Raw genomic sequence first — 57671 nt, forward strand, 5'->3', positions numbered from 1 at the left:
GATCTTTGCAAAATCTCTTGGGTTAGAAGCTATACAGCAATAGGCTTTTTCCATTCCGCTCTCACGGCTATCAAGCTGCCATAAAGCATCTTCCTGCATTCCCATGGGCTTCCAGAAGCTTTTACTAAGATATTCTGAAAGTGGAATTCCTGTAGCTTTTTCTAATACCATACCCAGTAAAATGGTATTACCGCTAAGGTATTCAAATTCCTGCCCCGGTTTCTCTGTCACCTCAAGGTCCAGAATAAGTTCCTGAATATCGTCGCCAAAGTAAGCTTCAGCGGTCATTCCAAAAGGGTTGTAATAATTTTCATTCCAGTTTAATCCCGAAGCCATAGATGCCAGGTCTCCTACTTTTAAGCTTTGATCAAACTGCGGAAAAAAATCTGCCACAGGTTGTTCTAGACTTTCAATATGTTCTTCCTGAATTGCTTTTCCCAGTAGTGCCGAAACAATACTTTTAGCCATAGAAAATGAATTGGTTTTAGAGGCAGGGCCGTAATCCTGATAGTACTTTTCAAACCAGATACTGTCATTTTTGATAATTAGAAACGCCGCTGTTCCCAGTTCTGCATTTAACTCCTCCAATTGTTCAGTGGCTTTTACTTCATTATAATTACCATGTTCGGGCCAGGGCTGAGATTGTTCCGAAGCTGGAATTCTTCTGTTTGCAAATTCAGTATAATCATCAATATAAGCAGTTGTGTGCCCCTGAAGGTAGGTTACCTGAATACCCCGGAGTAAATAGGTATATCCCAAAAGATAGAGTAGCAGTACTGCAATAAGAACAAATGCACCAATAAAACTTACAATTTTCAGTATTTTATTCATTGCTTATTTTCTAGAACAGGGATTGTTGAAGCGAAGGATTTTCGTGTTCCAGGAGCCATTTTTTGCGATCTAGGCCTCCTGCATAACCAGTAAGCGAACCATTACTGCCAATAACCCTGTGGCAGGGAATAATAATCCATAACGGGTTTTTTCCGTTTGCAGCAGCTACTGCTCTAATTGCCTTTACATCTCCAATTTTTCTGGATAATTCGAGGTAAGAAATGGTTTTCCCAAAAGGAATTTTAAGTAAAGCCGTCCATACTTTCTTCTGAAAAGTTGTGCCGGTAGGATTTAGCTTTAGATTAAACGCTTTGAGATCTCCTTCAAAATAAGTTTTTAATTGTTGTACTGCCGGAAGTAGTAAAGAAGGTGTTTCTTCTGAAACCTTTTTAGTACTGTCAGTAATTCTTATTTCTGAAATTCCCTCTTCGTCCCCGCTAATCTTTATTATCCCCATCGGAGTCTTCAGATGGGCTGTCTCCTTCTTTAACAGTGTCTTCATTATCCTTACGTTGTATAAGCCCGAGCTTTTTTGCCCGCCGTTCCCAATTTTGCCTGGCGAGTAACTGCATATCTTCAATATTGTCGCTTTCATCCATTATTTCCAGCCCTAAAAGGGTTTCGATAATATCCTCCATCGTTACCAGCCCCACCGTATTTCCATATTCATCTACTACTATAGACATGTGGGTCCTTTGCTGCACATAAATTTCAAAGAGTTCGGGTATGGGGGTGCTGGCGTTGGTTACAGAAATGTCACGCTTTAAACTCTTCAGAGGCTCACTACCTCTTTCCTCAATCATTTCTTCCAGCACTTCATCCTTGAGGATAAATCCGGTGATATTATTTACTTTTTTACTATAAATTGGAATTCGTGAAAATCTTAGATTTTTGTGACTACGGTGGAATTCTTCAATAGTTGTTGTTTCATCTTCAGTAACTGCTACAGAAAATGGCGTCATTACATCTTTTGCTTCAACCGACTTAAAAACCAGTAAATTTTTAATTACCGTGGTTTCGCTTTCCTTCAGCATTCCCTCTTCTTCTGCAGCATCTGTAATGGCTATAAATTCTTCCGGGCTCATCGTGCTTACGTGAGCTGACTTTCCTATTAACTTAGTAAAAAGCATCATCAACCATAAAATCCCTGTATAACGAAGTGGGAAAATCATGATTTTTAAGGTTTTTGCAGTAAAGTTCCCTAAAGATTGCCAGTAGGTTGCTCCAATTGTTTTCGGAATAATTTCTGAAATAATTAAAATAGCCATAGTCATAACAGCAGAAACTATCCCTACCGCATTTCCGCCATCACCAAAAGCTTTTTCGGCCTGGACACCCACTAAAATCGCACCTACGGTATGAGCAATCGTATTAACCGTAAGAATAGCAATTAAAGGTTGATCAATATTTTGTTTAAAATTTTGCAGTGTTTTAGCATACTGTTTCCCATCCTTAGACTTAACGCGTATGTAGGTAGGCGTAATACTTAACAAGACTGATTCCAACAGAGAACAGAGAAATGAGAAAAAGATTGAAAGAACAGCATAAAGAATAAGTAATCCCATTGGTTTCCCGGTTGTTTTTAAGGTCCTAAGTTACCATTTCTTAGCACAACATGAAATAAAGAAATCCTAAAACCATCTAAAAGCAAAGGCTGTTAATTCGTAGGAGTTAACAGCCTTATCTAATACCAAAAAAAGATTCTTATGCTGAAAGACTTGTTTTTATAAGCTTTTCCCATTTAAGTGCAGTCGTAAGTCGGCTACCTACGTCTTCACTATCCCTGCCATCTTCATCATAGAAAAGGATTTGGGAAGTCTTTTTTTCCACTCCATGAGCTTCCATAAGTTCAATACTTACCTGCATAATCTTCTCACGATCTTTAAAGCTTGATGGGTTTGGAATCACTTTCTTTAAAATCCTGCTGTCGCTTATCTTTACCAGATCAACTATAGTGGTCTTACATTCATTGTCAGGTTCTATCGCCACAAGTTTTTTCTCACGGGTATCAAGCCCTAAAAGGAGTGAGTTGGAAATTTCGGTATGGTCAAACTTTAAATTATGACGTGCTCCTTCTTCATTTAGAATCCTTATTTGCTTTTTGTCTTTTAAAGATTGCAGGTATATTACATAAAGAATTGGCCCTGCAAAGAGGAGTAGCAGAATACTGCCGATAATAATTGATGTTGTATCCATTGTTGTATTTTTTAGTGAATTTGTAAGGCATCAGAAAATCTGACAACCTTAAACTGAATTTATCGGGATTCTCTTTCTTGTTGCATGAGAACCTGAAATATTCAGAATTATTAAATGAATTTTTTGAACTCTTTTGCTGTTACTAAGCATTAGAGGCGATTTTAGAAATTCATTAAATCACCAAAAAACGTGGAATGGAAAGATTTGATGCTTGAGTAAACTTTTAATATCCTGAAGGTAGATCCAGGATTTATATTCTTCGGAATTTTTGAAGGACGAAAACCTGAATGATCTGGATTTCGAAAACAAGCCCAAATCCACAGGAGAATCACGGACAACTTCAGAAATGATTTCAGCAGAAAACTCCTGGAAGAATAGTAAACCTTTACCGTGATCTGCCTGAAAATTCTGTCTACTTCCGAAATTCAAATCAACCTCTTTTGGAGCTGAGGTATTTGCAATAGCCGGAGTGCTGAAACTGCTGTAAAGCACAATCAGTAAAAATGAAAGGACGCTATTTAACTTGCTGAATTTCACGATTCAAATGTACATAGAAAGAGAATTCGTTGTTAAACTTTAACCTAAATTATTTTTGGCCTTTGCCTTCCTGAAGGGGGCTGCAGAAAGTATTAAAAGAGACGTATTTCCTGTTCATGTTCCCAGCAAATTTGAGCTATGAAAAAAACCCTGCAAAAATAATGCAGGATCTGTTTTTCCAATTTTCGATGTTTTTAATCAGAAAATAAGTTTTACAGCATCTTTGGCAAAATAACTGGCGATTAAAGTTGCCCCGGCACGTTTTATGGCTGTGAGCTGTTCCAGTACCACAGCATCATGTTCCAGCCACCCCCTTTCTGCGGCAGCTTTTATCATGGCATATTCGCCGCTAACCTGGTACACTGCAACGGGAACATTTACAGCATTCTTTATATCGCGTACAATATCAAGATAACAAAGGCCGGGTTTTACCATAACGATATCGGCTCCTTCCTGGATGTCCATAAGCGTTTCCTTAATCGCTTCGTCCCGGTTTGCAGGATCCATCTGATAGGTTTTTTTATCCTTCGGAATATCTTTGGCGTCTACAGGAGCAGAATCCAGTGCATCCCGAAAAGGCCCGTAAAAGGCAGAAGCAAATTTTGCGCTGTAACTCATAATTCCGGTGTCGTGGAAACCTTCATCTTCCAACAAACTGCGCATTTCAAAGATACGCCCATCCATCATATCACTGGGAGCGACAAAATCTGCTCCTGCTTTGGCGTGAGATAAAGACATTTCGGCTAAAACAGCGGCAGAATCATCGTTTAGGATTTTACCATCGGCAACAATCCCATCGTGTCCAAAAGAAGAGTATGGATCCAGCGCAACATCGGTCATCACCAGCATTTCGGGCACTGCGTTTTTTACAGTTTTCACTGCTCTTTGCATAAGTCCGTCAGGATTTAAAGCTTCGGTACCTGCATTGTCCTTCAACTTTTCAGGAACTTTTACAAAAAGCAAGACAGATTTTAATCCCAGGTTCCACAATTCCTTAACCTCCTTTTCCAGCAAATCCAGGCTGTATCGGTAATAATTGGGCATAGAGGCAATTTCTTCCTTCACATTTTTTCCTTCCACCACAAAAAGCGGAACAAGAAAATCATTCGGTGTTATTGCAATCTCCCTTACCAGGCTTCTAATGGCTTCTCCTGTTCTTAATCTTCTATTTCGTATTAGCATGGTTCTAAGTTCTAATTTTTAAAGCTATATTATTCATTAAGAACGATAGACTCTCTACCGTCTAACGTCTATTTTCGCTACACCCAATTTACAGGTTTCTTTAACACCTCAAGTAATTTCTCTTCTTCGCTTCCCGGCTCGGGATGATGGTCGTAAACCCACTGTACATGCGGAGGCAGGCTCATTAAAATACTCTCTATCCTGCCGTTGGTTTTTAGTCCGAAAAGAGTGCCTTTGTCGTGCACCAGGTTAAACTCCACATAGCGGCCTCTACGTATTTCTTGCCAGTTGCGTTGCGCTTCAGAATAAGGCAAATCCTTCCTTTTTTCTACTACCGGAACATAAGCCTGAAGGAAACTATTGCCAACTTCAGTTACAAAATTATACCAATCTTCTATGCTCATTTCTTCGGAAGCTTTGCAGTAATCGAAAAACAAACCTCCGATTCCCCGTGCCTCGTCGCGGTGGGAATTCCAGAAATATTCATCGCACTTCTTCTTGTATTCAGCATAAAACTCAGGATTAGATTTGTCGCAGGCATTTTTACAAACCTGATGAAAATGCACTGCGTCTTCTTCAAAAAGGTAATACGGAGTCAGATCCTGGCCGCCACCAAACCATTGGTCAATGGTATTTCCTTCTTTGTCATACATTTCAAAATAACGCCAGTTGGCGTGAACAGTAGGCACCATAGGATTTTTTGGATGTAGCACGAGACTAAGTCCGCAGGCAAAAAAATCGACTTCTCCAACTTTAAAGTATTTTTGCATAGCCGGAGCAAGAGGGCCGTGAACTGCAGAAATATTTACACCGCCTTTTTCAAAAACAGCTCCGTTTTCTATCACCCGTGTTCTTCCGCCGCCGCCTTCAATGCGTTCCCAGAGATCCTCCTGAAATTTGGCTTTTCCATCAATTTCCTCGAGTTTGCAAGTAATGGTATCCTGTAGATTTTCTATGTATTTATAAAACTTCTCCTTCATAATTAATTTCTATGTCTGTGTCAAAAATGTCTCGACTTTGCTCGACATCAGATGTCATTTCTTAATGGTAATTTCTATAAAAACTAATTTATTTTTTGCTTTCTGTAGTTCTTCAGGTTTTTCAATTTGTCTTGCCGTATCCATCATTCCCTTCAGAAGGTCGATAATTGCCATTTTTGAGCCTGCATATTTTTTGAATAATTTTCGCCCTACTTCATTATTATGGAGATCCATTTCCCTCTCCAGCTCTTCATTTGGAGAGAGTTTTTCATGCAAATCGGTCACTTTTTTACTCCAAAACCTGCTTTTTTCAGAAGAACCGGAGATTTTATAGCAATTTTCGCTTATCAGGTAGTTCCAGAGAGCGTGTCTGAACGCATTGGCCTTTCCGTTTTTATGATGTCGTTCTCCAAAAAGGCCATTGCAGGTTTTTAAGGTTTCTTTTGTGGCTTTGTAAGTGGCAAAGGCAAATCGTGGATTGGAAACAGACAATCTGACCAGCAGCCAAACTCCCCGGAAATCCATTTTCCGAAGCCTTGCCGAAATTGCCATTTTTTAACCTCTATATTCCTTAACAGCATCTACGAATGCCCTTGCGTTTTCTACCGGAATATCGGGTAAAATTCCGTGGCCCAGATTCGCGATGTAAGCATCTTTCCCAAACTCATTAATCATCTGGTTCACCATTTTTTTAATTTCTGAAGGTGGTGAATAAAGTCTTGCAGGATCAAAATTCCCCTGAAGCGTGATTTTCCCTCCACTCAAATAACGTGCATTCCGGGCATTACAGGTCCAGTCTACTCCCAGCGCCGCAGCACCAGATTCAGACATTTCCTTTAAAGCAAACCAGCAGCCTTTTCCGTAAGCGATCACAGGTACCTCATCTTTTAGCGCATCAATAATCTGCTGCATATATTGCCAGGAAAAGGTTTGATAATCTACAGGAGAAAGCATCCCTCCCCACGAATCAAAAAGCTGAACAGCGTCTACGCCGGCCGCAACTTTGGCTTTTAGATATGCAATTGTTGTATCGGTAATTTTCTGAAGCAGAATATGAGCAGCTTCAGGATTTGAGAAACAGAATTTTTTAGCGAGGTCAAAATTCTTTGAGCCCTGTCCCTGCACGGTATAACACAGGATCGTCCATGGCGAACCGGCAAATCCGATTAAGGGAACTTCATCATTAAGTTCCTGTTTAGTCATTTTAATAGCATCAAAAACATACTGAAGTTCTTCATGAACATCGGGAACATTAACCTGGTTTACACCTTCTGTAGTTCTTACAGGATTGGGCAGCCAGGGCCCAACTCCCGGCTTCATTTCCACCTCAATATTCATCGCCTGCGGAATTACAAGAATGTCGCTAAACAGGATGGCGGCATCGGGACCAACCTGCCTGATGGGCATTACGGTAATTTCGGTGGCAAGTTCGGGAGTGCGGCAACGTGTAAAGAAGTCGTACTTTTCTTTTAGTTTCATAAAGTCTGGCAAATACCTTCCTGCCTGGCGCATCATCCAAACCGGTGGCCGCTCTACAGTCTCGCCTCTTAATGCTTTTAGTAATAAATCGTTTTTGATCATGTTGTTATTTTTCGCAGACCTCACAGGTTTTAAAAACCTGTGAGGTCTTATTTTATCGGCTTTTTAAATTTTTTACCGCCTGTACAATCACGTTTTCTATACTCGGTTTTGTAGCGGTAACTATATTTTCGGTATGTTTTTTTGCTTCGGAAGCTGTTGTTTTTCCAATACAAAATACAATGGAATCCTTCAACTGATTTTCTTTTGTAAAACTCTGCACCGCACTCGGACTAAAAAATAAAATTCCGTCGAATTCCTGCTGAAAATGTTGAAAATTAAGCCTTGTCTTATAAACTTCAATTTCTTCAAAAGCAATATGGTTCTCTTTTAAAACTGAAGGAATCTCCTCCCTACGTTTATTTCCGCAGAAAAAGCTAAAGCTTTGATCGCTGTATTTATTAAGGACGATATTTGCCAAATTTCGACCATAATCTGCAACTTCAACTATTTTGTAATTATGATTTTTAAGAACTTCGGAAGTTTTCTCACCCACGCAGAAGCATTTTTGGATCGAAATATTATTTTTGATGACCGCTTTGGCAGTATTTTTACTGGTAATGATGGCATTTTCAACTGAAATAGCTTTAAAATCGACAAAATCGATCTGAATAGCGTCATATTCCACAAATCTAAGTCCGGAATTTAAAACAAGTTGTTTTTGGGCAGTAGAAAGCTTTTTTGTGGAAAGGAGCGTTGGCATTTCTTATGTTTTCATGACCTTTTTAAACTCCAGCATCAGTTGTTTTCCGCCTTTGTTCAAAATTTCTTCGGCACAGGCTTCTCCAAAACCTTCAATTTCATCTACAGGAACTTCTTTTTCTACTTCAAATTTCGTGCTTCCGTCAATACTTAAGAGTGACCCTTTAAAATGCACAATATCGTCCTTTACAGTTGCAATAGCGCCAATAGGTGCGGTACAACCACCTTCTAATTTCTTCAGAAATTCTCGTTCGATATGAACAGCGATTTCAGTTTCTCTATGGTTTAAAGCCGAAACAGCTTTTTGGCAAAATTCGTCCTCTTTCTTTACAACAATTAACATTGCACCCTGGGCGGGTGCGGGGATCATCCAATCAAGATCGATGAAATTATCTGGTTTTATTTCAATTCTTTCGAGCCCCGCCGCTGCGAATATTGCTCCGTTCCAGTCGCTATCTTCAAGTTTTTGCATGCGGGTGTTCACGTTACCGCGGAGGTCGACAACCTTGTGTGTGGGATATTTATTAAGCCATTGTGCTTTTCTACGTAGGCTTCCGGTGGCGATAGTTCCTTCAGTATTTAAAAAGTCAAGGCCTTTATGAACAAGAATATCACAAAAATTTGCCCTTTTCATCACCGCACCTTCCATAATTCCTTTTGGAAGAGCTGTAGGAACGTCTTTCATAGAATGTACCGCAATGTCAATTTCATTTTTTATCATGGCGACATCCAGGGTTTTAGTGAAAATCCCGGTAATTCCCATCTCGTAGAGTGGTTGATCAAGGTTGAGGTCTCCGGAAGATTTTACCGGTACCAATTCACTTTCGTGGCCAAGTTTTTCCAATGCAGCCTGTACCGTTTTTGCCTGCCAGAGGGCAAGTTCACTATCGCGGGTGCCTATTCTAATTACTTTGTTCATTTCTGAAGTTCTTCAAGTTGAAAAACTTTCTGGATAAGTTCCAGGCTCTCATCTGTAGTATTGGAATCTCCTTTTAAATGATTGGCGAAATGCTTCATTATTTTCTGGATAATGCGATTGCTAACAATTTCTGCCTGCTCATCGTTAAAGTCGGCTATTTTTTTACGCTGAAAGTCCAGTTCGGCATCTTTCATCGTTCTCAATTTCTTTTTTAGCGCTTTTATGGTAGGTGCAAATTTCCTGGTTTCCAGCCACTGATTAAATTCGTTTTCCACTTCTCCAATTATAACTTCTGCCTGCGGAATAAACTGCTTGCGCCGCTCCAGCGTCTCATCGGTAATCTTGGAGAGTTGATCCAGGTGCAGTAATTGCACATTTTCAAGCTCGGTTACATCTTCGGAAACATTTTTGGGAATGGATAAATCCAGTACCAGGAGATCTTTTTTGCAGTAAATAAGTTCTTTAGAAACCGTTGGGTTCTGAGCACCCGTAGCAACAATAAGGATGTCTGCTTTTCTAATTTCTGCCTGTAGATCTGCATAATCTTTAACAATAAGACTGAATTTTCCGGCTATTTTTTCAGCCTTGTCTTTTGTTCGGTTAATTAGCGTGATCTGGTTATTTTGTGTATGCTTTACAAGGTTTTCGCACGTATTTCTACCTATTTTTCCTGTTCCGAAGAGAAGAATATTTTTTTCTGAAACATTCTCTACATTATTCAGAATATACTGTACAGAAGCGAAAGAAACAGAAGTTGCCCCGCTGGAAATTTCAGTTTCGTTTTTAATTCTTTTACTGGCCTGAATTACTGCGTTTACAAGCCTTTCAAGAAAAGCATTCGCCACGTCAAATTCCTTTGAACGTGTAAAAGCCAGCCGTAACTGACTAATAATTTCAAAATCGCCCAGGATCTGACTGTCCAGGCCGGTACCTACACGAAACATGTGGGAAATAGCTTTCTTGTTCTTGTGAACGTAAGCCACTTTCTCAAATTCTTCTACAGTACCGTGCGTGTGTTCGCAAAGAAGTTTAATAAGCTGAAAAGGATGTTCAGCGAAACCGTAAATTTCTGTCCGGTTGCAGGTAGATGTCAGTAAAATCCCGTCTACACCTTCATCTTTAGCTTGTTGCAGCAATCTGTTTTTGGATTCTTCATCAAGGCTAAAATGTCCTCTTATTTCTGCATCGGCCTTTTTATAACTAAGGCCAATTGTATAAAAATGTTTTCCTTTAGAAATATGATAATCTTCCATGTACCTGTTTGGGGTATGAGGAGCAAAAGTAATATATAGAGAAAGTATAAAGTAACGCTGTAAGTACTAAATGTGTCGATAGATGATAATTATTAACAAAAAGTGAGACAAAATTTGAAAATGCCGTACTTTTGGAGTAAACCGAAAGGTTTTTTGCCTTACAATTTGGTTTCATTCTAAATAAGAAAGAGAAAAAGCTATGGATGATCAAGTAAAAAATACCGCTGGAGGTTTAACAGAGGAAATAAAAGTGGAAGAGGGCTTCTTTGTACTCAAGTTTCAAAATGATACTAATGACACTCAACAAATGGTGCGGGACATAGATAATACTTTTATACAATTTCACTTTAGTGTAAAAGGGCATGGTAAATTTATGTTTAATAACAGCAGTTATGAACTTCCTTTAGTAGAAGAAAATTCACTTTTGCTTTATAATCCGCAGCGCAGTCTGCCTTTAAATCTCTCCCTGGCAGCAAATTCCTGGCTTATTTCCCTGGTTATTTCCATCAAAAAATTTCACTCCCTGTTTTCCCAGGAAGCTGGATATATCACTTTTTTAAGTAAGGAGAACCAGGATAAAAAATATTATAAAGATGCCCCGGTATCTCCCTCAATGGCTATAGTGCTTAACCAGTTGATGAATTTTAACCTAACGCCCAGCATTAAAAATCTTTATTTTAAAGGTAAGGCATACGAGCTTTTAAGCCTGTATTTTAACAGGACAGAAGATCCCGATGTGGAGCAATGTCCTTTTTTAAGTGACGAAGAAAATATCCTGAAGATTAGAAAAGCAAAGGACATTGTAATTAATCGAATGGCAGAGCCACCTTCTTTACAGGATCTGGCAGAGGAAATTAACCTAAGCCTGAAAAAGCTGAAGGAAGGTTTTAAACAGATTTATGGGGATTCGGTTTATAGTTTTTTATTCGATTATAAGATGGAATACGCGAGAAAATTATTAGACAGTGGAGAGTATAATGTGAACGAGGTTGGGCTTAAAATTGGCTATAGCACTTCCAGTCATTTTATTGCTGCTTTCAAGAAAAAATTCGGTACTACGCCTAAAAAGTACGTGATGTCGTTACCTTCGGCTACGTAAGTGCATTATTGTGAATTTCAGCAAAAAATCCTCCATTTTAGCAGGAAAAAATAAGTTTTCTTCTTCTATAGAGCAATAAGAAAGTATAATGCACAAGCTGTCTGCCCCTCAGATTATAGTTCTATTTTTGTTCTGAAAACGAAAAGTTATGAGTAAAGGTGTACTTCTTGTAAATCTGGGTTCTCCAGATAGTACAGATCCTAAAGACGTAAAAAAATACCTGGGTGAGTTCCTGATGGACGAAAGGGTTATAGACGTTCCTTACTGGGCACGAACGCTACTAGTTAAAGGAATAATCTTGAATACCAGGCCCAAGAAATCTGCCGAAGCTTACCAGAAAATTTGGTGGGATGAAGGTTCTCCTCTAATTGTATTGTCGGAAAGATTACAGTCGAAAATTGACAAAATAACCTCTGTACCTGTTGCGGTGGCGATGAGGTATGGGACTCCTAATATTTTATCGGGATTACAGGAGTTGCATGATAAAGGTGTAGATGAGGTACTTATTTTTCCGCTTTATCCCCAATTCGCCATGGCTACTACCGAGACGATTCTGGTTTTGGCCGAAGAACTGCGAAAGGAACATTTTCCGGAGATGAAATTCACAAGCGTGCCTGCATTTTATAATCATCCGGATTATATAAGGACTCTGGCAAACAGCATTTCCGAAGAATTAAAAGGCGTGGATTTTGAGCATCTTTTGTTTTCTTATCACGGGGTGCCGGAAAGGCACATACGTAAGAGCGATATTACCAATTCTCATTGCAAAATAGACGGTTCCTGCTGTAAAACATCATCTACGGCACATCAGTTTTGCTACAGGCATCAGTGTTACGAAACCACGCGGCTGGTAGCAGAATACCTGGAATTAAAAGAAAATACGTATAGCGTTTCTTTCCAGTCTAGATTAGGATTTGATCCGTGGTTGCAGCCTTACACAGACAGGACTATTGAAAGGTTCGGGAATCAGGGAATGAAAAAACTGGCTATAGTTACACCCGCTTTTGTTTCAGACTGTCTCGAAACCCTCGAAGAAATAGCCATGGAAGGCGAAGAGATTTTTCATGAAGTTGGAGGTAAGGAATTTACTGTTGTACCATGTCTAAACGATCGGCATGACTGGGTGAATGTTCTTGGCAGGTGGATTGATGAATGGGCTTACCAAAAGCCTGTTGAAGCATAATGGCAAGGATAGATTCGGCGGCACTGGGAAACAGGCCAATCAGTAGATTATTGATTCAGCAGGCCGCACCGGCTTCGGTGGGAATCCTGGTAATGTCCCTTAACATCCTTATTGATACAATATTTGTTGGGAACTGGATAGGCCCCACAGCCATTGCGGCAATAAATGTGGTTTTACCTGTATCCTTTTTTATAGCTGCTTTAGGTATGGCTATTGGGATAGGTGGTTCTTCTATTATTTCCAGAGCGCTTGGTGCAGAGCAGCAGGACAGAGCGCTTAAAACTTTTGGAAATCAAATTACGCTCACGCTACTTCTTACTATCACCATGGTTGTTGTGGGGCTTGTATTTATAAATGATCTTATTCCTGCTTTTGGTGGTAAAGGGGAAATCTTTGATCCTGCAAAAGTTTATTACCGCGTGGTGCTTTACGGAGTACCTTTCCTTGCGTTATGCATGATGGGAAACAGTGTGATAAGGGCAGAAGGAAAGCCGAAGTATGCAATGGCAGCCATGATAATTCCTTCGGTAGGGAATCTTATCCTTGATTATATTTTAATATTTAAGCTGGATATGGGAATGCTTGGAGCCGCGTGGGCTACTTCAGCCTCCTATGTATTTTGTCTTGGTTACGTGGTCTGGTTCTTTCTCTCAAAAAATTCAGAATTAAAAATAAGCTGGCCACATTTCGGATTTAATTGGCCTATTCTTAAGGAAATTTCCTCCCTTGGTTTCGTCACCCTTGCCAGACAGGCGGTGGTAAGTATCACTTATTTGCTGATGAATAATATCCTGTTTGACCTTGGCGGTGAGGACTCTGTTACGGTTTATGCCATTATTGGGCGAATGCTCATGTTTGCACTGTTTCCCGTACTCGGTGTAACCCAAGGATTTCTGCCAATTGCCGGCTTTAATTACGGTGCCAAGAAATATTCCCGGGTCCGGAAAAGTATAAACACAGCGATTCTTTATGCTGTCATTTTGGGGTTGCTTGTTTTTACCGGAATAATGATTTTTGCTGAAGAAATCGTAGCGGTTTTTACTGATAATGCTACAATTATAGCAGAAACCCCAGATGCCATGCGTTGGGTTTTTGCAGCAACGCCTATCATTGCACTTCAGTTAATAGGTGCGGCATATTTTCAGGCGGTGGGTAAAGCTGTACCTGCTTTTTTACTTACGCTTTCAAGGCAGGGCTTTATTTTTATTCCGCTGGTTTTAATTTTACCGAGGTTCTACGGAGAAATAGGAGTGTGGATTTCTTTTCCGATAGCAGACTTGCTTTCCACCGTAGTGACAGGATATTTTCTAAACCGGGAAATAAGAAAAAGCCTCAAAACAGAGACTGCTTAGACGCTGTTTCGGCATAGCACTTTATTGATTACATTTGTAATAAAGCCGGAGATATGAACAGGGATCAGTTAAAAATAGAACTTCTTCAAAAAATCATTGCGTGTAATGACGAAAAGTTACTTGCAGAAGTGGATAATATCCTAAAATCTTTTCCTTCTGAAGTAAAAGAAAACCCACAGCCGTATTCCAAAGAAGCTGATGTTTCCTTCCTTTCGGAAAAGCAGAAAGAGACATTGGAAAAACGGTATGAATTGTACCTTAGCCAAGAAAGTGAAACCAAAGAATGGACAGATGTAAAAGCTGAAATAATTAAAAGACATGGCTTTTAAAATTTTAATTACTACAGAAGCTAAAGTCGATATTGCAGAAGGCGTTGAATGGTATGAAGATAAATCAGCTGGTCTGGGAGAAAAATTTTTACAAGACCTGGATTTACAACTAAACTATATTTCCCGTTTTCCTGAACATTTTCAAACCAGAGATACGGGTTTTCGTGAAATTGGTTTAGATAAATTTCCGTATGTGATTGTGTATGTCTTCAAAAGTAATAATGTTATTATTTTGGCTGTTTTTAACACGTACCAGGATCCCACAAAAAAACCATAATCAGTGATTGAATATTATAATTACATAAAATCACTTCATCTTATTTTTGTGATCACCTGGTTTGCCGGGCTTTTTTACATTCCGCGGTTATTCGTTTACCATATAGAAGCCGCTCAGAAATCAGAACCGGAAAAAACAATTCTCACAGATCAATTTAAGCTAATGACTAAAAGGTTGTGGTATATTATCACCTGGCCTTCAGCAATACTTACCACCATTTTCGCAGTCTGGCTGCTTTTTCTTATCCCGTCGTGGCTTCAGCAGGACTGGATGCTGGTAAAGCTGGGTTTTGTAGTGCTGCTCTTTGCTTATCATTTCAAAAGTCATTTAATTTTTAAAGAGATGCAGAAGGACATTATTAAATGGACTTCCACGCAAATGAGGATTTGGAATGAAGGTTCTACGCTTGTACTTTTTGCAGTTATATTCCTTGTAATTGTCCGCGATGCCATTAACTGGATTTACGGGGTTTTGGGAATATTTGTTCTCGCAATAATGCTTATGCTGGGAATAAGATTATATAAAAAAATCCGCTCCCGTAAACCAAATGCATAGACTGGTGCGATAATTGATTAATCGGCAGTAAGAAATTTTTTATGAGGCTTTTAAAACTCTCCTTACGTACGCGAATTTTTATCTCCATGATATTGCTGGTGCTCGGAGCTTCTATTCTTATCGCCGGGGTTACAGTTTATCAATACAAACAGGAAGCGGAAAATTACCACAGAGAGCGGCTGGAAAGAAAAGAGCAGGCAATAAAGGAAAACCTGAAGTTTGTATTGGCAAATACTACATATCTCGTAGATACTGAAAATATTGCCCTTATTTTTAAAGAACGCAATAAGATCTACGAAATGGCGCAGGTACACGAAATGCCGATTAATATCTATGATCTGGAGGGGAGACTGCTGGTAAAATCCAGTGGCTATGCCTTTAGAGATACCACAGATAATCGTATAGACCCGCAGATAATTGACAAGCTTAATTCCTCCAGCAGGAGAAGGTATTTAAGAAAAACAGAGGTAAATGGCCGCAAGTACAGATCGTCTTACAGCTATATTACCGACCATAAGTTTAAACCTCTGGCTATCCTGTATTTACCATACCTTCAGGATGATAGTGTACTTAATCGGGACCTGAATAATTTCCTGATGCGGATGGGGGAGATTTATCTCTTTATGCTGGTTTTGGCAATTATCATGTCCTATTTCCTTTCAAAGTATATCACGAAATCTTTAAAAATTGTTTCTGAAAAAATTAATCAGACCAGGCTGGATAAAAAGAATCAGAAAATCGAACTTAATAACGCCACAGAAGAGATTTTTGCGCTTGTTTCAGCATATAATAGTATGATTGATCAACTGGAAGAAAGTGCTGTAAAATTGGCTACCGGAGAAAGGGAACAGGCCTGGCGGGAAATGGCCAAACAGGTAGCACACGAGATAAAAAACCCATTAACTCCAATGCGCCTGAGTGTACAAAGTTTTGAGCGCCGATTTGATAGAAATGATCCCGAAATTGAACAAAAAGTAAAAGAGTACAGCGATACATTGATTAACCAGATTGATACAATGACTTCCATTGCTTCGGCTTTTTCAAATTTTGCGAAAATGCCCGCGCAGCAAAATGAGACCCTCAACGTACCTAAAATTGTAAAACTTGCTCTGGATATTTTCAATGAGAATTACATTGTATTTACTTCAGAAAAAGAAGAGATTCTGGCAAAGTTTGACAGGACACAACTTATTAGAGTTATTACCAATCTCGTGAAAAATGCGGTGCAGGCCCTGCAGAATCAGGATAATCCTAAAATCGTGGTAAGCGTAGAGGAGGAGGAAGAGAATGTTTGTATTTCTATATGTGATAATGGTTCTGGAATCCCTGAAGAAAATAAAGAAAAGATCTTTGAACCCAAATTTACTACTAAATCCAGCGGAATGGGACTTGGATTGGCTATGGTTAAAAATATTGTTGAAACCTATAATGGGACGATTAGTTTTATTTCTAATCCCGACAAAGGCACTATCTTTAAGGTAAGATTTCCGAAATGGAAAGAAAATATTCGCTGAAATTAGCAGGAACAACCAAAAAATGAGCTAAGATGGATTATAAGAACCTTATCGTAGAAATAGATGAAAACATTTTATATGTGACCATCAACAGGCCTTCTAAATTAAACGCTTTAAATAAAGATACCATTGCAGAGCTTCATGAAGCTTTTGCCGACGCGAAGGAGGACGAAGAAACTAAAGTGATTATCTTGACCGGAAGCGGGGAAAAAGCTTTTGTTGCCGGTGCAGACATCAGTGAATTTTCAGATTTCTCTCCCGAAGAAGGGAAGCAATTGGCGGCAGAAGGGCAGGCGAAGCTTTTTGATTACGTGGCCAACTTTCCAAAGCCCGTAATTGCGGCTATTAATGGCTTTGCCCTTGGGGGCGGACTGGAACTTGCCATGTCGGCACATTTCAGGATCGCCAGTGACAATGCAAAAATGGGACTTCCGGAGGTTTCCCTGGGAGTAATCCCGGGTTATGGCGGAACCCAGCGTTTACCACAACTGGTAGGTAAAGGCCGTGCTATGGAAATGATCATGACTGCCGGGATGATCGATGCCAATCAGGCGCTTCGGTATAACCTCATAAATCATGTGACTGCGCAGGACGAATTAATTGAATTTGCTGAAGGCATGGCCGCAAAAATCCTGAAGAATTCTTCAGTAGCCATAAGCGCTGCAATAAGGGCGATAAATGCCAACTATGAGGCGGGAGTAAATGGATTTGAAACAGAGATTGAAGAATTCGGAAGATGTTTTGGAACCGAAGATTTTGAGGAAGGAACTTCTGCTTTCTTAAGCAAGAGAAAAGCTGACTTTCCTGGAAGATAGATTTCTTTGAAATCGAATATTAAATAGGGAATAAATCCATTAATTTGGATTTATTCCCTATTTTTGTTTTTATGGCAGAAGGAGAAATTTTAAAAGGAAGAGGAGCACAACTCAACGTTCACAACAGGTTTGATGCACACAGCCATGAGACAAGGGACGATTTTCTCAATTATTGTGCTATGGAAGGGGACGAGGCTCATGATTCCAAAACTACTTTAATCGAAACTTTTCCGAAGACCATAGTTAATAAAGTAAATAGTCCTGATGTAGGGATGGGCTATTCCTTAAATCCCTACCAGGGTTGTGAACACGGTTGTATTTATTGCTACGCCCGTAATTCTCACGAATACTGGGGATACAGCGCCGGTCTGGATTTTGAGCAGAAAATCCTGGTAAAAAGGAATGCCGTTGAGCTACTGGAGAAGAAATTGAGCAGCAGGAGCTGGCAGGCAGAAACCATTGTACTTTCCGGGAATACCGACTGTTATCAACCTATTGAAAAGAAGCTCAAGATCACGCGGCAATTATTGCAAACTTTTTTAAAGTACCGGCACCCTGTAGGTATAATTACTAAAAATGCCCTCGTCCAAAGGGATATTGATATTCTTAAAGAACTCGCTGCAGATAACCTGGTGCATGTGAACCTTTCGGTAACATCTTTACATGAAGAAACCCGCAGAATTCTTGAGCCACGCACGGCGAGTATTAAAAAACGGCTGGAAACTGTAGAAAAATTATCTGGAGCGAATATCCCGGTAAGTGTAATGATGGCGCCAATAATTCCAGCCATCAATAGTCATGAAATTATGCCCTTGGTAAAGGAGGTTGCTGAAAGGGGAGCGCGAAGTGTGGGTTATACCATTGTGAGGTTAAATGGATCGATTGGACAAATTTTTACAGATTGGATAAAAAAAGCGCTTCCAGACAGGGCAGAGAAAGTATTGCATCAGATTGAAAATATCCATGGCGGAAGTTTAAATGACAGCCGGTTTGGAACCCGCATGAAAGGCGAAGGAAAATTTGCTGAACAGGTAGAACAGCAGTTTAAGATCGCCAGGAAAAAATACCTGAAGGATCGAAGTCGGACTCTCTTAAACCTGGATCTCCACGAGCAGTTTAAAGACGGGCAGCTAAAGCTTTTTTAGTTTCCTGTCTATTTTCTACAAAGACTGAAAATTTTAATAACTTAAGCTGAAATTAAAGGACCTATGCCTGAATTACCTGAAGTCGCTTATCAAAAGAAGTATGTAGATGCGACCGCGCTGCATAAGGAAGTTGTGAAAATAGATTTTGGTGCAAAGAAGTTATTCCAATCTTCGCAAAAGGAATTTGAAGATGCTATTTTAAACGAAAAAATCTCCGGAACCCAACAGTTGGGAAAATATCTGCTTTTAAAGATAACTTCAGAAAAAGAGTTGGTGCTTCATTTTGGCATGTCCGGAAAAATGGAATTTTATCAGCATGATGAGGTTCCAAAGCATGCCCAGCTTACGCTCTTTTTTGAAGATGATTCGCGTTTGTCCTTTGTTTGTCCGCGTAAATTCGGAAAAATTTATTTAGCTGAAGGAATAGAAGATTTTCAGAAGAAACATTCTTTAGGGAATCATGCGCTGGATGTTAAGGAAGAGGAATTTATGGAATTGCTTCAGGATAAAAAAGGAAGTATAAAAAGTGCATTAACAGACCAGCATCTTATTGCCGGAATTGGTAATTTATATGCAGATGAAATCCTCTTTCAGTGTAAAATTCATCCGAAAACGAGTACGGCAAAGCTTTCTGAAAAAGAGAAGAAGTCTTTGTTCGAAAAAATGGGAAAAATTCTGAAAAAAGTCATTAAAAGTAAGACTGAAGGTTCAAAACTACCTGAGAGTTACCTCACAAGGCACCGGAAGGAAGGAGCAGACTGTCCAGATTGTAAAGGCAAGGTGGAGATGATAAAAATTTCCGGGAGAAGCACCTATTTTTGCCCCGATTGCCAGGTTGAAAAATAGTTCGCATCACCTTTGCAGCAATGACAAAGTAGATTTGGTCCCATAAATTAATGAAGGTCGAAAATTGGCAATTTTCATCCCTCACCATTCCACTCTTTATAGAATTGATCGAGATACAGCTCCATAAATTGATGACGTTCAGCAGCAATTTTGCGGCCGGTTTCTGTGTTCATCCTGTCCTTTAGTAAAAGCAGTTTTTCATAAAAGTGATTGATGGTAGGTGCATTGGAAGCTTTGTATTCTTCTTTGGTCATGTGGAGGTTCGGTTCAATTTCAGGATCATATAAGCCTCTGCCTTTAAATCCGCCATAGTTAAAAGTGCGTGCAATTCCAATCGCGCCAATTGCATCCAGCCTGTCTGCGTCCTGTACAATATCCAGCTCTTTAGAACTGAATTTACGGGCTACATTTCCGCCTTTAAAGGAAATGTTTTCGATAATTTTTATCACGTGTTGGATAACTTCCGAAGAAATATTTAGGGATTTCAAAAATTCTTCTGCAATCTTAGGTCCAACGGTTTCGTCTCCATTATGAAATTTGGAATCTGCAATATCATGTAAAAGCGCTCCTAAAGCGATAACAAGATTATCAGCATTCTCTCCCCGGGCGATAAGTTTTGCGTTATTAAAAACCCGTTGAATGTGAAACCAGTCATGGCCACCTTCGGCACCTTTTAGAGTTTCTTTTACAAATACTGTGGTATTTTCTATAATTCCGGTTTCTTGTGAGGTCATTAATTTGTGTTACAAACCTCATAGGTTTTTAAATCTTGAGGTTTAGCGGGTTAGTAAAAGAATCTTATTTAATATCTGAAATAATTGTTCGCTCCACCAGCGCAATCAGGCTGTCTGGATCGTCTGAAGATACAGGGATGGGCTTATGTACTTTTAATTTAAAATGCACGCCCAGGCCTAAAGGAAAAAGTCCGTGCTGAAACAGCTTCCAGGAATTGTTAATAGTAAGTGGTACTACCATTGCATCTGGCATTTTTTTAAAAAGTATCTGCATACCTCGTACAGCAAACTTTTTAGGATGACCGGTGCGGCTCCTGGTACCTTCAGGAAAAATAACGGCAGATCTGTTGGTCTCCTTAAGATAATCAGCAAATTTGCCCATTTTCGTTAAAGATTCCCGCGGATTCTTACGATCTATAAGAACCGAGCCGCCGTGTCTTAAATTGAAGGAAATACCTGGAATTCCTTTTCCTAATTCCTTTTTACTAACAAATTTTGGATGATGATCCCTTAAATACCATATTATAAGGGGAATGTCATACATTCCCTGGTGGTTAGCCACAAAAATGCAGGGTTTTTCCACCGGAATATCGTGGGAATTCTCAAAACTGAAACGGGCTCCCGTTACATCCAGGCACCTCATCAGGAAGAAGTTAAAAATGTCCACACTTTTCTTGTGAGCATAGTACCCTCCCAGTTTTAAAGAAATCCATTGGATAAGATGAAAGACTGCAAGAGTTATAAAAAAGAAAATATAGCTTATTACCGAAAGCGGATAAGAAAGTATTTTTTTCATTAGAATGTTTAAAACGACAAAAATATGGTTTTAAACCTACACCGGGCAAGTAGAGATTACTCTTATGTGGTAATTATCTTTGGTTCTACTGTAGTAAATGTAAGATGTGACTTAGCAGTAAAGGTTACGTCTCTTCATTGAAGAAAAATAAAAAAACCGTTCAGAAAAAAAATCCAAACGGTTTTAAAATTCTTTTTTAAAAAATATTAGCAGAACTCGTTATAAGCTCCTGTAAGATTTTCTGCGATCATTTCTGCAGGGCGTCCTTCAATATGATGGCGCTCCAACATGTGAACCAGCTCCCCGTCTTTGTAAAGTGCCATAGATGGCGAAGAGGGAGGGAAAGGAACCATATAACCACGGGCTCTGTCTGTAGCTTCTTTGTCTACACCGGCAAATACAGTATATAAATTATCTGGTTTTTTCGCATTTTGTAAAGACATCCTTGCGCCCGGACGAGCGTTAGCCGCAGCACAACCGCATACCGAATTAACTATTACTAAAGTAGTCCCTTCTTTCTTCATTGCTGCATCAACTTCTTCTACAGTATGTAATTCTTCAAAACCTATATTGGTAAGGTCTTCTCGCATTGGTTTTACTAAATCTGCTGGATACATATATTACTATTTTATATTAAACTAATTATGAGCAACAAAGATACCAAATATTGTTCACGTGAGCATATCTCAAATTCCTATTGACGAATAGGTTGAATTTATATATCAATCAGCTTTTCTGGATCATGGGCGGGTTCTAAACTTCTATAAAATAGTATCTTTGCATTTTTAAAAGAAATTCTTCATGATTAAATGGTTTGCGGCCCTACTTGGCTTCATGTATTTCAGGTTTGCAGGTGCGGTCCTGGGTTTTATACTAGGAACTATTCTCGATAATTATATTCGTTCCAGCGGGGGACTAATGGAGGGCATGTTTGGCGGCGAACAGAAAAAAAATACAGTTTCTCCGGGAGATTTCGAACTTAATCTGCTTTCGCTGTGTGCACTGGTTATTAAGGCCGACGGACAGGTTTCGCAAAGGGAACTTGATTATGTGCGCTCCTATTTTGTAAGTTCCTATGGTAAGGAACGGGCAAATGCCACGTTCAGGACTTTTAATGATGTTATTAAAAACAGGGAGCTTTCGTCTGCCAGGATTGGGCAGTACCTGGCGCAACGCACAAAATATCCCACCAGACTTCAAATCACGCACTTTCTCTTCGGAATAGCCCAGGCAGATGGTACTGTGAGCGAAGCTGAAACCAGGATCATTCAGGAAATAGCCGGATATCTCCGTATAAGCAGAATGGATTTTGAAAGTATTAAAGCGATGTTCTTTAAAAAGACAGCGGAAAGTGCTTATAAAATTCTTGAAATCGACAAGAGCGCTACAGATGCTGAAGTAAAAAAAGCTTTTAGGACCATGGCTAAAAAATACCACCCCGATAAACTGGGCCATATGGACGAAGCCTATCGCAAGGGAGCCGAAGAAAAATTCCGGAAAGTACAGGAAGCCTACGAACAAATCCAGAAGGAGCGGGGAATGTAACTTAAAAGTTATACTTAAGGTTCAACATTATATTCCGGCCGGGGCTGCTCACATTAAATGCCCTTAAAATGGACATATGGTCAACATAATTTTCATTTAAAGCATTGTAAGCGGTAATACCTGTTTCCAGGTGATGATTTTCGAAATAGAATTTTTTACTTAAGCCCAGGTTCAGCAAGGTGTAACCAGCTGTAGTCTCTTCATTTAACCCGGCCCTGTTTTGATCACTTATCATCCTGAGTTTTGTAAAAGCATAAAGTGATTTATCCTTTAAACCGAAATACCCCAATTCCAGGTTAAAATTATCCGGAGGGATAAAACTAAGGTTCCGGTTACTTTTAAGGTCTTCTGCACGTACAAATGCGCCCGAAAATTTAGTCACCAGTCTTTGGCTATCAAACCAGCTGTTTTTCAGGTTAAATTCAGCTCCGTACAAAAATGCGTTTGTTTGCAGGTAAGACCATACTTCAAGGTTTTCTTCCGGAATAGTTTCCGTAGTCGACGTGAAATAAATGTAATTGTTCACTTTACTTCCAAAAGCTGAAAAAACACCTTCAAACCATTTATTCCGGTAGGTATAGTTTATATCAGCTTGCACGCTTTGTTCCCTGCCAAATCCATCATTACCTTTTTCAAAGCGACTTGTGCCGGGATGTGGGCCATTGGAGAACAATTCTGCAAGGTCTGGTGCTCTGAACCCGGTGGAGAAATTCAGTTTTAACTGATTTTTCTGGTCAAAATTTTTTGTGGCACCAATAGATCCTGTAAGCCCGTTAAATGTCCTGGTCAGTTTCCGGTTATCGGGATTGCCCGGTAAGATAAATTCATCCTCAATTAATTCCGTCGAACCCGCATCTGCAGTTACTTTACGAAAATCGTAACGCAGTGCTCCCTGGAAGTACCAGGAATTTAGTTCCAGACTCGCGAGATAATACAGGCCACTTTCAAAAACATCGGCATCGGGTATTAAAAATTCCTGCGAGTCTTTAATGTTTCGGGTTTTTACAAAACTTCCCTGTGTCCCAAAGCTGTGATCTATTTTTCCCCCGTTTAAACTTATCCGGGCATTTAAAAATGTGTGGTTTTGTTGTAACCCTAGATCCACCAGGTCATAATCTTGTTCAATTTCCTTACGAATATTAGAGTGGTGGGAAAGGTGCAGGGAAGTTTTCAGGTCCTTATGCTGTGTATTTTGATTGTAAGACAGCAAATAATCTTCTACCTTCTGAAAAGGCAATTGCATCTCCCTGTCATTTCTGGTGGTAGCCAGGCTTTTGCTCTCCTGCATTTCTTCATCCAGAATGATCCCCAGCTTTTGATCATTGTAGGAAAATGACAGTTTGTTCTGAAAATGTTCCCCTTCAATTCCGGTATGTATCCTTAGGGTTTTTGTGTTAAACCTGCTATTTCCAATTATCCTGTTATTGCCGTTCTTATAGTCGGCATGGTTCTCGTAAGCCAGGTCTGCGGCGAAAAATATCCCGTTAGTAAGCATTTTTCCAATGGAGCCGTAAGTTCTTATTCCGTTTGAAATACTGTTAAAAGTAGTCCCAATATCCCCGGAAATTTTATTCGATTCTTTGTAAAATTCGTCATCATGGGTTAGTAATACACCTCCCAGTGCTCCAGAGCCATATAAAACCGAAGCCGGACCTTTAATCACATCTACCTTCTTTACACCCAAATCGTTAATACCCAATCCATGGTCTGCGCCCCACTGGTGATTTTCCAGTTTGTTTCCCTGGTAAATGGTGACTATCCGGGAGAATCCCAGGCCGCGTATAAACGGCTTAACAATTCCCTGTCCAAATTCGGCCCCATAGACTCCCGGGACTTCTCTTAAACTGCCCATCATCCCGCTGGGATTACCTTTTGATACTATGCCCTGCATATCTATACTGGAGATATTATATGGAGTCCTTCGGGTGAGTCCGGTCTGGGTATCTACGATAATAACTTCATTTAAATGAGATTGGAGTTCAAGTTCCAGGGTTTCTTCAATTGTACCGTTAGCGATTATAATGACCTGTTCTTCTAAACTTTTGTAGCCAATAGAACTGACTTTTACCTGATGCTTTCCAGCGGGAATATTTTTAAGCATAAAATCTCCATTTTCGTCTGCGGTAGTTCCCTTGCTTAAACTTTCAATATAAATCGTGGCAAATGATACGGGTGATCCTTCGTTTACTACTTTTCCTGAAAAGTGCCCCTCCTGGGCCCAGGTAATAACACAAGTTAATAAAGTTATACACGTTAGTAATTTCATATCTAGGATTTTGTCAAATGTACAAATATAATTTAGACAAGTCTAAAAATAGGATTTATAGATTTAAAAATGTAATTTTGGAATACGTAAATATTTGTTATGTTTAGCCTTTCTGAAGAAAATTACTTAAAAGCTATTTTCCACCTTGAACGCTCTTATAAAACAGGAGTTAGTACAAATGCTTTGGCAGAAGAGATGGAAACTAAAGCCTCTTCTGTAACAGACATGATTAAAAAACTTTCAGGAAAGAAACTGGTCAATTACCGTAAATATCAGGGGGTAAGACTAAGTGAATTAGGAAGAGAGACTGCTATAGAAGTGATTAGAAAACATCGATTATGGGAGTATTTCCTGGTGGAGAAGCTGGGTTTCCAGTGGGACGAGGTGCATGACATAGCAGAGCAACTGGAGCATATAAAATCTGAAAAACTTATTAGCCAGCTCGATAAGTTTTTAGGTTTCCCAAAAAGGGATCCTCATGGCGATCCCATTCCCGATGCCCAGGGGAAATTTGCGGTGGCCAATAAGATCCTGCTATCAGAGCTGGAAAAAGAAAAAATGGGGATCTGTGTGGGTGTTAAAGACTCTTCAGTAGATTTTTTACGTTTTCTGGATAAAAATAATATTGCCCTGGGAAAAGAGATAAAAGTTTTGGAAAAGGAAACCTTCGATGGATCTATGCTTGTACTAATCGAAAATAATGAACTGCGAATTTCCCAGATCGTTTCTAACAATCTTTATATAAAAACAAATTAGAATGGAACAAATAATTACCTACTTTGAGCAATTAGATCCCGTATTGGCGGCTTTTTTAGCAACGTTGTTTACATGGGGACTTACTGCTTTGGGTGCCTCTCTGGTTTTTCTTTTTAAGAACATGAATAGAAAAGTCTTTGATGGGATGCTGGGATTCACTGGCGGAGTAATGGTCGCGGCGAGTTTCTGGAGCCTTCTTGCTCCCGGGATAGAAATGAGCCCCGGGGAAGGTTTCGTAAAAGTAATCCCGGCAGTGGTAGGTTTTGGGCTGGGAGCCTTATTTATATTTGGGCTCGACAAAGTTTTGCCGCACCTGCATGTAAATTTTAAAATGGATGAAAAGGAGGGCGTGAAAACCAAATGGCACAAATCTGTTCTTTTAACCCTGGCAATTACGCTGCATAATATTCCTGAAGGGCTGGCCGTAGGAGTGTTGTTTGGTGGAGCAGCTGCAGGGCTACAGGGTGCAAGTATAGGTGGTGCCGTAGCGCTGGCTATTGGTATTGGACTTCAGAATTTCCCTGAAGGTTTTGCAGTAGCAATGCCGTTAAGAGGGCAGGGATTAAGCCGCTGGAAAAGCTTTAATTACGGGCAACTTTCGGCTATTGTAGAACCTGTGGCTGCCGTTTTGGGGGCATGGGCTGTTCTGACTTTTGAGCCTATTTTGCCCTACGCACTCTGTTTTGCGGCCGGAGCCATGATTTTTGTTGTTGTGGAAGAAGTAGTGCCAGAAGCGCAACAGGGAAATTATACAGATATTTCTACCATGGGCTTCATTGGAGGCTTTATGGTGATGATGACACTGGACGTTGGTTTAGCGTAACTTTTTAAGCTTAAAATATTCTTTTTCTAATATTCTAAGCTGAAGTTTTCCTGCAATAACGTGAGATTCCAACGTATAGGTCGATATTTGTCATTTTAGGAGCATCATCTTTTAAAGGTATTTCAGGATCTCTTATTCGTGTATTAGTGGCTATAGTTTGACTGGTTAACGACATTACCTTTCTTAAAGTCGATAATTGCCATTTTTGACGTGCGGCTATAATCGAAGTATATAAAAAGGTTAGTTACAGGATCAGGATTTGCTCAAAAAGTCACTTTTTCCGGATATAGATACCGAAATTTTCGACTTTAAGACATCTCTCTGCAACAATGGTAGAAAAATAGGGCTCTTCCGGTTAGAATTAAAGCTTGAAACAAGCAAATAACCAGAAAAAGAGGTTGCTTAGCTGCAGCCGCATCCTGAAACCCCACAGGCTTTCTGTTTTTCAGTCTTTCTGCGGATTAAAAAAGCAGGTTTCCATATAAATTTACTAATCATATATCCTACTGCGAGGGCGAAGGTGATAAAAACTAAAATATGTTGTAGTAATTCCATAATAACTCAGTCGTTTTTATATTGTTTACTTACAATTATTTTAATATCTGAAACGCGGCCAAAGCCACTACGTATGCAAAAGCACTCATAAGCACCAGTTGCAATATTGGCCATTTCCAGGTATTGGTTTCCCTTTTTACAATCGCGAGCGTACTCATACATTGCATTGCAAAAGCATAAAACAGCAACAGGCTTATCCCGCTTGCAAAGGTAAACAATGGGCCTCCAAGCACCGGATTAGTTTCTGCTGCCATCCGGTTTTTTATAGTCTCTTCCTCGTCACTACCTACACTATAGATAGTCGCCAGGGTTCCTACAAAAACTTCGCGTGCAGCAAAAGAGCTTATTATGGCTATTCCAATCTTCCAGTCGTAACCAAGGGGTGCAACCGCCGGTTCTATTGCCCGGCCCATGATGCCAATATAGGAATGCTTCAGTTTATAGGAAGAAACATCCTCCTGAAATTCTTCCGTAGAAGTACTTTCTTCAGAATTATAGCCTGATGCCACTATTTCTTCAGCATTATTAAAATCTTCGCCCGGCCCAAAACTGGCTAAAACCCATAGGATTATCGAGATTGCCAAAATGATCTTACCGGCGCCCAACACAAAAGATTTTGTTTTTTCAACTACATTAATAGCGATATTTTTTATCATCGGCACCTTGTAATTTGGCATTTCGATAACAAAATAGGTCCTGTTTTTAATATTTAATATGCTGTTTAAAATCCATGCCGAAAGGATAGCTGTCCCAAAGCCTATAAGATAAAGTAACATTAAAGTAAGTCCTTGATAATTAAAGCCAAAGATGGTTTCATCTGGGATCACCAATGCAATAATAATGAGGTAAACCGGAAGCCTTGCAGAACAGGTTGTGAAAGGAACTACCAGAATGGTGATAAGGCGTTCTTTCCAGTTTTCGATATTCCTGGTGGCCATAACTGCGGGAATGGCACAGGCAGTACCCGAAACCAATGGCACCACGCTTTTACCACTTAATCCAAATCTTCGCATAATCCTGTCCATCAAAAAAACAACCCGGCTCATATACCCCGTTTCTTCTAAAATGCTTATAAACAGAAATAGAAATGCAATCTGCGGAATAAAAATTATAATTCCTCCAAGTCCGGGAATTATGCCTTCGGCCATGAGGTCTGTAAAAACTCCCGGGGGAAACGTGTTGTTCACAATTTCGCTGAGGGATGCAAAAGTCTCATCAATAAGGTCCATCGGGTAACTGGACCAGTTATAAATGGCCTGGAATATCAGCAACAGGATAGAAAAGAAAATTACGTACCCCCCAACTTTATGGGTGAGCACCCTGTCCAGTTTTGCCCTTAGATCTGTCGCAGCATTAACATCTACGGTAAGGGCTTGTTTTAAAGTGCCGTTTATAAATTGATATCTTAAAACCGTCTCTTTCTGCTGAAGGCGCTTTAAGTCACTTTCGGACTTTGTATTAAAGTCTGTGGATTTATTTAGTTCTTTCCGGTCAATATTTCCGAAGTTAACATCCTGGGTAATTACCAGCCAAAGTTTGTATATGGATTGATTAGGAAAGGCTTTTCGTAGCCTGTCAAAATATTCAGGGTCAATTATGGAAGCATTTAAGCAAGGTTCAGTAGGAATGTGCTTATAATTAATGATCATTTCCTTAAGCTCATTGATCCCCTGGTTTTTTCTTGCACTTACCAGGGCAATTTTGGTCTTTAAGCGGTCTTCCAGGAGGTCTATGTCCAGTGAAATTCCTTTGCGTTCCATACGGTCTGCCATGTTAACAACAAGAATAGTGGGAATACCAAGATCTTTTATTTGGGTAAACAGAAGAAGGTTTCGCTTAAGGTTTTCGACATCGCTCACTACAACGGCGACATCTGGATAGTCTTTATCATTTTTATTGAGCAGAAGCTCTATTACCACATTTTCATCCAGGGAAGATGCGTTAAGGCTGTAAGTTCCCGGCAGGTCAAGAATATGGGCTTTTAACCCGCGGGGTAGTTTGCAGATGCCTTCTTTCTTTTCTACCGTGATCCCGGGATAATTTCCCACCTTCTGGTTTAATCCTGTAAGCTGGTTAAAAACAGAAGTCTTCCCGGTATTAGGATTTCCTATTAAGGCGACATTAATTTGTTTGCCCATGCTAGTCGATTAATTCTATTTCAATCTGTAGAGCCGTTTCTTTTCTAATAGCCAGATGGCTTCCGTTAACATTGAGGTACAGGGGATCTCTAAAAGGCGCCATTTGCACCAGTTCTACTTCATTTCCCGGCAGGCAACCCATTTCCAGAAGTTTAAGCGGAACAGCATCGGCAGAGAATTCTTTAATAATTCCCCGTTGTCCACGCCTGAGATGTGCTACGGTAACTTTCAATGTTTATTTAGATTGAATTTAAACAAGGCAAAAGTAAGGGAAATAACACTAGTAGAAAAGCCTGAAGCTTAAAAAACTACTATTCCTTCTATTTGTTCTTTAAAAAGTCAATATCGGCCATGAGATTTTCAATAGCCTCAGGATCTGTACCATCATAAAATCCCCTTATCTGGCGGTTTTGGTCTATAAGCACAAAATTTTCTGTATGGATCATGTCGTATTTACCACCATCTCCTGTGCTCTTTGATGCCAGGTAGGATTTTCTTGCCAGGTCATAAATTTGCTTTTTATCGCCGGTTACAAGGTTCCATTTTTCATCGATTACACCTTTTTCTTTAGCATATTGCTTCAGCACCGGTACGCTGTCGGTCTTTGGGAAAACAGTGTGTGAAAGCAGGAAAACTTCAGGATCATCCTTTATTTTTTGCTGTATTTTCAGCATGTGGTCTGTCATTACGGGACAAATGGTAAGGCAGGTAGTAAAGAAGAAATCGGCTACATAGATTTTATCCTTATAAAATTCTTGCGTGATCGTATCTCCGTTCTGGTTCACCAGTTCAAAATCTGCTATTTTATGGTATTTTCTAATGTATTGAACTGTAGTGTCCACCAATTCCGCATTTACCATATCGGGTTGGTAAACGGGCAATGTCTTCTCGGGTTTAAGCAGTGAATAAATACTAAAAAGTATTATTGCCGAAAGAATGGAGAAAACAATGGCAAAGGTTTTGTATCGCTTAAAAAACTTTAGCATGAATAAAACTTTGGTGCAAAATTAACTGCTGGGAATCAAATAGTCACATTTTAGGGGCAAAAATTTCAGAAATGACAACAGTGGCAGATTTATACTTTTCTAGTAGTTTTTAAAAAGTTACTTTTGTGCGATTAAAATTTGAAGTTTAGAGAATGGATCCATTTGCAGTTAAAGCGATACAACTTTTACTTAGTTTATCATTGCTCATTGTATTACACGAATTTGGGCATTACATCCCCGCCAAAATATTTAAAACACGAGTAGAGAAATTTTTCCTGTTTTTTGATGTGAAATTTGCGCTTTTCAAGAAGAAAATAGGCGATACGGTCTACGGAATTGGATGGCTGCCACTTGGTGGTTATGTGAAAATTTCCGGGATGATAGACGAGAGCATGGACAAGGAGCAAATGTCGCAGCCGCCACAGCCATGGGAATTCCGCAGCAAACCGGCGTGGCAGCGTTTAATTATTATGCTGGGAGGGGTTACCGTAAACCTGGTACTTGGTTTTCTTATCTTTATGATGATCCTTTTTGTTTGGGGCACCAGCTATGTTGGTCCCGAACAAATGCCTGAAGGTTTTGCAGTAGTAGACGAATTTAAGGAGTACGGTTTTGAAGATGGCGACAGGATTTTAGAGGTAAACAAAACCGGTTTTCAGAACAGTCTGGACATAAACCGCCATCTTTTTATGCGGGACGTGACTTCCATAACTGTTTTGCACCAGGATGGAAGTGAAGAAACCATTTCTATTCCCGAGGAGATTGGTGCCAAAATGTGGGAAGAAGGCATTATGCAGCCTTTTGTACCTATCCAATCCCCGGTATTGGACACTGTGGTGGCAGACAGGGCCGCGGCATTGGCGGGACTCCAAAAGGGGGACAGCATTATTTCTTTGAACAGCCGGGAAATTGGTTACTGGCACGAGGTAAGTCCTATTACAAAAGGGAATCCCAACAAGGAAATAGAGGTGGTTTACGAACGGGATGGCGAGATACAGGGATCTATGATTACACCAGATGAGGAGGGATTAATAGGAGTAGCTGCCGTTCGTGGATTTGATTTTGAAAAACGTGAATATGGCTTTGCCGAAAGTATTTCTGAAGGATTTGAATACGGTTACTGGACATTGCACGATTATGTGGCCCAGTTTGAATATGTTTTCACCAAAAAAGGAGCTTCTCAACTTGGAGGTTTTGGCGCAATAGGCGGCTTGTTCCCAGACACCTGGAACTGGGCCGGTTTCTGGCATACCACCGCTTTTATTTCGATAATTCTGGCGTTTATGAATATTCTGCCGATCCCTGCTTTAGATGGCGGACACGTCGTGTTCCTGCTCTATGAAATGGTAACCGGAAGAACACCGAACGATAAATTTATGGAAGTCGCCCAGCTGGTTGGGTTCGTAATTATTTTTGCGCTTGTACTTTATGCCAACGGAAACGACATCTATAAATGGTTATTTGAATAAACTTTGAATTCAAGGAGCGGCCTCTAAAATGGCAATTTTCATGCTACTGAATATTCAGTTTTTAAGATGCGTTCCAAAATATTCAGGTCGATAATTGGCGTTTTCAGGCAGTCGCTTTATTTTTTCAGAATATGTCCTGGTTTAGGTTTTAATAACTTCTGAAGGACGTAAAAATTACCTATTATCATGAAGAATTTCATCCTCTTTATATTTCTTCTCCTTTCCCTACAGGGATTTTCACAAATTTATGATCCTGTGGAATGGTCGGCGAGTGTGGAAAAAGTTTCCGAAGCCGAAAACGAATATCTGCTAATTTTTTCTGCGGAAATTGAAGCGGGATGGCACCTTTATGCCCAGGATGTCCCTGAAAACGGCCCTATTGCGACCACTTTTTCATATGAGAAAAATGACAATTACGAGCTTTCAGGAGAAACTGAAGAAGAGGAGGGAGTAACAGTAGACGATCCTGTCTTTGGAATGCGTATCAAGTACTTTGAAGATGAAGCAAGCTTTCAACAACGGATTATTTTATTGGAAGAATCCGCAACAGTCACTGCTTCGGTAGAATTTATGGTCTGCGACGACGAACGCTGTTTACCGCCGGTGCTTGAAGAATTTACGTTAAATGTACCCGCTACTTCAGCTATAAACGCTTCCGCAGATCCTTCAATTTTTAATGATAATGTAGATTCAGAAGAGCCTGTAGATATTTCAAATGAAGTAGAAACAGGAATAACTTCTGCAAAAGAGGATAAAAAAGGCTTATGGGGTATCTTCTTTATCGCTTTCCTTTCGGGATTTGCGGCACTTCTAACACCCTGTGTTTTCCCAATGATCCCAATGACGGTAAGTTATTTTACCAAGCAAAGTAAAACCCGGGCTAAAGGTATTCGGAATGCTATAATTTATGGGATTTCCATTGTTGTTATTTATGTTTTGCTTGGAACAGCTGTAACTGCCATTTTTGGTGCAGATTCTCTTAATGCACTGGCGACTAACTTCTGGTTTAACCTCATTTTCTTCGCCATATTGGTCATTTTTGCAGTGTCATTCTTTGGGGCCTTCGATATTATGCTGCCCAATTCCTGGGCAAATAAAGTGGATTCCCAGGCAGATCGTGGGGGGATAATTGGCATTTTCTTTATGGCGCTGGCGCTGGCAATTGTTTCTTTTTCATGTACAGGTCCTATTGTGGGAACACTTTTGGTGCAGGCGGCTTCAAAAGGAGGAATTGCTCCAATAGTTGGTATGTTGGGCTTTTCTTTAGCCATTGCTTTGCCTTTTGCGTTTTTTGCTGCTTTCCCTGGCTGGATGAATACACTTCCAAAGAGTGGGGGATGGTTAAATACGGTAAAAGTTTTTCTCGGATTTTTAGAGCTGGCATTAGCTTTCAAATTCCTTTCCCAGGCAGATCTTGTGTTGCAATTGCACCTTTTGGAAAGAGAAGTGTTTATCGCCATCTGGATTGCCATTTTTGGAACGCTTGCCTTCTATTTATTCGGAAAAATAAAACTGCCGCACGATTCTCCCCTGGAATCCATTTCTGTAGGAAGGTTAATGATGGGCTTGCTGGTGCTCACGTTTACAATTTACCTTATTCCGGGACTTTGGGGAGCTCCGCTGAATCTTATCAGCGCATTTCCGCCGCCAATGGAATATAGTGAATCACCGTACGGAGTGGGATACACCAAAAACATAGCCTCAGGATCTGCTGCCAATGCTGAATTACCCGAAGGCGCGCACCTGATGCCTCCGCACGACATCCTGGTCTTCAATGATTATGAAAAAGGACTGGAATATGCTGAAGAAGTTGACAAACCCGTCATGCTTGATTTTACCGGCTGGGCCTGTGTTAATTGCAGGAAAATGGAGCAGAATGTATGGCCAAAACAACATGTTCTGAATATTCTGAAAAATGATGTTGTACTCATTTCACTTTATGTAGATGATAAACGCGATTTACCTGAAGAAGACATTTATACTTCCGAAGTTACGGGAAGAGAAATCACTACTGTGGGCCAGAAATGGAGTGATTTCCAGATTAGCAGGTTTGAAGCAAATGCACAGCCGTTTTACGTGCTTCTGGATCCAAGCGGAGAAAAACTAAACGAGCCCGCAGCTTACACACCAGATCCTGATAAATATTATGAGTGGTTGCAGGAAGGAATTTCAGCTTATAAAAATTAGGATTCTCTTGGAAGGTTTTTTGAGCTTGTGGGTATAAAATAAGCAACAAGATTTAAAAACCTTCGGGAGATACAGTAGAATTATAATCTAACGAATACTTGCCATTTTTAGGTTTAGACCAGACCTGACAGGTTTCCAAAACCTGTCAGGTGTAAAACATTAGATCGATAATTGCCATTTTAAGACCTACATTGTTGTTTGTGCTGAAGAACTCTGGAAAGAGGCGCAACTTCAATTTAAGTAATCGATCGGTCCAAATGAGTATAACCTCCATCTACCACCAAATGCTGTCCGGTAGTATGCGCAGATTTTTCTGAAAGAAGGAAAAGAGCAGTATGTGCAATTTCCTCGCTGGTAGTCATCCTTTTACCTAAAGGAATATTCTGGGTTATGTTTTTCAGTTTTTCTTCAGGATTATCAAAAGTAGCAATCCAGTTGTTATATTGCGGAGTCTGAACTTCCGCAGGAACTATCGCGTTTACCCTCACTCCATAAGGCAATAACTCTACAGCCCATTCCCGGGTCAAGGCAAGTTGTGCACCTTTGGCGGCAGCATATCCCGAAGTGCCTCCCTGGCCGGTAATTGCCGTTTTTGAACTGATATTTATAATACTGCCTTTGGAAGCTTTTATATGTTTAACGCAATAATGCGCCATCTCATAATAATGGTTGACGTTGGAATTAACCGAATTTTTAAATTTTTCAGGAGTACCGTGTTCCAGGCCAATGCCGTCATTCGTGCCGGCATTATTAACCAGTCCGTAAATCTTACCGAATTTTTCAATAGTTTCTGCAACAATATTTTTACAGGATTCGGGATCATTAAGATCGGCCTGAATGAAATGACCATTCTGACCTTTTTGCTGAAGCTCCTTCAGAAGTTTCTTTCCGTCTGCACTGGTGCGGCCAATAAATACAGGAATTCCACCTTCCGCAGCGATTCCTTTAGAAATGGCTTCCCCAATTCCCTTGGTACCTCCCGTAACAATAATTACTTTCTCCTGAAGTCCTAAATCCATATTATCGCTCTATTAATTCTGAATTTATGTCTAAAATAGTCGCTTTTCCTGCCTTCAGTTCAACCTGAATTTTGTTTTCTCCATATTTCACCTGAACGGTTTTATCTTCTTCTGAAGTTAACTTCAATTGTTCCAATTTTCCATCTTCCCATGCAATATCCACTTCGATATTTCCCCGTGCTTTCAGACCTTTTATTTTGCCATTTGGCCATTCATCAGGAAGGGCAGGTAAAATCCTTAGAAATCCTTCGTGCGATTGCAGCAACATTTCGGCAATTCCGGCTGTAAATCCGAAGTTTCCGTCTATCTGAAAAGGAGGATGGATATCCAGTAAATTAGGATAAATAGAGCGCTCCATAAAAAGTTGAATATTTTCGTATGCCGCCTCAGGATTTAATAGCCTGGCGTAGAAATTTATGATCCAGGCACGGCTCCAACCCGGCCCTGCGCCGCCATGCTCCAGGCGATGCTCAATGGTTTTTCGGGCGGCTTCAAATAGCTCGGGGTCTTCAGTTGTGATATCGTCACCGGGATGCAAGGCGTATAGATGGGAGATGTGACGATGGCCTTTTTCAGGTTCTTCATATTCGCGGTCCCATTCCAGAATTCTTCCGTCTTCTCCAATTTGTATTCCGGTGCGCAATTGCCGGCGTTGATCTTTTATCTTCTGAATAAACTCATCAGATTTCCCCAATATTTCAGCAGACGCAATGGTGTTGTCAAAAACTTCAGCAATAATTTGATGGCCCATGGCAGTGCCGCCGGATAGGGCAGCAGGCTTACCATCGGGCGCCAGATAACGATTTTCAGGTGAGGTTTCGGGAGTGGAAATTAAGGTGCCGTCACGCGGATCTTCAGTCAGCCAATCTGAGTAAAATTGAGCATAAGCTTTTAGAGCGGGATAGGCACGTTCTTTTAAAAAAGTAGTATCCTGCGTGAACCGGTAATGCTCCCAATAATGTTGTGCCAGCCAGCCACCACCATGAATCCAGGAGCCCCAATAAGCTGTTTCGGCCTGCATCCAGGGAGATGCCCAAAGATCTGTAGTTTGATGCGCTACGGTGCCGCTCATTCCATATTGTTCTTTGGCTAGTTTCTTCCCTCTTTCTATAAGCCTGTCAGTAAGATCAAAAAGCGGTTCCTGAAGTTCGCTAAGATTTGTTATTCCTGCAGGCCAGTAATTCATTTGCAGGTTGATGTTGAGGTGATAATCGGCATTCCACGGCGCCTGGATATCTTTATTCCAGAGCCCTTGCAAATTCGCAGGATTTGTACCGGGACGGGAGCTCGAAATCAACAAATATCGGCCGTACTGAAAGAGCTTTTCTACCAAATCACGATCAGGTTGTCCGTTTTTCACCCGTTGAAGTCGCTCTGCGGTAGAAAGTGTATCCGGTTCTTTTTCACCTAAATCTATAGATACGCGGTTAAAATACTGCTGATAATCTTTAATATGTCTGGACAACAAGGTATCGAAATCTTTATTCTGAAGACTTTCCAGGGTTTTTTTATTGTTCTCAACATAATCATTGTGATAGAAGGAAGTACTGCTAACAATGTACAAAATGACTTCCTGTACATTTTTAAATGTAAGCTTATCATTCTCAGAAGTTACAGAGCCTTCTTTAATATCAGCTTTAAGGATTGTCTCGAACTCCACTCCGTAATCAATCACTACCGGCTCAGAATTTTTTGCGCCGGCATATTGGGTAACCATTCCGCGCATGTTGAGCACGTTATATTCAGGGGACGTAACTTCTACGGTGGGATGCCCATTATCATCAGGACGGTTCATGCGGAGTCTGAAATTAATTCCGTCAGGATTTTCCGTTATAATCCGAACGATAAGTACATCGTCTGGTGCTGAGGCAAACACCTCCTGAGAAACCTTATAGCCACCAGATTTCCAGGAAGAGCTGGCCACAGCTTTTGCAATATTCAGGCTGCGCTTATAATCATTTACATCCTTATTCTGATATTCTATAAACAGATCGCCCATGGTTTGATGGGAACGGGCTACGCCTTTAAATGAAAACCGTTCTACGATAAGACTATCAGCAAGATGTACTTTACCTTCTTTTACCAGTTTTCTGATTTCAGCGAGATCTTCCGGTGTACCTTTACTATTCCCCCAATCCGGGCCACCAGGCCACATAGAATCTTCATTTAGCTGAATCCTTTCGCTCTTTGGATTGCCGAAAACCATTGCTCCCAAACGGCCATTCCCCACCGGCAGCGCATGGTCCCAGTTTTCTGCCGGACTTTCATACCATAACAGGTTCTTAGAAGTTGAATCCTGGGAATGGCTACCGAATGGAATCAACAGAAAGGCAAGCATTAAAAAAAGTGGAATGAACCGATTTTGCATACTTAGATATTGTAAAATTTTTGAGCGTTTTTGAAGAAAATGGCTTCTTTTTCGGAAGTGCTGAAAATGGAGGTGTAGTCTTTCAGAAGGTTGGTAACGCTTTCGTAGTCCCCGGCCAATGTGCAGACCGGCCAGTCGGAACCAAATAATATCCTTCCTGTTCCGAACAAACTGAACACGGTGTCCAGGTAAGGTTTAAAATTTTCAGGTTTCCAGTTTTTCCAGTCGGCTTCTGTGACCATTCCCGAAATCTTGCAGTGCACATTGGGAAATTCTGCTAAACGTTCTATATTCTGCTTCCAATCCTGATATTTGATGTTTTTGATGTCCGGCTTTCCTAAATGATCCAGCACAAAAGGCTGCTCCGGGAAATCTTCTGCCAGATGAATAATAGAATTGAGCTGACGGTAATCTACCAAAATATCATAGGTGAGGTTGAATTGCTGAAGTTTTGAAATTCCGTTCAGGAAAGTCTGGTTCAGGCAATAATCATTCTCCTTATCCTGAAGAACATATCTGATGCCCTTTAGATACTTGTTTTGGCTGAATTTTTCCAGTTTTTCAACTACATTTCCGGCGGTAAGGTCTACCCATCCCACAACTCCTTTGATAATCTCATTTTCTTCAGCAAGTTTCAGAAGAAATACTGTTTCTTCTTCAGACTGATCTGCCTGTACGGCAATACAGCCCTTAACATCCTTATCCTGAATAGCTACTTTGTAATCTTCAGGCGAAAAATCCTTTTTTATGGCGCCCATAGATTCATTAATCCACAAATCCCGCTGCGGGCTGTATTTCCAGAAATGAACATGGGAGTCAAAGATCATTATCTGTAATTTTTTACGTGTTGCTTGGAGGTTCCAAGGCCATCAATGCCCAGTTCCACCACATCTCCTTCTTTTAAAAAGCGTTGCGGCTTTAAACCCATTCCTACTCCTGCAGGTGTGCCTGTAGAAATAACGTCACCGGGAAGCAGTGTCATAAATTGGCTAACATAGCTCACCACTTCAGAAACGTTAAAAACAAAGTCTGAAGTATTGCTGCTTTGCTTCGTTTCCCCATTCAATTTTAACCAGAGGTTGAGGTTGTTTGGATCTTTAATTTCATCCCTAGTTACCAGCCAGGGGCCAAGAGGAGCAAAGGTGTCACAGCTTTTACCTTTTACCCACTGGCCGCCTCTTTCAATTTGAAATGCACGTTCACTGTAGTCGTTGTGCAAAACATAGCCTGCCACGTGATCCAAAGCATCCTCTTCAGAACAATAAGATGTTTTTTTGCCGATTACCACACCTAATTCCACTTCCCAGTCGGTTTTGGTGCTGTTCTTCGGAATAATTAAATCATCATTAGGCCCTACAATTGCGGAAGTGGCCTTAAAGAAAATTACCGGTTCCTTTGGTGCTTGGGCTCCGGTTTCCTCAGCATGTTTTGCATAATTAAGACCGATGCAAATAATTTTTGAAGGCCGGGAAAACGGACTTCCAAGACGGGTATCTCTGGTAATTTCAGGACAATTTTCAGTATTATCTTTTAGCCAGATTTGCAGTTTTTCTATTCCCCCGGTTTGAAAGAACTTTTCGTCAAACTCTTCAGTGAAGGCAGAAACATCTATCCGCTTGCCGCTTTCCAGTTCCACACCAGGTTTTTCTTCATTTATATTTCCGAATCGTATTAATTTCATGTTTTAATTTTTTGTTTAATTGCCATTCAGTTTTATATATCCTCCATCTATTGGAAAATCTGTTCCGGTAACGAAAGCAGCTTCATCAGAACAAAGGTATACCGCTAAATTAGCAACTTCTTCTGGTTTCCCCATACGACCCAAAGGCTGGGTAGCGGAAAGTTTTTTGAACATTTTTTCTTCTTCTCCGGGATAATTTTGTTTTATAAATCCGTCTACAAAAGGTGTATGTACCCTCGCAGGAGAAATGCAGTTGCATCGTATTCCGTATGAAATATAATCTTTTGCTATGGAATAGGTCATGGTGAGCACCGCACCTTTGGTCATGGAATACGCAAAACGATCTGCCACCGCCACAGAAGAAGCTATTGAGGCGATATTAATAATTGTACCTTTTTGCTGCTCTTTCATTTTGGGAATGCAGGCCTTAATGCAGTTGTAGGTGCCTTTAATATTTACGTTGTAAAGCCGATCCAGGTCGGCTTCTTCAGTTTTTTCAATATTCCCCACATGCGCAATTCCTGCATTATTTACCAGAATATCGATAATTGCCATTTTCTCTACTGCTTTTTTTACTGCAGCCTGACTGGTAATGTCGCAAAAATGCACATATAATACTTTTTCCTTTTTATTTAATTGAGAAGCCAGTTCTTCTCCTGCTTCTGTATTAATTTCAAGAATATGCACTGTAGCTCCCTGGGCGATAAAAGCTTCTGTTATGGCTTTGCCGATCCCGCTGGCTCCTCCGGTAACTACAGCCGTTTTATTTTTTAAGCTGAACTTCTCCATTGCTTTGATAATTTTTTAAAAGAACTGTTTCTTCTAGATCTGAAAGCCATGCGGTTCCATTTGGATAAGCGTATTCCTGAAGGGAAGCGGGTTTCATTGTAATGCTGTAACCGGGCTGTTGGGGCAGAAGGTAAGCACCATTTTTTATAACTACCGGATCCTCAAAATGTTCATGCAAATGATCTACATATTCAATTATTCGATCGTCCAGTTTTCCACTAATAGCAATGTAATCTATCATGGCCAGGTGCTGTACATATTCGCAAAGACCAACTCCGCCTGCGTGCGGACATACCGGAATATTAAATTTACTTGCCATAAGCAGGATAGCCAAAACTTCGTTCACCCCACCAACACGGCAGCTGTCTATCTGGCAAATCCCGATGGCATTGCTCTGCATGAGTTGCTTGAACACAATGCGGTTTTGGCAATGTTCACCTGTAGCTACCTGAATTGGATCTACACTGCGGGCAATTTTGGCGTGGCCCAGGATATCATCTGGGCTTGTTGGTTCTTCAATCCACCATGGCTCAAACCGGGCAAGAACCTTCATATTTTCGATGGCTTCATCTACATCCCATTTTTGGTTGGCATCCATCATCAACTTCAGGTCAGTACCAATTTCTTCTCTGATGATACTCGCCCTTCGCACATCGTCTTCAAGATTGGAGCCCACTTTCATTTTTATGTGTTTCCATCCTTCGGCTTTTGCTTCACGGCAAAGTTGTCTTATTTTTTTATCGGAATATCCCAGCCATCCCGCAGAGGTAGTGTAGGCAGGATAGCCTTCTTCAGCTAAATGGTTAATGCGCTCCTGTTTGGTAGCTTCTTTTTCTTTAAGCAGTGTAAGAGCTTCATCAGGAGTAATAGCATCTGTGATATATTTGAAATCTACACAGGATACCAGTTCTTCCGGAGACATATCTGCTAAAAGTTTCCATAATGGTTTGCCTTCAATTTTTGCGTATAAATCCCAAACAGCATTAACGACGGCGCCAGTTGCAAGATGTATCACACCTTTATCGGGGCCAAGCCAACGTAGCTGACTATCCCCGGTAATCATGGTCCAGAAAGCACCCATATTTTTTGTGAAAGATTCAAGGGTTTTATTTATCAGGAGAGGGGATAAAGATTTGATGGCTTTAGCACAGATTTCATTGCCCCGCCCAATAGTAAAAGTAAGACCGTGGCCTTCAATATTATCCGGATGATCGGTTTTTAGTATAACATATGCCGCTGAATAATCAGGATCGATATTCATGGCATCAGATCCAATGGAGTCTCTGCTTGTAGGGAAGCGCACATCGTGTACTTCTATATCAATTATTGTAATTGGCTTTTTCATCGTATTAATTTCTTGCATAAACCCGTTGATAATCCTGAAGATATTCTGTGGGTGAATAATTTGTTATCGCCTTAAACTGTCTGTTGAAATTGGAAAGGTTATTAAAACCCGATTCGTAGCAAATATCAGTAATGGAATATTTTTGTTCCAGTAACATTTTACACGCGTACCCCACACGTATCTCGTTGAGATAACGCGAAAAAGTTTTTCTGCTAACCCGTTTAAAAAAGCGGCTGAAAGCAGCCGGATTCATATGCGCAATTTCGGAAACATCCTCCAGGGAAACAGACTTTTTAAAGTTATTGAAAATATAAGAGTAAACTTTGTCTAAATTATTGTTATCGCTTTGATGGAAAGAATTTAAAAAACCTGAACTTGATAGTAAAACTGAATTTCTGGATTTCGATAATAAATTTAGTACTTGCAGCATCTTGAGGACACGCTCAAAATCATCAAGCTCCACCATTTTCATGATCTCACTTATGATCTCTTCGTTCTTATCCCTGAATTTAATACCGCGTCTCGCTTTTTCAAATAACTGCCCGATATGTTTCATTTCTGCAATATTGAAAAAGTCATGGCCTAGAAATTCCTGTTTAAAATGAACTGCTACTGCTTCAGCTTTGAGCCCGGAACCTTCAGCAAAATATGCTTTGTCGTTAAGCCACATATGGGGCAGGTTTTTGCCCAGCAGTATGATTTCTCCCTGGCTAAACTTTTCGATACTGTCCCCAACAAATCTCGTCCCAGTACTTTTTAGAACTACCACAAGTTCTAACTGCTCATGATAATGCCACAGCTTTAGAAAATTTGAATAGCTGTTGTAATGTACAGAGAGGGATTTGTTCCGTAGATCTGACCGGTCTAAAAAGTGTAATTTCATAATATGAATCTCAGACTTTATCTTAAATGAGTTCTACTTCAGGAAATTATGATAAATATCCTGAAGTAGAAATACACTTTACACTTTAAGTTATAAAGTTATAATCAGTTTAACTGAATTTACTCTTCCGGGTTTAAGATCGAATCTAAAAGTTCGGGATAAAGAACTTCCCCGTTTTCCCGGTCAAAAAGTGCAAAGCCGTTGGCGTCTTCATCACCATTATCCCAGTAGAAAGGTACCAAACCATGTTCCATTGCAGATTGAGTTACATATTCCATATAATATTGGCGGTATTCTTCATGCCCTTCTACCTCTGGCCGCGCAATTGCACCGTACTCTCCCAGGATAACCCCTAGACCGTTATCAATAAATTCGGTTTTCATTCGGTTAAATTGTTCGTCTACGTAAGATTCGTTTGCCCAGTCTTCAGATTCCGGAGCGTCATTTCCCCATTGATAAACATTACTTTCGGTGTTTAGAGTAAAGTTGTAAGGGTCATAATAGTGTACTTCCATCATTAGTCTGTTATCCACCACATCTTCAGGAATTTCGGCAAAATTGATGGTATGGTCAATATTGGTATTAAATCCCTGTACCACCAAATGACGGTAATGGTTCCTTCCGCCGGTAGCTCTTACGGCATCCACAAAAGTTTGGTTAAAGCCGTTTTGTACGGTATAATATTCTTCTGTAGGCGTTCCATAATCACCTTCTACCATTACTTCATTTGTACCTGCAAAAAGAAGCCTGTCACCATAATCCCGGAAATTAATAGCGATTTGTTGCCACATAATTTCAAGACGGTTATTCACATATTCTTCATCGTCATAGGTAGGCTGCATCCAGCCGTTGTCCCAATGGATGTTTACAATGGCATACATATCATTATCCAAGACCAAATTTACCACTTCTTCCACACGGTTCATCCAATCTTCTGTAATGGTAAAATTTTCTTCATCTGAAAATTTACTCCACGCAACAGGAATACGTACCGCATTAAACCCGGCTTCCTTAACAGATTGAATCAATTGTTCATTTACCATTGGATTTCCCCAGGCTGTTTCCCCGCCAATAGCATCAAGCGAATTTCCCAAATTCCAGCCTATTTGCATTTCATTGGCTAGTTCTACGCTGGTCAGGGCGCGCATATCGGTTTCATCTGGCGGGATAGTAGCTTCCGGAGTTTCTGCAGGAGGTGCTTCGGCGGCGGCCTGAGTCACCATAATTTCCTGAGTATCCTCTTCAGTAGAAACGGTAAGGGTTGCAGTTCTTTCTTCGGTTGCTTCATTGGCGTTGGCTGTCACTACAACATCACTGGTTTCTATTCCGGATTCTGCAGATAAGGATAGCCAGTCTCCACCTCCGGAAATGGTCCATTCAGTACCGCTGGTAATCTCAATGCTGCTTTCACCTCCCGCAGCTTCAAAATCAATGGTCGTTGGGGATACAGTAAATTCGATTGGATCAGGTGGTGCAACGGTTCTTGATCCTTCATCGTCTTCTGTACACGATACAAAGCCAATGCTCATGAAGAGCGTTAACAAAATGCCAAAGGCTCTAATTTGTTGTTTTTTCATCTCAGTTGTTTTATTGTTAATATTTTATTCGATTTCAATGTTCAACTCCTCCAAAATATTCCTTGAAGAATTTCCTATTTTCAAAGTATAAGCTCCAGGCTCAACAGTCCAGGATTTAGAATCTGCATTGTAATATGCAAGCTCCTTTACTGGAATTTCAATGGAAACTGTTTCTGAACTTCCTGCTCCCACATCTACTTTTTTAAATCCTTTTAATTCCTGGTTAGCGCGTTCTATCTGAGAATCAGATTTGGAAACATATACCTGTACTACTTCTTTACCATCTACTTCTCCAGTATTTTGTACCTCCACATTCAGAGTGATCGTATCGCTCTCTGTGTATGCTTCTTCTTTTCCCACTTCCGGATTATTAAACGCAAAGGAAGTATAGGAAAGTCCGTAGCCAAAAGGATATATTGGCTCTATATTCTTAGTGTCAAACCAACGGTAGCCTACAAGAATACCTTCATCATAAGTAGCTGTCTCATTCCCTGGGAAGCTTTTGGTAGCATGTGCAGGAGAATCCTCAAGATTTTTGGGCATAGTCCACGGAAGTTTTCCGGATGGATTCACATTGCCCAGAAGGACATCTGCAAGGGCATTTCCACCTTCAGAACCATTAAACCAGCTCCACACGAGCGTCGAAGTTTTTTGATCAATGTTTTCAATATCAAAAGGAGCACCGGCAATCATTACTACGATGGTATTTGGATTGGCCTCCATTACCTTTTCAATTAATTCTTCCTGTCCAAACGGTAAATCCAGGCTTGCCCTGTCTGAAGCTTCCGTTTCATAGTCACGGTTAGAACCGGCAAAGATTATAGCGACATCTGCATTTTTTGCAGCATTCACGGCCTCTTCTACCAATTTTGGATCAAGTTCATCAATGGTAACAGGTCCGTCCAAAGTTATATCACCAAGCTTAGCTTTTTCTGTTTTGGAATAGCGCTCCAGATAACCTTGCGCATGGTTAATTTGTACCGACTCGGGTAATCTGTTCTTAAGACCTTCCAACGGAGTTACCTCTCGTTTCGTTTTAACGCCTGCTCCAAAACCTCCCAAAGCATTTTTCTTGGTAGCGTTGTCACCTATTACTGCAACACCTTTAATATTATCCAGGTTCAACGGTAGAGCGTTGTTATCATTCTTCAGCAATACGACAGATTCTGAAGCTATATTGTAAGCATCCTCAAAATGCTGCTCTGCATTTCTGCTGCCTTTTGCACGACTGGTAGAATCAATACTTTTAATATTATACATTACTCTGAGCACTCGTCTTACATGCTTGTTCACTTCTTCTTCAGAAAGTTTACCTGCCTGTACAGAATCTATTAGTGGCTGAGCAAAGAAATATTCATCAAAGGGAGCGTTGGTTCCCATTTCCACATCGGCTCCGGCCTTTAAAGCTTTTACGGTGCTATGGATGGCATTCCAATCCGAAATTACAATACCTTTAAAACCCCATTCATCTCTTAGGACGTCCTGAAGCATGTATTCATTTTCGTTGAGATAATCTCCCCGGAGTTTATTATATGCACCCATTACGCTGTATGCATGAGCATCTTTGATGGCTGCTTCAAATGCGGGAAGATAAATTTCCCGTAGTGTCCGGTCGTCCAATTGAACGTCTACAGTACCACGGTTTGTCTCCTGATTATTGACCGCATAGTGTTTGATACAAGCAGCCACATCATTTTCCTGAACCCCTACGATATAAGGAACTGTTATCTGCTTGTTCAAAAACGGATCTTCCGTGAAATATTCATAAGTACGTCCACCTAACGGAGTTCTTATAATATTAAAAGCTGGAGCTAATAAAACATCTTTGTTCCGGTCACGGGCTTCTGCGCCAATAACGTTTCCAAAGGTATGCGCCAGTTCTACATTCCAGGTAGCAGAAAGGCCGCCACCTGCCGGTAGATATGTGGCAAAATCATTTTCCCATCCTGCATTTGCCCAGGAATCCCTGGAAATCTCTTCACGTACTCCAAGCGGTCCGTCTGCCATTGTTAGTTCAGGGATTCCAAGGCGTGGAATACCTGAAGTGGCAAACATGCTGGTGCCGTGCAGCATTCCTGATTTTTCTTCTAATGTCATCTGGGAGATCAGGCTGTCGATCTCATTTTCATATTTCATACTCAGAGGCTCTCCCTGGAATATTTCATTTTGTTCTACGGTTTCAGGATTGCTTTCAGCGGCTTCCGGGCTTTCGCCACATGCTGTAAAAGCCGCAAGGCTAGCAAAGCTCAGAAAGGTGAATATGTTATTTTTCATAATATTGTAAATATTGAATGAGTTTTAATTCCTTTTCAGTTTAAGATTTATGCCTTACGATTCATAGTTTTTTGAACCTTATCGCTGCTCCTCCACTTTCACCAAGTTGGAGCGTAAGATTATCTGCGGCTGTTACTTCTTTGGTGTTAATTTTTACTTCCGAAGGGTTGTTATCTAATCCGGTTCCTTCGGCATCTGCATATATCTGAGCTTCGTAAGTTGCTCCTTCATCGAGAAAGGATAGGGAAATTTCCAGGTCGCGGGCATTTTCATCGGTAATACTTCCCAGGTACCAGTCTTCACTATCTATATCTTTCCTTACTGTTGTGATATAATTCCCAATTTCGCCATTGAGAACTTTTGTGTCTTCCCAGTCCATAGGAACATCTTTCAAAAATTGGAATTCTGGTTTGTTCACGTAGTTTTCCGGTAGATCGGCCAACATTTGGATGGGAGAATACACAGTAACCAGCAGCGCCAGTTGTTTGGCTGAAGTGGAATGAACCCTCCTGCCGGGATATCCCTGGCTGACTTCTACATCAAGGATTCCTGCAGTGAAATCCATAGGTCCTGCCAGGAAGCGGGTGAATGGGAGTATGGTCACGTGTTCCGGGGGATTTCCTTCACTCCAGGCATTATATTCTATTCCGCGGGCACCTTCTCTTGCCAGCATATTGGGGTAGGTGCGTCTTTCTCCGGTGTCTTTTATAGGTTCGTGAAAAAGTACCGTTAGTTTATGTTCGGATGCTTTTTTTAGAACATATCTAAAGTAGTTGACACCAAATTGTCCATGGTGCCATTCTTCCATATTCAGCATAGAACCTACGTGCCCGATTTTTACTTCGTGAACTCCCATTTTGTTGTAAAGGGCGAAAGCACTGTCTATCTGTTTCAGGTAATTATCAATGTTGGAACCGGTTTCGTGGTAACCTATAATCTGCACTCCGTTTTCAGCAGCATAATCTGTCACTTCTTTAAGATCAAAATCATCGGTGGCCTCGGTGAAACTAAATTGGTGCATCGCATTTTCGTACCAGGAAGGTGTCCAGCCTTTATTCCAGCCTTCGATCAATAAGTGATCAATTCCCAGCTGATTTGCATAATCAATATGTTCTTTGGCATTCTCGGTGGAAGCCCCGTGGTTTTCACCTTCCCAGAAGGTGTATTTTCCAATGTGCATGCCCCACCAGATTCCTATATACTTTACAGGTTCTATCCAGCTGGTGTCTTCAATCGTATTTGGTTCATTAAGATTTAAGATCAGATAAGAAGTGATAAGATCTGTTGGCTCTTCCCCAATCTGGATTGTTCTCCACGGAGTAGTGAAGGATTCCGTTGTACGGACTTTCACTCCGTCTGCCCAGGGGACTAAATTTGCCTTTAGCTCAGTTCCTGAAGTGTTTTCAAGAGTCATGCTGGCAAAATCCTCCAAATTTGCTTCGTGGAAACTAATTGCCAGTCCACTTTCACTCTCTATAGTTAACGGGGTATGAACGGTATCCAACTCGCTCACAGGAGAGGCCTCAAAAAGATTTTCATATCGCTGCTCGTGATAAGCAGGGATCCACCAGGCTTTGCCATCTTCTTTTAATTTGAAAGTGGTAAGCTCGTCCATAATAAAAATACTGTCGTTGATGCCCTGCTCCGGAAAAACATAGCGGAAGGCAACTCCATCATCAAAAGCACGAAATTGAACTTCAAGTTTTCTCTGCTTCTCATTTTTCTCCTGAAGGTTTACAACCAGCTGGTTGTAATGGTTCCTGATGTTTTTCTTCTCTCCCCATACCTGTTCCCAGGTTTCATCATAGGAAGATTCTTCTACAGAAGCTATTTCGAAGTTGTTGCTCAGCGAATCATTATTAGTAAGTACGAATCCCATTTCTGAAGGGGAAATAACTTCAGTTTCTTCGTGTGAAACAGAATATCTTGGGCTGCTGCCAGATAATTCAAACCTGATTTTATTCTGGCCATCGGGTGATGTCAGTTCGTGTACATTCTTTTCATCCTGTTGTGCGCAAGAGATTAGCGAGATGAAAAGAGCGGAGAATATGCTTAATTTTTTTATCATTATATTTTTTGTTCTTTGTACAAATTTTATTCTAGCTTTTATCTTTTACTTTTTTGCCGTTTCCAATTAACCAACCACTATTAACTTTTAGACTTTTAACCTTTGACTTTTAACAATAAACCTTTACTTCTGCCACTGCGTTTTAAAAGTTATTTTTCCATTTAAAGGATTCTCTGTGACTTCAAAACTGTTTCCTCTTTTTGATACAGAAATTGTTTGTAAGGCATCACCTTCCGGAAGAAAAACTTGTCCTGTAGCCGAATTTGTTCCTTCCGAAGCATAAACTTTAAGATCCAGTTTTGACCAGTCCATCGCATGGGTAGATTGTGCCAGTTTGATATGTGGAATCACCGTCCCGTTTTTTACCAAAACAATTATTGGGATATCCCCGGCTTTTATGGTGTGCCAACCACTTTCATAAACTTCTTTTGTCTGATAATCAATCCATTTTCCTTCTGGCAAATAAACCTGCCTTTCGGAAACTTCTTCAAAAAGTGGGGCAACCAGCATACTTGATCCAAAAAGATATTGATCATCGATTAGCCAGGAGCCGGCATCATTGGGATATTCCACAAACAATGCGCGCATCATCGGAAGCCCATTTTCTGAACTCTCTTTTGCCTGGGCATAGATGTACGGCATCAATTTGTAACGCATATTATCGGCTTTTCTGAAGGCTTTTAAAAAGCCTTCATTGTAAAGCCAGGGCTCTGTTGGTGGTTCCCCGTGGCTTCTTACGTGCGAAGAAAGCATTCCGAAGGGGGTCCATCTTCTGTAAAGATCTTCCGGTGCTTTGGTAACAAATCCGCCCACATCATGGCTCCAGAAGGTGAAACCGCTCAGCCCGAGGGAAAGTCCGCCACGAAGGGTTGCAGACATAGCTGTATTTGTAGTAGCGGCGTCTCCACCCCAATGCAATGGATAGCGCTGACTTCCAGCCCAGGTGCTACGAGCCCAAATTAGGCTGTAGCCTTTTTCCTGTTTTGTCAATTCTGCCACCGCTTTATTGTAGCGTAACGGATATAGGTTGTGCTCATAAAATCCTGTACGACCGGAATGGTAAATTCCATTAGCCGGTGCTGCTTCTCCAAAATCTACTTTAAAAACGCCAACTCCCTGATCAAACAGGTGCCGGAGCTTGCCCTGGTACCATTCCACTGTCTCTGGATTCGAAAAGTCAAGCACGGCATCTTCATAAGGGATATTCCCTTTTCGATCTTTAACGGCAAGTTCGTTTTCTACGATTTCATCAAAAAGTGTATTTTTTGGAGTGAAGTAGGGGAGTTGCCATAAAGAAACATGGAAACCCTCCTCTTTCATATCTGCCATCATATCTACCGGATCATCAAACCGGTCTGCGGCAAATTCATAATTGTTTCGCCAGTCCACATCAAACCAGCCGGTATCAAAATGGATCACATCGCTGGGAATCTCATATTTCCGAAGGTTGCTGGCGATTTCCCGGCCTTCTTCTTCAGAAAAATAGGTGATACGGCTCATCCAGAATCCGAAAGACCAGAGGGGAGGCATTTCAGCTTTTCCTGTTAAATCTGTGTATTCATCAAGAATGTCTTTAGGTTCCCCAAGGAAGAAGAAAAGATCTGCTTCATCATCGCCCAGCATCATGTTATTGGCTGCATTAAAATATTTTCCGAAGTCAACAGTAATAGGAGAGGAGGTATGCATAAAAACTCCATACCCACGGCTACTCATATAAAACGGAATAGGTTTATACATGGTCTCATTTTGCACCCCGTTGGCATCATCTACCCAAAGCACCACTTTTTGTCCGCGTTTGTTGAATTGCGTAAAAGATTCACCCAATCCGAAGATTTTTTCTCCTGGTTCCAGGGTTAAAACCGCTGCCATGCTTTTTGAATAATCACTATTTCTTCGAACATAGGAAAATGGCAGTACCGGAGTATAAGTATTTTCTGTGTCTGAAAGATGTAAAGTGCTGGTCAATAATTTGCCATTTTCGTCATATAGTTTTACATGCCATGGCTGCACCAGAATTTCCACCCTTCCGTGTTCACTGGAATATTGATGCCCTCCTTCTATTTTTGAGTAGGTCCATGCTTCCGGATTATTAGGAGCTGTACCGTTAACCAACATCAAAGATTCCTGCTGATTGTGAAACTGCGGACCCGAAGCCATTTTTATTCTTATTGTACGATCTGATACAAACTGGACCTGGAAAGGCAGTTCGGGTGATGATTCATATTCAGTAGCAGGGAATTCATTTGCTTCCACAGGAATGGGCCTCATCAGCATATTATTAAATGCCTGCCGCGTTTGAAAATCATGACGGAGGTATTTCACCGTCCCAATTCCCGTTTCAGGATTAAAAGAAGCAAGTGAGTCTGCAAGGTAGAAAGTATTGTTATAATCAACGAAATCCTTGCTAACATCAACCGGAGTGTTAAGGATGTCCACTTCCTGGATCTGGGCAGTGGCACTAGTGGAACCTATAAATCCAAAAGCCAGTGCTAAAACTGTTTTGCTGATTCCATTTTTACTCATCTTCAGATTATTTTTGATATAATTCATCTTTTATTCAAAGTTTATTGTTGTAGTTGCCGCTTCCAAACCTTCTGAAGTTGCTGTTAACTCTACAGAACCTGCATCTTTTCCGGATTGAACGATCACAAGTACCTTTCCGCTAAGGGCAGAATGTTTTGTTCCTTTAAAAGATTCATGGTTTGTAGGATCACCACTTGCTACTCCCACGATTTTTCCGCCTTTGCTTAGCTCAAAATGAACTAAATTATCTGCCCTGGGAGCTAAAGTACCATCTTCATCTGTAATGGTAACGGTAATAAAAGAAAGGTCCTGCCCGTCAGCTTTAATGGTCTTCCTGTCGGCTTCCAGGTTTAATTTAGCTGGTTCTCCAGCGGTTTTGATTTCCTTTTCAAGGACGATATTGCCATCTTTTCGGGAAATTGCTTTTAAAGTTCCTGGTTTATAAGGGAATCGCCACATCACGTGCAGGTCATCTCCTTCTTTTCTTTTAATTCCTTTGGATTCTCCGTTTACAAAGAGTTCTACTTCATCGGCATTATTGTAATAAGCCCAAATATCTACCGTTTGTCCTTCTTCCCAGTTCCAGTGTGGCAAAATGTGCAGCACATATTCATTGGTCCATTCACTTTTGTACATGTAGTAGGAGTCTTTTGGGAATCCCGCGAGGTCAACAATTCCGAAGTAAGAGCTTCTTGAAGGCCATGTATAAGGAGTTGGTTCTCCCAGATAATCAAATCCTGTCCAGATATAAAAGCCTGAAAGGAAATCATGTTTTTTAATGACTTTCCAGGTTTCTTCATGTGTAGAGCCCCACGGGGTCCTTACCTGATCAAAAGCTGAAATGGTATTGTCTGGATTTCCTCCGTCAAATGGAATGTCCCAGCGTACCGGCCAAACCTTAATAGTATCTGACGGAAATTCGTAATACCCCCTGGTCGCTAAAGCCGAAGTAGTTTCGGTGGCGATAAATGGAGTGTTCGGAAAATTTACCTGGTGTTTGGGATATGTTTGATGCGCATAGTTGTAACCAATAATATCCAGAGCTCCCGAACCGGCAAGAGCATTTGGCTGCTGTGGTTCATCAAACTGAAGGGTCACATCCTCATCACCGGTATGGATGGGCGGGTTCATGGCAGCTGTTATAGGTCTTGTGGAATCAATATTACGGGTAATATTTGCCAATTTTCGACCTAGTTCTGCACCACGTTCACTCCATTGCTCCGGAATTTCATTTCCTATGCTCCACATAAAGATGCTTGGATGGTTGCGGTCCCTTAAAAGCATATCTCTATGATCAAGCTCGTACCACTCATCCCAGTGGTTGCTGTAATCGTATTCAGTTTTGCCCTGTTCCCAGATATCAAAAGATTCATCCTGAACGATAAAGCCCATTTTGTCACAAAGGTCCAATAATTCGGGGGCAGGAGGGTTGTGGGCAGTTCTAATTCCGTTTACGCCCATTTCCTTCATGATTTCCAGCTGGCGTTCTATGGCCCGCGTGTTAATTGCCGCGCCCAAAGGCCCAAGATCGTGGTGAAGGCAAACCCCTTTTATTTTCGTTTGCTTTCCGTTTAAAATAAAACCTTCTTCAAGGTCAAATTCAAAGCTTCTTATCCCAAAAGGTGTTTTATATTGATCTACAACTTCTCCGTCTATAGAAATTTCTGTGACTGCTGTATAAAGCTGGGGCTCTTCTACAGACCATAATTTTGGATTTTTAATGCTGGTGCGTTGCGTTATTTTTTCTTCGGAATTTGCTTCAATTTTTATTTTTTCTGAAACAGAAGCAACTTCATTTGCTGCCTGAAAAAATGTAGTACGAATAATGGCAGTTTTCGACTTGGGGTAGGCATTGGCAATTTTCAGTTCAATGTTTACTGAAGCACTATCTTTACTTACTTCCGGGGTAGTAACGAAGGTTCCCCATTTTGTTACATGCAGTTTATCTGTAGTGATAAGCCATACATTTCTGTAAATTCCTGAGCCTGAATACCAGCGGGAATTGGGCTGTTTAGAGTTGTCAACTTTTACAAGAAGTTCATTTTCCGTTTCGCCATAGTTGAGATAGGGGGTAAGCTCGTACTGAAAGCCCATATATCCATTTGGGCGTTTTCCAAGGTAATTTCCATTGATCCAGACTTCGCTGTTATGGTAAACTCCGTCAAACATTACAGATGTCACTTTTGTGCTGTCCTTTTCCTCTAATGTGAAGGATTTTTTGTACCATCCCAATCCTCCAGGCAAGGCTCCGCCACCTGTACCTGCGGGATGCTCAGGACTAAAGTCCCCTTCAATGCTCCAGTCATGAGGAACATTTAAAGTTCGCCAATTTGTATTTTCTGAAATGGTATCGGTATCCTGAACAGAATCGTTCAGGTGGAATTGCCATTCTGAGTTAAACGCGATTTTTCTTTCTTCAAAAGCAGCTTTTTCCTGCTCATCCTGACAAGATACCAGAGAACAAAGAAGTAATAAATATAAAGGGTTCAGGTTTCTGAAATTCATATAAAAATCTTCTAAAATTATCAAAGGTAAAGCTGAACCATTGAAGTGGGAAGTTATAGCTCTGGAACTTCAATTTTCAATGGTTCAGCAATTTATACTAAAAGTTATTAAATACTATTTGAACTTCAATTAGTACATGATAATTTCATCAATGGTTGCCGAAACAGCATTCATATCTGTAATATCAGTGCCTATTCCAACTACATCTATAACAAAAACAAATGTTCCCTGAGCGGCACTTGGCGCCTCATAAGTTACTGTATAAGTTCCGTCGCCATTAACGGTTACTACAGTGCCATCCCCTTGAGGAGCCCAATCTCCATCAGCAAAATAGATCTTTGCATCATAAGTCCCAGCGGCATCTTCATTGAGTGTTATTCCATCTAAAGTAAAAGTGACTTCTATCTTCTCGTTAAAAGCGATATCGGAGCGGGTTAGGCCGGGATCACTCTTTGTAGCTCCATACTCATTAAATAATTCCAGCCGCAGGTTGCCTTTTTCTTCGATGTCGCCAATCACTAATTTAGAATTGTCAAAGTTTAATACGGTAGGTTCAGTAGATCCGTTTCCATTATCTACGCCACTGTTGCCTCCTAAAATATAATGGAAAGCCAGCCACTCATCTTTTGATTCATCGTATAAAGTTCCTAACCAAATTCCGCGGGATACATCATCATAAGCTTTTATGACCTTTAAGGTGTTTGTAGAAGGACTTAAGCCGTGGCCCTCAACCCCCAATAAAGTATTTCCTGCCTCAAGTATAATTTCGTTATTTTCTTCATTAATGGAAAAAGTTCCTGAAGTTTGAACACCATTTTGATTTCGTGTATAATTCATTCCACCCCATTGATCAAATCGTATCCAGGAGTTGGCTGCTAATTCATCCCAATTAGAATTCCATCCCCAGTCTCTGGAGCTGTCCGCATTTTCTGTCCACCCCATTCCTGAAGCGATCCAGTCAATTGGGTTGCCATTAGTGTCAAGTTGCCAATATCTTCCTGAAGATGGCCCACCTGTTAAAATCTGAAGTAATTCGCCAGATTCAAATTCAGGGTCAAAACCTTCATCTATTGTTGGTTCTTCTACTTCAGGTACATAATTTTCCTTATATTCTTCAGTGATGAAGTTATATACCAGCATGGCAGGACCTTCATTGTTGCAGCCGTCTGGTCTCAACACTCCAAGTTGCATAGTATCATCTGTGAGGGAGAATATACGTACATTTCCCCAGTTAATAGCGCAAGCATCAACTCCTTCGTTATGAAGGATACCGGCATCGGTTAGGGTAAGGGTATGATTGTCCTTATCAAGAAAGAAAGTTCCAGATTGTTCGCCTAAGTTTGCTACCATCTGATGGTCAACAGTTACAAAAGGTCCTCCTTCAAGGCTAAAAGTCATAGAGCCATAATCTCCTGCAGGCATTAACCAGGTATTGCCAGCCCATTCGGGGCTCCAGTTCCAACAGTCACCGCCTTCTTCATAGCAGCCTGTAGCGCCGCCATCCCATTCGCTTCCGCCTTCGAGCCATCCATTGTCGGTTCCATAAAAATACAATGGGCCGCCGAAATATGTTGAAGTTCCCTCTTCATCAAGATCCAGCAACCAGGTTTTAGATTGCCCATTACCTCCCGTTAATTTGGTCCAAAGTGGATCCTCGACATAACTAAGATTATCCTCTGTGACAGATATGGTTACAGGATCTACATCTACTACTCCTCCGGCAGTAATTACATCAAGGTTTATTTCATAGTCTCCCTGAAAAGCAAAGCGTACCGTATCGACCGCCCTGGAAGATTTACCGGTTCCATAATTCCAAACCGGGGTGGCCCCGGGTGTATTAAATTTCAGGATCACCGTGTTTCCTCCGGCATCAATATCGTAATCCTGAATGACTTCAAAATCTATTTCTGAAGGGTCTAATTTGTCGCCCATGGAATATTCCTCGGACTGGCAGGAGCTTAGAAGTAAACCTGCCAGAAAAAACCCAAACCATAATTTTAAATTTTTCATAAATCTGATGTTTAAATTGTTCTACTACCAGCCCGGATTTTGAATTAAAGCACCGTTGGATAGCGTAATCTGATTATTAGGAATTTGTTGTAGGCCCTGAGTTTCCTGAATATTGGAAGCAGAAATAACTTTAGGGGTTTCAACACCTCCATTTAATAAAGTAGTATTTTCAGCAATTATCTCCGCTGCTTCGCTAACCCCTCTTCTTAAAAGATCCCAGTATCTGATTCCTTCCAAAGCAAACTCTAGCCATCTTTCATGCTGGATACGTTCCAGTGTAACAGCCTGTGACGTGAAATTATCCTGATAGGCTCTTTGGCGTACCTCATCAAAATAAGCCTGGGCATTGGGACTTCCTAGTTCTGCTGCCATTAGCAGCACATCTGCATAACGCATCACATAGAAATCCTGAAACTGACCAATCTGAAAATCAGCACCACCCAATTCCACTGCAAGACTACCGCCATCTTCTGTTGCCAAAGGAGTGTACTTTTTGGTGTAATAGCCTGTATATTCACGCTGGTTTTCAATCTTATCAAAGGGAATCTCTTCTTCTTCTATTGCAATAATAGATGCCTCTTTTCTGGTATCGTCTTCAGTATATGCATTGTATAACTTTGGATTTACCGTAATACCCCAGCCATTTGCATAAGGATAATGAGTAAATTCCCGCATTCCCAACATTACCATCCAGTGGTTACCATCCGTATTGCCATTATAATCACTCGTGTATGTATGTTTAACCGAAAATACGATTTCCTCATTGTCTTCTCCGGCAAAATCTTCTAGAGATGCTGCAGGCCAAAGATTTTCATATTCAGGAACCAAGCCATGTCCACTGTTATTAATGACATTTTCCAGATGACCTAAAGCGTCAGATTGAGAAACCAATCCTACAAGATCTGCCTGGTCGTAATATCCGGTGTAGTAAAGATAAACTCTTGCCAGCATAGATTTTGCGCCCCATCTTGTTACTCTGCCAGATTCAACTGCGTTGTAGGGTTGTACCGGAAGGTTTTCACTTCCAAACAAAAGATCTTCAGCAATTAAAGTATAAACTTCATCAGGATCTGCTGGTGGTATAATTTCTGAAGAAGGCTCTGTTAATAAAGGAATGTTCCCCCATAGTTTCACCATCTGGAAGTATAAATATCCTCTTATAAACCTGGCTTCAGATTCGTACTGAGTTCGCAATTCTGGATCCTCACTCCAGTCAATCTGGTCCATCTTGCTTATAAGTACGTTACACCTGTAAATTGCCCGGTAATATTGTCTCCACAAGTTTTCATATAAATTTGAATAAGTTGGGGCACGACTAATATCGAATTCATCCACCGCCTGGAAATTAAATGGATCTGCATTTCCCACGCCACCAAACATATTATCAGATAGCACCATACTGGTTACGGGATAGCTTAAACCTCCAACTCCTCCCGAAGCAATTTGTAAGCCGTCATAGCAGCCAACTAAAGCAGAAAAAGCATCTTCAGGATTTCTGTAGAAATTCGAATCTGTTGTTTCTGTAATGGGTTCTGCATCAAGAAAATCTTCTGAACAGGATACTGTGGTGAGCAGCCCCAGGAACAGTAAAAAATAAATATTTGATCTTTTCATACTATTTTTTTTAAAATGTTACGTTTAATCCTACTAGAAATGTTCTGGGTCTTGGATAATAACCTAAATCCACACCAGAGGAAAAGTTATAAGTATCACCTGATACACCATAGCCCACTTCAGGATCCATTCCGTTATAATTGGTAAAGGTGTAAAGGTTAAGAGCAGAGAAATAGAGCCTGAATTTATCTATTCCAAAACTATCTGTTACTTCGGCAAGATCATAACCCACCGTCAGGTTGCTTAACCTAAGGAAGTCACCATCCTGCACATATAGATCTGAGAAATTTGAATAGTTTCTGTTGTCCAAAGTTACACGTGGAACAGTATTCGACGATCCCGGTCCTGTCCATCTTTCAAAAACAGCAGTGGTATAATTTGCAAACTGGTTAGCCTGGTTCCTATAGGATTGTACCAGCTGGTTTCCTGCAACACCATTGGCAAGCAGGGAAAAGTCAAGTCCTTTATAATCAAAGGAAACATTAAAACCGTAAGTAAGGTCAGGGTTAGGATCACCAATCTCTGTTTTATCGAGATCATTAATTACACCATCATTGTTTTGATCAACAAAGATTACATCACCCGGTCTTGCAGCTGGCTGTATAAGTCGGCCGTTCGCAGTGTAACTGTTAATTTCTTCTTCCGTCTGGAAAACTCCACCGGTTTCCAATCCCCAGAAGTAACCCAGAGGATATCCGCTTTGGGCTCGATAAAATTCCGGTGAGTTATCAAAAAGCTGATTCGTCAAGCCATGAATGATTCCATCAACTGAAGGAATATTACCCACTTCATTTTTGTTATAAGCACCATTAACACCAATGTTATAGTGAAAGTCCTCGCCAATACTATTATTAAAACCAAGAGCAAGTTCAATTCCCCTGTTCGTAACATCTCCACCATTAATAAATGGCGCATCGGCTCCTGCTGTATCGGGTATTGGAGAAATAATTAACCAGTCTTTTGTTGTTTTTTCATAAAAATCAAGATTAACACTCAAGGTGTTCATGAAGAACCGTGCATCAAGACCAAAGTTAACCTGTTGTGAAGTTTCCCATATAAGATCAGGATTCGCTAACCTGTTGGGAAATGCACCCGGGGTCTGAATCGCTTCTTCACTTCCAAAATTGTAATTGGTATTCATAAAAGTCACAGGAGCGAGATATTGAAAAGCACTGGAATTCTGATTTCCTACCTGTCCCCAACTCGCTCTCATTTTTAAATAACTAAAGATGTCTGAATTTCTAAGAAAATCTTCTTCCGTAGCAATCCAACCTACAGAAATGGAAGGGAAGTATCCCCAGCGGTTTCCTGGAGCAAAATTCGAGGATCCATCTGCTCTAAAAGTGGTGTTTAAAAGATATTTATCCCTGTAATTGTAGTTTATCCTCCCAAAATAAGACATCCTCTTGTTCTCATTATTAGGTCCGCCACCATTGCCCATTAGAGGAGCACCTTCAGAATTTAGTG

The 57671-nt window shown here is 40.6% G+C and carries 50 protein-coding genes (1 of these 50 running past the window's edge); 15 read left to right on the forward strand and 35 right to left on the reverse strand.

The genetic code is table 11. The features are described from left to right. From RM545_RS02440 to hemA, 12 genes are all read right to left on the reverse strand, one after another. On the reverse strand, window positions 1-831 hold an 831-nt coding region (locus tag RM545_RS02440), incomplete at its 3' end, for a serine hydrolase domain-containing protein (RefSeq protein WP_311493730.1). Window positions 832-841: 10 nt separating this feature from the next. After that, window positions 842-1288, reverse strand: a complete 447-nt coding sequence (locus RM545_RS02445; RefSeq protein ID WP_311493731.1) for a methylated-DNA--[protein]-cysteine S-methyltransferase — start codon at window positions 1286-1288, stop codon at window positions 842-844. Next, window positions 1269-2396 carry a CNNM domain-containing protein gene (locus RM545_RS02450; RefSeq protein WP_311493732.1) on the reverse strand — a complete coding sequence of 376 codons (1128 nt, stop codon included), beginning with the start codon at window positions 2394-2396 and terminating at the stop codon, window positions 1269-1271. The genes RM545_RS02445 and RM545_RS02450 overlap by 20 nt, the downstream gene beginning before the upstream one ends. Before the next feature lie 139 nt (window positions 2397-2535). Beyond that, entirely contained in the window at window positions 2536-3027 is a 492-nt protein-coding gene (locus tag RM545_RS02455; protein ID WP_311493733.1) for a hypothetical protein, read from the reverse strand. A 177-nt stretch (window positions 3028-3204) separates the two neighbouring features. Continuing rightward, window positions 3205-3564, reverse strand: coding sequence for a hypothetical protein (locus RM545_RS02460; protein WP_311493734.1), 360 nt, complete (start codon window positions 3562-3564; stop codon window positions 3205-3207). Window positions 3565-3762: 198 nt separating this feature from the next. Then, complete coding sequence (gene hemB, locus RM545_RS02465; protein ID WP_311493735.1) at window positions 3763-4746, reverse strand: porphobilinogen synthase; 984 nt, start codon at window positions 4744-4746, stop codon at window positions 3763-3765. 77 nt (window positions 4747-4823) lie between these two features. Beyond that, on the reverse strand, window positions 4824-5726 hold the full coding sequence (gene hemF, locus RM545_RS02470; RefSeq protein WP_311493736.1) for an oxygen-dependent coproporphyrinogen oxidase: 903 nt from the start codon (window positions 5724-5726) through the stop codon (window positions 4824-4826). A 54-nt stretch (window positions 5727-5780) separates the two neighbouring features. Further along, window positions 5781-6278, reverse strand: a complete 498-nt coding sequence (locus RM545_RS02475; RefSeq protein ID WP_311493737.1) for a DUF6973 domain-containing protein — start codon at window positions 6276-6278, stop codon at window positions 5781-5783. Between the two features lie 3 nt (window positions 6279-6281). Beyond that, window positions 6282-7307 carry a uroporphyrinogen decarboxylase gene (gene hemE, locus RM545_RS02480; protein ID WP_311493738.1) on the reverse strand — a complete coding sequence of 342 codons (1026 nt, stop codon included), beginning with the start codon at window positions 7305-7307 and terminating at the stop codon, window positions 6282-6284. Window positions 7308-7359: 52 nt separating this feature from the next. After that, window positions 7360-8007, reverse strand: a complete 648-nt coding sequence (locus RM545_RS02485) for a uroporphyrinogen-III synthase (RefSeq protein WP_311493739.1) — start codon at window positions 8005-8007, stop codon at window positions 7360-7362. A 3-nt stretch (window positions 8008-8010) separates the two neighbouring features. Then, entirely contained in the window at window positions 8011-8925 is a 915-nt protein-coding gene (gene hemC / locus RM545_RS02490) for a hydroxymethylbilane synthase (RefSeq protein ID WP_311493740.1), read from the reverse strand. Continuing rightward, entirely contained in the window at window positions 8922-10178 is a 1257-nt protein-coding gene (hemA, locus tag RM545_RS02495; RefSeq protein WP_311493741.1) for a glutamyl-tRNA reductase, read from the reverse strand. The genes hemC and hemA overlap by 4 nt, the downstream gene beginning before the upstream one ends. Before the next feature lie 199 nt (window positions 10179-10377). On the opposite strand from hemA, the gene RM545_RS02500 reads away from it, so the two are divergent. The 10 genes from RM545_RS02500 (at window position 10378) to RM545_RS02545 (ending at window position 19293) form a co-directional block, all read left to right on the forward strand. Then, on the forward strand, window positions 10378-11277 hold the full coding sequence (locus RM545_RS02500) for an AraC family transcriptional regulator (protein ID WP_311493742.1): 900 nt from the start codon (window positions 10378-10380) through the stop codon (window positions 11275-11277). 148 nt (window positions 11278-11425) lie between these two features. Next, window positions 11426-12460 (forward strand): ferrochelatase, encoded by a 1035-nt coding sequence (gene hemH, locus RM545_RS02505; protein WP_311493743.1) that lies wholly within the window; start codon window positions 11426-11428, stop codon window positions 12458-12460. Continuing rightward, window positions 12460-13812, forward strand: coding sequence for an MATE family efflux transporter (locus RM545_RS02510; RefSeq protein ID WP_311493744.1), 1353 nt, complete (start codon window positions 12460-12462; stop codon window positions 13810-13812). Before hemH ends, RM545_RS02510 begins: the two co-directional genes overlap by 1 nt. A 53-nt stretch (window positions 13813-13865) precedes the next feature. After that, window positions 13866-14141: a hypothetical protein gene (locus tag RM545_RS02515; protein ID WP_311493745.1), complete on the forward strand. Its 276-nt coding sequence runs from the start codon at window positions 13866-13868 to the stop codon at window positions 14139-14141. Further along, complete coding sequence (locus RM545_RS02520; RefSeq protein ID WP_311493746.1) at window positions 14131-14418, forward strand: type II toxin-antitoxin system RelE/ParE family toxin; 288 nt, start codon at window positions 14131-14133, stop codon at window positions 14416-14418. The genes RM545_RS02515 and RM545_RS02520 overlap by 11 nt, the downstream gene beginning before the upstream one ends. Window positions 14419-14421: 3 nt before the next feature. Then, window positions 14422-14973, forward strand: coding sequence for a CopD family protein (locus RM545_RS02525; RefSeq protein WP_311493747.1), 552 nt, complete (start codon window positions 14422-14424; stop codon window positions 14971-14973). Between the two features lie 41 nt (window positions 14974-15014). Continuing rightward, on the forward strand, window positions 15015-16487 hold the full coding sequence (locus RM545_RS02530) for a sensor histidine kinase (RefSeq protein ID WP_311493748.1): 1473 nt from the start codon (window positions 15015-15017) through the stop codon (window positions 16485-16487). A gap of 32 nt (window positions 16488-16519) precedes the next feature. Further along, window positions 16520-17302: an enoyl-CoA hydratase/isomerase family protein gene (locus RM545_RS02535; RefSeq protein WP_311493749.1), complete on the forward strand. Its 783-nt coding sequence runs from the start codon at window positions 16520-16522 to the stop codon at window positions 17300-17302. Window positions 17303-17373: 71 nt separating this feature from the next. Then, window positions 17374-18447 (forward strand): PA0069 family radical SAM protein, encoded by a 1074-nt coding sequence (locus RM545_RS02540; RefSeq protein ID WP_311493750.1) that lies wholly within the window; start codon window positions 17374-17376, stop codon window positions 18445-18447. A 63-nt stretch (window positions 18448-18510) separates the two neighbouring features. Next, on the forward strand, window positions 18511-19293 hold the full coding sequence (locus tag RM545_RS02545) for a DNA-formamidopyrimidine glycosylase family protein (RefSeq protein WP_311493751.1): 783 nt from the start codon (window positions 18511-18513) through the stop codon (window positions 19291-19293). A 74-nt stretch (window positions 19294-19367) separates the two neighbouring features. On the opposite strand, the gene RM545_RS02550 is transcribed toward RM545_RS02545, so the two are convergent. The 3 genes from RM545_RS02550 to RM545_RS02560 form a co-directional block, all read right to left on the reverse strand. Further along, window positions 19368-20027 (reverse strand): HD domain-containing protein, encoded by a 660-nt coding sequence (locus tag RM545_RS02550; protein ID WP_311493752.1) that lies wholly within the window; start codon window positions 20025-20027, stop codon window positions 19368-19370. Between the two features lie 64 nt (window positions 20028-20091). Then, the gene (locus RM545_RS02555) at window positions 20092-20823 is read right to left on the reverse strand and encodes a lysophospholipid acyltransferase family protein (protein ID WP_311493753.1); all 732 of its coding nucleotides are present in this window, start codon (window positions 20821-20823) and stop codon (window positions 20092-20094) included. Window positions 20824-21029: 206 nt separating this feature from the next. Beyond that, on the reverse strand, window positions 21030-21440 hold the full coding sequence (locus tag RM545_RS02560) for a BrxA/BrxB family bacilliredoxin (protein WP_311493754.1): 411 nt from the start codon (window positions 21438-21440) through the stop codon (window positions 21030-21032). Between the two features lie 184 nt (window positions 21441-21624). Here RM545_RS02560 and RM545_RS02565 point away from each other — a divergent pair, with 184 nt between their 5' ends. Then, window positions 21625-22368 (forward strand): TerB family tellurite resistance protein, encoded by a 744-nt coding sequence (locus RM545_RS02565; RefSeq protein ID WP_311493755.1) that lies wholly within the window; start codon window positions 21625-21627, stop codon window positions 22366-22368. 1 nt (window position 22369) lies between these two features. On the opposite strand, the gene RM545_RS02570 is transcribed toward RM545_RS02565, so the two are convergent. Next, on the reverse strand, window positions 22370-24634 hold the full coding sequence (locus RM545_RS02570) for a TonB-dependent receptor (RefSeq protein ID WP_311493756.1): 2265 nt from the start codon (window positions 24632-24634) through the stop codon (window positions 22370-22372). 99 nt (window positions 24635-24733) lie between these two features. On the opposite strand from RM545_RS02570, the gene RM545_RS02575 reads away from it, so the two are divergent. Both RM545_RS02575 and RM545_RS02580 read left to right on the forward strand, forming a co-directional pair. Further along, complete coding sequence (locus tag RM545_RS02575; RefSeq protein WP_311493757.1) at window positions 24734-25390, forward strand: metal-dependent transcriptional regulator; 657 nt, start codon at window positions 24734-24736, stop codon at window positions 25388-25390. A gap of 1 nt (window position 25391) precedes the next feature. Then, on the forward strand, window positions 25392-26213 hold the full coding sequence (locus tag RM545_RS02580; RefSeq protein ID WP_311484240.1) for a ZIP family metal transporter: 822 nt from the start codon (window positions 25392-25394) through the stop codon (window positions 26211-26213). A 34-nt stretch (window positions 26214-26247) separates the two neighbouring features. Here the strand turns inward: RM545_RS02580 and RM545_RS02585 are convergent, their stop codons facing one another. The 4 genes from RM545_RS02585 to RM545_RS02600 all read right to left on the reverse strand — a co-directional run bounded on the left by RM545_RS02585 (window position 26248) and on the right by RM545_RS02600 (window position 29892). Then, window positions 26248-26388, reverse strand: coding sequence for a hypothetical protein (locus RM545_RS02585; RefSeq protein WP_311493758.1), 141 nt, complete (start codon window positions 26386-26388; stop codon window positions 26248-26250). 415 nt (window positions 26389-26803) lie between these two features. Next, window positions 26804-28906 carry a ferrous iron transport protein B gene (gene feoB / locus RM545_RS02590; RefSeq protein ID WP_311493759.1) on the reverse strand — a complete coding sequence of 701 codons (2103 nt, stop codon included), beginning with the start codon at window positions 28904-28906 and terminating at the stop codon, window positions 26804-26806. A gap of 1 nt (window position 28907) precedes the next feature. Next, entirely contained in the window at window positions 28908-29138 is a 231-nt protein-coding gene (locus RM545_RS02595) for a FeoA family protein (protein WP_311484238.1), read from the reverse strand. Between the two features lie 88 nt (window positions 29139-29226). After that, on the reverse strand, window positions 29227-29892 hold the full coding sequence (locus RM545_RS02600) for an SCO family protein (protein ID WP_311493760.1): 666 nt from the start codon (window positions 29890-29892) through the stop codon (window positions 29227-29229). A 152-nt stretch (window positions 29893-30044) separates the two neighbouring features. On the opposite strand from RM545_RS02600, the gene rseP reads away from it, so the two are divergent. Both rseP and RM545_RS02610 read left to right on the forward strand, forming a co-directional pair. Continuing rightward, window positions 30045-31361, forward strand: coding sequence for an RIP metalloprotease RseP (gene rseP, locus RM545_RS02605; protein WP_311493761.1), 1317 nt, complete (start codon window positions 30045-30047; stop codon window positions 31359-31361). 186 nt (window positions 31362-31547) lie between these two features. Continuing rightward, window positions 31548-33548, forward strand: coding sequence for a protein-disulfide reductase DsbD family protein (locus RM545_RS02610; RefSeq protein WP_311493762.1), 2001 nt, complete (start codon window positions 31548-31550; stop codon window positions 33546-33548). Between the two features lie 236 nt (window positions 33549-33784). Here the strand turns inward: RM545_RS02610 and RM545_RS02615 are convergent, their stop codons facing one another. From RM545_RS02615 to RM545_RS02685, 15 genes are all read right to left on the reverse strand, one after another. Further along, window positions 33785-34567, reverse strand: coding sequence for an L-fucose dehydrogenase (locus RM545_RS02615; protein WP_311493763.1), 783 nt, complete (start codon window positions 34565-34567; stop codon window positions 33785-33787). A 1-nt stretch (window position 34568) separates the two neighbouring features. Further along, a complete protein-coding gene (locus RM545_RS02620; RefSeq protein WP_311493764.1) occupies window positions 34569-36935 on the reverse strand; it encodes a glycoside hydrolase family 95 protein in 2367 nt (788 codons plus the stop codon). Window positions 36936-36937: 2 nt separating this feature from the next. Then, window positions 36938-37762 (reverse strand): amidohydrolase family protein, encoded by an 825-nt coding sequence (locus RM545_RS02625; RefSeq protein ID WP_311493765.1) that lies wholly within the window; start codon window positions 37760-37762, stop codon window positions 36938-36940. Continuing rightward, window positions 37762-38616, reverse strand: coding sequence for a fumarylacetoacetate hydrolase family protein (locus tag RM545_RS02630; RefSeq protein ID WP_311493766.1), 855 nt, complete (start codon window positions 38614-38616; stop codon window positions 37762-37764). The genes RM545_RS02625 and RM545_RS02630 overlap by 1 nt, the downstream gene beginning before the upstream one ends. Window positions 38617-38631: 15 nt before the next feature. Then, on the reverse strand, window positions 38632-39405 hold the full coding sequence (locus RM545_RS02635) for an SDR family NAD(P)-dependent oxidoreductase (protein ID WP_311493767.1): 774 nt from the start codon (window positions 39403-39405) through the stop codon (window positions 38632-38634). Beyond that, window positions 39380-40768 (reverse strand): L-fuconate dehydratase, encoded by a 1389-nt coding sequence (locus RM545_RS02640; RefSeq protein WP_311493768.1) that lies wholly within the window; start codon window positions 40766-40768, stop codon window positions 39380-39382. Before RM545_RS02640 ends, RM545_RS02635 begins: the two co-directional genes overlap by 26 nt. Then, on the reverse strand, window positions 40755-41633 hold the full coding sequence (locus tag RM545_RS02645; RefSeq protein WP_311493769.1) for an AraC family transcriptional regulator: 879 nt from the start codon (window positions 41631-41633) through the stop codon (window positions 40755-40757). The genes RM545_RS02640 and RM545_RS02645 overlap by 14 nt, the downstream gene beginning before the upstream one ends. Before the next feature lie 119 nt (window positions 41634-41752). Further along, window positions 41753-43210, reverse strand: coding sequence for a cellulase family glycosylhydrolase (locus RM545_RS02650; RefSeq protein ID WP_311493770.1), 1458 nt, complete (start codon window positions 43208-43210; stop codon window positions 41753-41755). Window positions 43211-43234: 24 nt separating this feature from the next. Then, window positions 43235-45484, reverse strand: coding sequence for a glycoside hydrolase family 3 C-terminal domain-containing protein (locus tag RM545_RS02655; protein WP_311493771.1), 2250 nt, complete (start codon window positions 45482-45484; stop codon window positions 43235-43237). Window positions 45485-45545: 61 nt separating this feature from the next. Then, entirely contained in the window at window positions 45546-47552 is a 2007-nt protein-coding gene (locus RM545_RS02660) for a glycoside hydrolase family 97 protein (RefSeq protein WP_311493772.1), read from the reverse strand. A gap of 123 nt (window positions 47553-47675) precedes the next feature. Continuing rightward, window positions 47676-50075 carry a glycoside hydrolase family 31 protein gene (locus RM545_RS02665; RefSeq protein WP_311493773.1) on the reverse strand — a complete coding sequence of 800 codons (2400 nt, stop codon included), beginning with the start codon at window positions 50073-50075 and terminating at the stop codon, window positions 47676-47678. Window positions 50076-50105: 30 nt separating this feature from the next. Then, window positions 50106-52580, reverse strand: a complete 2475-nt coding sequence (gene galB, locus RM545_RS02670; protein WP_311493774.1) for a beta-galactosidase GalB — start codon at window positions 52578-52580, stop codon at window positions 50106-50108. 129 nt (window positions 52581-52709) lie between these two features. After that, window positions 52710-54590, reverse strand: a complete 1881-nt coding sequence (locus RM545_RS02675; RefSeq protein WP_311493775.1) for a copper resistance CopC family protein — start codon at window positions 54588-54590, stop codon at window positions 52710-52712. A gap of 24 nt (window positions 54591-54614) precedes the next feature. Beyond that, entirely contained in the window at window positions 54615-56204 is a 1590-nt protein-coding gene (locus RM545_RS02680; protein ID WP_311493776.1) for a RagB/SusD family nutrient uptake outer membrane protein, read from the reverse strand. 10 nt (window positions 56205-56214) lie between these two features. After that, window positions 56215-57671, reverse strand: the end of a protein-coding gene (locus RM545_RS02685) for a SusC/RagA family TonB-linked outer membrane protein (protein ID WP_311493777.1). 1666 nt of this gene lie beyond the right edge of the window; only the last 1457 of its 3123 coding nucleotides appear in the window; the start codon falls outside the window, past its right edge; its stop codon occupies window positions 56215-56217.

Origin of the sequence: Autumnicola lenta, assembly GCF_031846515.1 — a bacterium.
GTDB lineage: Bacteria > Bacteroidota > Bacteroidia > Flavobacteriales > Flavobacteriaceae > Autumnicola > Autumnicola lenta.

Coding starts and splice junctions, on each gene's coding strand:
- RM545_RS02530 (WP_311493748.1), top strand. CDS start 15,015: ATGAGGCTTTTAAAACTCTCCTTACGTACGCGAATTTTTATCTCCATG.
- rseP (WP_311493761.1), top strand. CDS start 30,045: ATGGATCCATTTGCAGTTAAAGCGATACAACTTTTACTTAGTTTATCA.
- RM545_RS02475 (WP_311493737.1), bottom strand. CDS start 6,278: ATGGCAATTTCGGCAAGGCTTCGGAAAATGGATTTCCGGGGAGTTTGG.
- RM545_RS02660 (WP_311493772.1), bottom strand. CDS start 47,552: ATGATAAAAAAATTAAGCATATTCTCCGCTCTTTTCATCTCGCTAATC.
- RM545_RS02635 (WP_311493767.1), bottom strand. CDS start 39,405: ATGGAGAAGTTCAGCTTAAAAAATAAAACGGCTGTAGTTACCGGAGGA.
- feoB (WP_311493759.1), bottom strand. CDS start 28,906: ATGGGCAAACAAATTAATGTCGCCTTAATAGGAAATCCTAATACCGGG.
- hemE (WP_311493738.1), bottom strand. CDS start 7,307: ATGATCAAAAACGATTTATTACTAAAAGCATTAAGAGGCGAGACTGTA.
- RM545_RS02550 (WP_311493752.1), bottom strand. CDS start 20,027: ATGACCTCACAAGAAACCGGAATTATAGAAAATACCACAGTATTTGTA.
- RM545_RS02575 (WP_311493757.1), top strand. CDS start 24,734: ATGTTTAGCCTTTCTGAAGAAAATTACTTAAAAGCTATTTTCCACCTT.
- RM545_RS02600 (WP_311493760.1), bottom strand. CDS start 29,892: ATGCTAAAGTTTTTTAAGCGATACAAAACCTTTGCCATTGTTTTCTCC.
- RM545_RS02580 (WP_311484240.1), top strand. CDS start 25,392: ATGGAACAAATAATTACCTACTTTGAGCAATTAGATCCCGTATTGGCG.
- RM545_RS02515 (WP_311493745.1), top strand. CDS start 13,866: ATGAACAGGGATCAGTTAAAAATAGAACTTCTTCAAAAAATCATTGCG.
- RM545_RS02485 (WP_311493739.1), bottom strand. CDS start 8,007: ATGCCAACGCTCCTTTCCACAAAAAAGCTTTCTACTGCCCAAAAACAA.
- RM545_RS02585 (WP_311493758.1), bottom strand. CDS start 26,388: ATGTCGTTAACCAGTCAAACTATAGCCACTAATACACGAATAAGAGAT.
- hemC (WP_311493740.1), bottom strand. CDS start 8,925: ATGAACAAAGTAATTAGAATAGGCACCCGCGATAGTGAACTTGCCCTC.
- galB (WP_311493774.1), bottom strand. CDS start 52,580: ATGAATTTCAGAAACCTGAACCCTTTATATTTATTACTTCTTTGTTCT.
- RM545_RS02620 (WP_311493764.1), bottom strand. CDS start 36,935: ATGCAAAATCGGTTCATTCCACTTTTTTTAATGCTTGCCTTTCTGTTG.
- RM545_RS02450 (WP_311493732.1), bottom strand. CDS start 2,396: ATGGGATTACTTATTCTTTATGCTGTTCTTTCAATCTTTTTCTCATTT.
- RM545_RS02540 (WP_311493750.1), top strand. CDS start 17,374: ATGGCAGAAGGAGAAATTTTAAAAGGAAGAGGAGCACAACTCAACGTT.
- RM545_RS02675 (WP_311493775.1), bottom strand. CDS start 54,590: ATGAAAAATTTAAAATTATGGTTTGGGTTTTTTCTGGCAGGTTTACTT.
- RM545_RS02645 (WP_311493769.1), bottom strand. CDS start 41,633: ATGAAATTACACTTTTTAGACCGGTCAGATCTACGGAACAAATCCCTC.
- hemH (WP_311493743.1), top strand. CDS start 11,426: ATGAGTAAAGGTGTACTTCTTGTAAATCTGGGTTCTCCAGATAGTACA.
- RM545_RS02570 (WP_311493756.1), bottom strand. CDS start 24,634: ATGAAATTACTAACGTGTATAACTTTATTAACTTGTGTTATTACCTGG.
- RM545_RS02680 (WP_311493776.1), bottom strand. CDS start 56,204: ATGAAAAGATCAAATATTTATTTTTTACTGTTCCTGGGGCTGCTCACC.
- hemB (WP_311493735.1), bottom strand. CDS start 4,746: ATGCTAATACGAAATAGAAGATTAAGAACAGGAGAAGCCATTAGAAGC.
- RM545_RS02520 (WP_311493746.1), top strand. CDS start 14,131: ATGGCTTTTAAAATTTTAATTACTACAGAAGCTAAAGTCGATATTGCA.
- RM545_RS02630 (WP_311493766.1), bottom strand. CDS start 38,616: ATGAAATTAATACGATTCGGAAATATAAATGAAGAAAAACCTGGTGTG.
- hemA (WP_311493741.1), bottom strand. CDS start 10,178: ATGGAAGATTATCATATTTCTAAAGGAAAACATTTTTATACAATTGGC.
- RM545_RS02500 (WP_311493742.1), top strand. CDS start 10,378: ATGGATGATCAAGTAAAAAATACCGCTGGAGGTTTAACAGAGGAAATA.
- RM545_RS02535 (WP_311493749.1), top strand. CDS start 16,520: ATGGATTATAAGAACCTTATCGTAGAAATAGATGAAAACATTTTATAT.
- RM545_RS02655 (WP_311493771.1), bottom strand. CDS start 45,484: ATGAAAAATAACATATTCACCTTTCTGAGCTTTGCTAGCCTTGCGGCT.
- hemF (WP_311493736.1), bottom strand. CDS start 5,726: ATGAAGGAGAAGTTTTATAAATACATAGAAAATCTACAGGATACCATT.
- RM545_RS02565 (WP_311493755.1), top strand. CDS start 21,625: ATGATTAAATGGTTTGCGGCCCTACTTGGCTTCATGTATTTCAGGTTT.
- RM545_RS02625 (WP_311493765.1), bottom strand. CDS start 37,762: ATGATCTTTGACTCCCATGTTCATTTCTGGAAATACAGCCCGCAGCGG.
- RM545_RS02650 (WP_311493770.1), bottom strand. CDS start 43,210: ATGAAAAAACAACAAATTAGAGCCTTTGGCATTTTGTTAACGCTCTTC.
- RM545_RS02555 (WP_311493753.1), bottom strand. CDS start 20,823: ATGAAAAAAATACTTTCTTATCCGCTTTCGGTAATAAGCTATATTTTC.
- RM545_RS02445 (WP_311493731.1), bottom strand. CDS start 1,288: ATGGGGATAATAAAGATTAGCGGGGACGAAGAGGGAATTTCAGAAATA.
- RM545_RS02455 (WP_311493733.1), bottom strand. CDS start 3,027: ATGGATACAACATCAATTATTATCGGCAGTATTCTGCTACTCCTCTTT.
- RM545_RS02640 (WP_311493768.1), bottom strand. CDS start 40,768: ATGCAAGAAATTAATACGATGAAAAAGCCAATTACAATAATTGATATA.
- RM545_RS02545 (WP_311493751.1), top strand. CDS start 18,511: ATGCCTGAATTACCTGAAGTCGCTTATCAAAAGAAGTATGTAGATGCG.
- RM545_RS02560 (WP_311493754.1), bottom strand. CDS start 21,440: ATGTATCCAGCAGATTTAGTAAAACCAATGCGAGAAGACCTTACCAAT.
- RM545_RS02615 (WP_311493763.1), bottom strand. CDS start 34,567: ATGGATTTAGGACTTCAGGAGAAAGTAATTATTGTTACGGGAGGTACC.
- RM545_RS02510 (WP_311493744.1), top strand. CDS start 12,460: ATGGCAAGGATAGATTCGGCGGCACTGGGAAACAGGCCAATCAGTAGA.
- RM545_RS02610 (WP_311493762.1), top strand. CDS start 31,548: ATGAAGAATTTCATCCTCTTTATATTTCTTCTCCTTTCCCTACAGGGA.
- RM545_RS02665 (WP_311493773.1), bottom strand. CDS start 50,075: ATGAGTAAAAATGGAATCAGCAAAACAGTTTTAGCACTGGCTTTTGGA.